Genomic DNA, 42,808 nt, shown 5'->3' on the forward strand with positions numbered 1-42,808 from the left:
CCACCATTTCTGGCTTCTGCCAGGCTTTCACCAGGCGGTTAGTGTCCTGGTGATGGGTAAAGTTACCGCCGCCGGCCCACCAAATCATGCGCAGATCCGGGAAGGTTTGTTCTTTACCGTTATGCTGGTATTTGCCGCCGGGGTTTTCCAGCGCTTCAACGATACGCGCTACCGGGAAGGCTTCCACCGCATCGGACGTTGCCCAGTCGTTGCCAGCGGAAGAGCCGCCGGCAATCTTGGCGGAAATGGCCGACAGCACGCCGCCGCTGCGGGTCGGGTTGCCGCCGTTGGAGTAATGGTAAGAGAAGCCGAAACCGCCGCCTTCGGTACCAATCTGGCCGAGCATTGCCGCCAGTGTCACCAGCATCCAGTGACGCTGTTCGCCATACTGCTGACGCTGAATGCCCCAGCCGCCCATCAGCATGGTTCTGTTTTTGGCGAAAATTTCCGCCAGGATTTCCATCTGCTTCGCCGGAACGCCGCAAATCTTCTCGGCCCAGGCCGGGGTTTTCGGCGTGTTATCGCTCTTACCGGTCAGATAGGCTTCAAATTCGCTGTAGCCGGTGGTGTATTTTTCCAGGAAGGCTTTATCGTGCAGGCCTTTTTCCACCAGCACGTTAGCGATACCCAACATCATCGCCACGTCGGTGCCCATGTTCGGCGCAATCCACTGCGCTTTGTCGCCGAAGAAATCGATGGTTTCGGAACGAATCGGATCGATGGCGATAACCGTTTTACCGGACGCTTTCAGCTTGTTGAAGTACTCCAGACCCTGCTCGTCGGTACTGCTCCAGGCAATTTTCAGGGTGTTAAGCGGGTTTAAGCCCCACAGCACCACCACCTGGCTGTGCTCCAGCACCACCGGCCAGACGGTCTGCTGTTCGTACACTTCCACAGAGCCTACCACGTGCGGCATGATCACCTGCGCCGCGCCGGTTGAGTAGTCGCCGGTATGGCCGGTATAGCCCCCCGCCATGCTCATATAGCGTTGCAGCAGGGTCTGTGCTTTATGCAGCACGCCGCTGGAGCGCCAGCCGTAGGAGCCTGCGAAAATTGAAGACGGGCCATGCTCGGTACGAATACGCGCATGCTGTTCGTGGATCAGTTTCAGGGCATCTTCCCAGGAAACGCGCACAAACTCATCTCTGCCGCGTTTGCCATCTGGTTTGCCCGGCGCGTTCAGGAAGCCTTTACGCACCATCGGATACTTAATGCGGCACGGGGTATGAGCCTGGTCCGGTGCGGTGGTTTGCAGCGAGTTAGGAATGGTTTTCGCCAGCGCACCGCGTGAAGAAACAATTTTGCCGTCTTTAACTTCGATATACATCGCGCCCCAGCGTCCGGCGGTCAGGATAGCGTTGCCCGGCGCTTCCGCTGCCCAGGCCTGCATCGGGATGGCGGAGGTAATCATCATCGCACCGGCGGACCCGCCAGCATATTTAATAAAATTGCGTCGTGTAAGATTCATAGGTTCTCCTTTATTAATCCTTTTTCTGTTATTCCCTGGTGGCGATATCTTTAGCGTGGTACTGAAACCAGCGGGTCAGGATGTCTAAATCCTCAGCGCTGATGTCGGTTCTCGCACCCATTCCTTTTGCTACGGAAGGCCAGGCGTTGAGGGTGTAATGCTCGGATGAAATCGGGGCGTGGCAGCCGGAGCAGTACGCCTGGTCGAGGGTTTTGGCGTAGTTCCAAATCTCGTCAGGTTTGCCCAGCGCCGGTTCGGCGAGCGGCGCGCGCAGCGACACGCTACGCCAGGCGTTGCCATACGGATCTTTTTCCCAGTCGCTGGAAACCTTAACGGCTTTCTGGCCCTCTTCGGTCAGCGTCGCCAGCACCAGACGTTGGCCAGCCGACAGGTAAATCACCTGCTCTGCACCCTGCATCTGGCTACCGGTAATTTCCACTTCACGCGCATCGCCGGATTTACCGACTACAGCCAGTTTGGTGGCAGGATAAACGGTGCCGAGGTTGCCCAGCGGCGCTGGTGCGACCGGATAGACTTCTTTGGCATCAGCCGGGGTCTGGCGCGCATGTTCCATCAGCGCGTCGTGCGCTTTGCTGTCGATGGTGATTTCAGGTGGGAAGTGCGCAACGCCTTTATGGCAATCGATACAGGTCTGTTTTTCCTTGATGCCCAGCGCATGCATTTTCTGCGCGTCGGCGCTCTGCTTTTGCAGGTCCATGGCGTCGAACTGGTGGCACGAGCGGCAAGTGGCCGAGTCGTTGGCTTTCAATTGATCCCAGACGGTTTGCGCCATCGCCAGCCGGTGCTCTTCAAATTTTTCCGGGGTATCGATTTTGCCGGTCACGAACTCGTGATAGATATCTTTGCTCGCGCGGATTTTGGTGATCAGGTAATCCATACCGGACTGCGGAATATGACAATCGTGGCACTCGGCGCGAATGCCCTTCTGGTTCATAAAGTGTGCAGAGCCCTGATACTCTTCATAAGGCGCTTGCATGGTGTGGCAGGAGAGGCAAAACGACGTTTCTGACGTTTTATGCATCACCCACATTGAAGAAACCGCTAACGCTCCGCCCAGCACAACGCCGACAAACAGCAGCCCAATAATCCATTTCCATTTCTTACTCATTACCTTGCCTTCAATTAATCCATCAATGATGTGTATAGTTCTGAGGCAAGTATTGTGAGGGATGCTGAATATATAAGAATTGATGTAACACAAAAGTGGTATTAACCAGAAAGGGGTAAACGTGCTTTTGATCGAGTTTTTGCAAAATTGCGGTTAAGAAGTAAGCTAACTGTTTGTTGTACCTGAAGTTATCAATGCATCGCTATATATCAAAATATACAGCGAATAATAAAATTACGCTGCGTGATTAATTAATAAAATAAACCGGCCTCAAAGGCCGGTTTATTTCGCGTTTAGTGCAAACAGCAATTTTTATATTTTTTTCCGCTGCCACAGGGACAAGGATCGTTACGCCCGACTTTGGCTTCAGCAATATAAGGCGTCGGCGCGTCCGGTTCCGGGTGCTGATTTTCCGACCAGTATTCATACAGGCTCAGCGCCGCGAGGCGAATATCATCGATGCTGCGCTGGTACTCTTCCGGAGCCATGTTTTCCAACAGGCCGAGGTTATCTTCACGCCCGTGAAGCGCGATAGAATCCAGCGACAGGCGATGGGAGTCCGGCAACGCCGACCAGTCCGACAGCTCTGCGCCGCGCAGATAGCCATAACACCAGTCTTCGACCACAATCCAGGTTTCGCCTTCGACTTCCTGTTCACCAAACAGCGGCTCGAACTGGTCAGGATAGGCGCTCAGCCGATCTTCCACGTCTTCAAGGTGCTGGAACACCAGCGTCATAAAGCGCTCCATTTCGCGCTCGTTCTGCCATTTTGGCACGTTGTCGGCCCCGCCCCACAGCGCCACCAGCCATTCGCTGGGTTCGGGCATCGACGGCCCGGACAGCAGCGCGGTCAGCATGCCGTCCAGCTCGGAGACATCCACCACCGAGCGTTCGCTGGCATACTTCGCTAAGACATCATCAAGCCATTCCAGCTCTTTTTCATTCAGTGGTCCCTGATTCATACGGTCACCTCCTCTGGCGTGCGTTACCCACAGTTTCACGCAATTATAACGCGATTTTGGGGTGAATCGGGAACGCATTACCCTTGCCGCTGCGACAGCAGCGGCATGCCAGTTTTCCTGCATCGCGTGGCAATCAGCGCGGCTTATCGCGCGCCGCCGCCAGAATAAACGGTCCGCTCACGACCAGCCTGAGCCGGGCGCGTGAACGGTTCACCACCAGTACAGGTTGAGGATTAACAATAACAGTCAGATAAGGTCGCCAGGCCATCATAATTTCCTCCGCTTTTTGATGAACATAGCGTGGCGGCAACGCTTTCACCGTCAGCAGAAAGTCGCAATCGCGATTCACCGAACTGGTGCATAAGATGGCGCATTTTCGCGCAGGGGGGATTGTCGCCCACCTCGAAGGGGGCATTTTTAGCGGCTTTGCTACTCTGGTACGCGCTTTGCAATGCCCTGTCAGGTTTTTCCATTCTGGCGAGGTAAGGTATGGCAAGCGTAACCGAACAACCAACAACACTAAAACGCACCCTGGGCAGCTTCCGTTTGTGGGGGATTGCCGTCGGGCTGGTGATCTCCGGGGAGTATTTCGGCTGGAGCTACGGCTGGTCGCAGGCTGGCACCATGGGATTTCTGATGGTGGCACTGGCCATGGCCGCGATGTATTGCGCCTTCATTTTTAGTTTTACCGAGCTGACCACCGCCATTCCCCACGCGGGCGGGCCGTTTGCCTATGCGTATCGCGCCTTCGGGCCAACCGGCGGGTTTATCGCCGGGTTCGCTACGCTGATCGAGTTTGTATTTGCGCCGCCCGCCATCGCCATGGCGATTGGTGCCTATCTGAACGTGCAATTTCCGGCGTTGGATCCGAAATGGGTGGCGGTCGGGGCGTATCTGATCTTTATGACGCTGAATATTCTCGGCGTCGGCATTGCCGCCACCTTTGAACTGATTGTCACGCTGCTGGCAATCTTCGAGCTGCTGGTATTTATGGGCGTGGTTGCGCCGGGCTTCTCCTGGGACAACTTTACCGCCAACGGCTGGGCGGGCGCGGAGAGCTTCAGCAACCTGGCGCTGCCGGGAATGTTTGCCGCGATCCCGTTCGCGATTTGGTTTTTCCTGGCGATTGAAGGCGCGTCGATGGCGGCGGAAGAAGCCCGCGACCCTCAGCGCACTATTCCCCGTGCGCTGGGCGGCGGCATTGTCACCTTAACGGTGCTGGCAGTGGGCGTGATGGTGTTCGCGGGCGGCGTGGGCGACTGGCGCACGCTGTCGAATATTAACGATCCGCTGCCCCAGGCGATGAAAATGGTGGTGGGCAGCAGCAGCGGCTGGCTGCATATGCTGGTCTGGCTGGGGCTGTTCGGGCTGGTGGCCTCGTTCCACGGCATTATTATGGGCTATTCCCGGCAGATCTTTTCCCTGGCGCGCGCCGGGTTCCTCCCCGCCTCTCTGGCGAAGGTGAATCGCCGCACCCGCACCCCGCATCTGGCCATCCTCGCGGGCGGCGTGGTGGGCATCGCCGCTATCTTCTCAGATTCGCTGATCACTATCAGCGGGATGCCGTTAACGGCATGCATCGTCACCATGTCGGTATTTGGCGCTATTGTTATGTATATCGTCTCGATGCTGGCGCTGTTTAAACTGCGCCGCAGCGAGCCGAATTTGATCCGCCCGTTCAAAGCGCCACTGTTCCCGGTCGCGCCTGCGTTTGCCCTTGGCATGGCGGTGCTGTGTCTGGCGGCGATGATTTATTACAACACCGTGCTGGCGCTGATTTTCGCCACCATGATGCTGGGCGGCTACCTGTGGTTCCGCATCTCGGCCCCGGCGCGCCGGCGCGCGGCGCTCGACCCGCAGTTGCGGGCGCTGTCGTAAGGAGAAACGCATGTATCGCACCACTCTGGCGCACCGGGTTTACCGGTTCGCCAGCCTGAAAGAGGTGATGGCGAAAGCGACCCCTGCCCGCTCCGGCGACAGCCTGGCGGGCGTGGCGGCGGAGAGCGCCGAAGAGCGCATGGCGGCAAAGATGGCGCTTGCCGAAATCCCGCTGCGCGATCTGCTGGCTAATCCGCTGATTCCTTATGAATCCGATGAAGTAACGCGCCTGATTGTCGACACCCACGATGCCGACGCCTTTGCGCCCATCAGCCATTTAACGGTTGGCGATTTCCGCGACTGGCTGCTGAGCGATGAGGCAGACAGCGCCACGCTGAACCGTCTCGCGCGCGGCGTGACGCCAGAGATGGCGGCGGCGGTGAGCAAGCTGATGCGCAATCAGGATTTGATTCTGGTGGCCAGCAAATGCCGGGTGGTAACGCGCTTTCGCAACACCATCGGCCTGCCGGGGCACTTGAGCGTGCGGCTCCAGCCCAACCACCCTACTGACGATCTCAAAGGTATTGCCGCCAGCTTGCTCGACGGGCTGCTGTACGGAGCGGGCGACGCGGTGGTGGGCATTAATCCGGCCAGCGACAGCCTGCCGGTGCTGGATCGGCTTAATCATATGCTGGATGACATCATCCAGCGCTTTGCCATTCCCACGCAGTCCTGCGTGTTAACGCACGTTACGAATACCCTTCAGCTTATTGAGCGCGGCTCGCCGGTGGACCTGGTCTTCCAGTCGGTGGCCGGTAGCGAGGCGGCGAACCGCGGATTTGGGATTTCACTCTCTTTACTGGCGGAAGCGCGTGACGCGGCGCTGTCGCTGAAGCGCGGAACGCTCGGCAACAACGTGATGTATTTCGAAACCGGCCAGGGGAGCTGCCTGTCGGCCAACGCCCATCACGGCGTCGACCAGCAAACCTGTGAAGCGCGCGCCTATGCGGTGGCGCGCCATTTCGATCCGCTGCTGGTGAATACCGTGGTGGGGTTTATCGGGCCGGAATACCTGTACGACGGCAAACAGATTATCCGCGCCGGGCTGGAGGACCATTTTTGCGGCAAGCTGATGGGACTGCCGCTGGGCTGCGACGTTTGCTATACCAATCATGCCGAGGCGGATCAGGACGATATGGATACCCTGCTGACGCTGCTGTGTAACGCCGGGCTGACCTTTCTGATCGGCGTACCGGGTGCGGATGACATCATGCTGAATTACCAGAGCACGTCCTTCCACGATGCGCTGTATGCGCGACGGCTGCTGGGGCTTAAACACGCGCCGGAATTCGCCCACTGGCTGAGCCAGATGCAGATTATCGATAACCAGGGGCAGTTGCGCTTAACCGGTGCCAGCCATCCGCTGCTCACTGCCATGCCTTAAGGAGAAGCTATGCACGCACCCGATGCCTGGAAAGCACTCAACCAGTTTACCGATGCCCGAATTGCGCTGGGGCGCAGCGGCGCAAGCCTGCCCACTGCCGAAGTGCTGAAATTTGGTCTGGCCCACGCCCAGGCGCGGGACGCCATCCATCAACCGTTTGACAGTGATACCCTGGCTGAACAACTCGCCGCGCTGGATCTGGAAACCCTGACGGTTCACAGCCAGGCGACCGATCGTCCTGTGTATCTTAACCGGCCCGATCTGGGGCGGCGTCTGGATGAGCCGAGCCGCGAGAGGCTGACGGCCCGGCGCGCAACGCCGCACGATGTTTTACTGGTGATCGGCGACGGGCTCTCTTCCCATGCCGTGCAGCGCCAGGCGGTGCCGTTGGTTAGGGCGCTGCTGCCCTTTCTGGCGACGCTCGGTTTATCCACCGGCCCGGTAGTGCTGGCCCACCAGTCGCGGGTCGCGCTGGGCGACGATATCGGCGAATGCCTGAACAGCAAAGCGGTGGCGATGCTGATCGGCGAACGGCCTGGGCTGTCGTCGCCGGATAGCCTTGGCGTCTATCTGACGTGGAAACCCGAGCGCGCGCGGATTGAGTCGGAACGTAACTGCATCTCAAACATTCGCCCGGAGGGGCTGGGCTATGATGCGGCGGCGTTCAAACTGGCCTGGCTGCTGGAGCAGGCGTTTTTACGACGGCTGACGGGGGTAAATCTGAAGGATGAGAGCGATAACCCGGCGCTGTGGGATAAGGTCAGGCCGGGGTTAGCGAGGGATGATACAGCGTAACCCCCATTTGCCGTCTGCTGAAAGCCTGGCTATTTAGCGTAAATAAACCGCCCGGATGCGACATCACCGCTGACGCTATCGTACTCCCAGGCTATCAGCGGGTGTTGCGCTTTGGCCGCATTGTAATCCACACAAATCACCGACTGGCTAAGCACAGCCGGTTCCCCCGCCAGGGTATAATGCCCCACTACCACAGGCGTGCTGGTTAATGCCGGATAAGCACGCGTCAATGGAATATCCGGAATGCAGTCCGCTACCTCGGGCTGCACCTGGGCGAGTTGCCGCCAGGTCGTCGCACCCTCTAACCACCAGCGCACGCGAATATTGCGACGCTCAATACCAGTTTTATCAAGGAAGCTGTAGCCTTCCGGCAACGTCATTTCGGGCCCTTTAAGTACCGTTTCCAGCAAGCCGTAAAGCTCATGCTGCTTATCAAATGCAAACTGCCAGCTTTCCGGCTTGAGCCGGTTCTCTTCATCAAGCCATGGCCGCAACTGCGCCAGCGCGGCTTGATCCCAGCAGGCGTGAATCGCCCGGATATCGCCAAAATCAATAAACAGCGGCAGGGTTTTGAACCAGTCGATCCAGGCGGCATGGGGCGGGCTGTTTTCCGTCACATCATCTAAAAAGGCCCGATGCTGACGGTTATTATTCGCCGTGTGCGGGCGCAGCGGCAGGCCGCTCACCGGATGGCGCATCGCCCAGCCAACCGCGTTAAATTCATGATTGCCCATCAGGCAAATTGCGCGGCCGCTATCCACCATGGCTTTAACTTGATTGAGCACGGCCAGGTGATCGATATGCGTCCCAGGTTGGTTATCAATCAGGTCGCCAAGGAAGATCAACATAGCGTCATCATGGGGATCCAGATACGTCATCAGCGCAGCCAGCTTCCCGGACTGCCCATGAATATCGCCGATAAAAATTTTCTTGCTGGTAAGCCGTTGTGAATGTGGCATCACTACTCCCGCGTTGCCTCAGCGTGGATCCAGAGCAATCCAGACCGCTGAATAAGTTCAATACTACTGTACCAACGTTGAGGTTCGTATCGCCCAAATTTATTGTATCTGGCTGATTATTTTAAAGAGACGTATGCACCTGACACACAATGAAGCGCAACGTAAGTGTTTTATAAACTAATTTAGCAATATGTATCACACTCTTGATATTTTTCTGTAAAACAAACCCATCCCGGCCAATTCAGCGCTAACAAATTGAATAAAAAGACAAATCACCTCTCGCATCCCTAAAGATCAAATCTATTAATCCATTGATTTTATTGTATTTATTCCAAACTAATCTGACGCTACGCTTATTGACATATCAGGGACAGGTAAATTAGCTTTTATTTTAGATTTTTTATAAATGTTTTAGATTTACATAAAACACTAAGAATAAAGAGGAGTAGCGAGATGGATTCAACACACAGTGAGGTCACCCCGCAGGCCTGGGCAGACAGGCGACGGTTTACCCGCATCATTCCTATGCTGGCTGTGATGTATCTGCTGGCACTGATATGCCGAAATAACATTGGCTACGCCTTTCACGGCATGGGCCAGTCGTTCAATTTATCAGCCACTATTTCAGGTTTAGTTGGGGGCATCTTTTTCATCGGATATTTGCTGCTTCAGATCCCTGGTGGGCACCTGGCGCAGAAAGTGAGTGCTAAAAAGATCATTACTCTGTGTATGGTGGCATGGGGGGTGGTCTGCATTTCGATTGGCTTTGTGCAGAGTGGTGGGCAGCTGCTGACGATGCGATTTTTGTTAGGGTTAAGTCAAAGTATGCTTTACCCCACGACGCTGATCCTTATCGGCAAATGGTTCCCACAACGCGAAAGGGCCAGAGCAATTGGTTACTGGTCAATCGGCGCGACAGTCTCAAATTTTATAGTCGGCCCGCTTTCAGGATTTTTAATTGATACATTTTCCTGGCAAATGCTTTTTGTCATTCAGGGAATTCCTGTGTTGATTGCGGTATTTTTTTGGGTGTGGCTGATCGCAGAAACGCCAGCTGAAGCAAAATTCCTGAGTAAAACTGAGAAAGATTATTTGGCACGTGAATTTGCGACAGATGCGCAAAACGCCACGAAAAGTGATGATAAAAGCGTCATGAGCCTGGTGCTGAAAAACAAATTTGTCTGGCTGCTGACGATCGTTTTTCTTCTCAACAACATGTTTAACTATGGGCTGAGTATCTGGTGGCCAACCATTGCCAGTTCGGTAACAGGGTCCAGCTACACCCTGGTCGGTATTTTATCCACTATTGCTCCGCTTATCGGACTGGCGGTTATGTTTATTGTTTCCAGTCATTCAGATCGAACGGGTGAACGTAAATGGCATGCCGTATCCATTTTACTTATTTGCGGCGTAGCGCTTGCGGTGTCTGCATTAACCGAAGGGGCTCCTTTTGTATCCATCCTGTTCATTCTTATTGCACAAGGTATTTGGGCGGGTTTTAGCCCGGTTTTTTGGACTATCCCTTCAATCGTCATTAGCTCCGCCGCCATCGGCGCGGCGACTGGGCTTATTAACGGCGTAGGCAATTTAGGCGGTTTTGTCGGCCCCTATCTGTTTGGCTATTTGATTGACCTGACGGGCAGTACGCAAACGGGATTGTTCTTTATTGTCGGCGTCCAGTTAATGGCAGGCTTACTGTTAGCAACGTTAAGAAGCCCCAAATTAGAGACGGCGGTAAAAAACATTCAACTAAAAAATTCATGCTCAACTAAATAAAACCAAGGGAGAGAGAATTAATGACTTCTAAAGCCAGATTTATCTTTGACAAAGATTATATTATTTCCAGGATAGACAACCGCATCTATGGGTCGTTCGTTGAAAATTTAGGCCGATGCGTCTATGGCGGCATTTATGACCCGCAGGATCCAACAGCAGACAGCGATGGCTTTCGTCAGGATGTAATTGATGCGGTAAATGAACTTAACGTTCCGATGATCCGACTGCCGGGTGGCAATTTTGTGGCAACCTATATCTGGGAAGATGGCGTTGGCCCACGAGATAAGCGCCCGCGCAAACCCGATTTGGCATGGAAATGTATTGAGACAAACCAGATTGGCACCAACGAATATATGGACTGGCTTCAAAAAGTCGGTGCCGAAGCGATGATGACGGTGAACGTTGGCACCCGAGGAATTCTGGATGCGCTAAATTTACTGGATTACTGTAACCGGGAATCGGGCACTTATTACAGTGATCTACGCGTTTCCCATGGCTATAAAAAGCCTCATCGGATTAAAACCTGGGCCATTGGCAATGAATTAGACGGGGTATGGCAAGTAGGCCAGCAAACACCTTTCGAATATGCTCGTATTGCCAGAGAAACGGCCAAGGCAATGAAAAGGCAGGATGGGAGCATTGAAATTGTCGCCGCGGGCAGTGCGGGACAAGAATATCCCACCTTTGGTGACTGGGAACAAACGTTAATTCAGGAAGCCCATCCCTATATAGACTATTTATCTCTACATCAATACTATTTGAATGTGGAAAAAGATACGGCAAACTTCCTGGCAAAAACGCTGGCTTTTGATGACTATATTAAATCAATCGGCAGTTTGATTGATTATATGAAGGTCAAAAACAAATCGAATAATAACATTTATATCTCGCTGGATGAATGGAACGTCTGGTACCACACGCGTAAGGATGATATGGCGACTATCCGTGACCGTGGTGACGAGTGGCCAATCGCCCCGCGGTTACTTGAAGAGCCTTATAACTTTGAAGATGCGCTGGTGGCTGGCGCAATGTTAATTGCACTGCTGCGCAACAGCGACCGCGTCAAAATAGCCGCCTATGCTCAGCTTGTAAATGTGCTGGCTCCAATTATGACGGACAAAAAGGGTCAATTGTGGAAGAATACGATTTTTTATCCCATTTACTATACGTCTAAATTCGGTCGCGGTACGGCAATACAGGGGGTGATTGACAGCCCGAAATACGACAGTAAAGATTTTACTGATGTACCCGTGCTGGATGCTGTGGCAGTGTTGAACGAAGATGAGACCGAACTGACCGTATTTGCAATTAATAAATCTTTAACCGATCGTCTGGATATACAATGCGACTTCCGCTCCTTCGGCCGGCTTGAGATGATACAACACGTTTCTTTAGAAAACGAAGATGTCTATGCCGTTAATACGCTGACTAATCCTGACTGCGTTATGCCTAAAGATAAGAAAGTTACGCCGGAAGCAAATCACCTGGTACTGGAATCGCTATCGTGGAATATGATTCGCTATAAAATAAACTAACGCGTAAGCGAAAGCTGCTGCTTAATTTATTAGTAGACTGGCGCTATAGCATAGCGCCAGCTATCCGATAATCAGATTGTGTTACTCACCAGCGGTGGGGCTTACCGTTCAAATTGCTTTGATATAAAATCATTGAATAGGCTGCAATTTGAACGTTTAGCTGTTGGCTCATCCACGGCTTAGTTGACTATTGCAGACCCACCTTTGTATGGAAGGTATCAGCAAATGTATAAATATAAATTAAGTGTTTTTGAAAAGATTGGATTTGGTTCGGGGGATATGGCCATTAATTTGGTTTTTTCCTCCATGATGCTAATCATCACTTTTTTTTACACTGATGTCTTCGGTATCCGTTCTGAAGATCTTGCTTTGCTTTTCATTGTTGTGCGCCTGATTGATGCTATAACCGATCCTATTATGGGATTACTAACAGAAAAAATAATGACGAAACATGGAAGATACCGACCTTATCTTTTATATTTTGCAGTCCCTTTCGGCATCTCTATTTACCTGGCATTCAGCACTCCCGATGTGGACTATAATAGCAAACTGATTTACGCCTATGCCTCCTATATTTTCGTGACGCTCATGTTCACAGTGATTACTATTCCTTATATTTCACTGATTAGCGTTCTTACTGATAACCCTAAGGATCGGCTATCTGCTAATGGTTATCGCCTGTTTTTCGCCAAGGCCGCAGCATTTATGGTTTCTATTGTTGTTCCGCCATTAGCAGCGTATCTGGGAAAAGATAATATTCAGACAGGTTATCAATATGCCATGGGCTTGATGGGTTTAATGGGGACGCTGTTTCTTCTGTTTTGCTTTTTTTCCACGAAAGAAAGAATTCATCACGACAGTGAAAAAACTCCTTTCAAAAGCCAGGTATCCGCTCTCTTTAAAAACGATCAATGGCTTATCCTCTGTTTATGCTGTGTATTTGTTTCGATAGGTTCGGTGTTAAGAGGCTCTGTTGCTGCCTATTATGCAAAATATAATATGGCGGGTGATGCACTGACGGTCTCTTATTTCTTAACCGTGGGGGTTACAGCATTCATATGCTCGGTAATCGCTTCAACATGGTTAACCAAAACACATTGCAAGATAAAAGTTTTCAAATACAGCCAAATCGCCACATTCATTGTTTCTGTATTGTTTTATATGCTATCCGGCAGTGAAAACGCTGTTTTGCCTTATGTGTTGTTTTTTATGCTTTCTTTCTGCTCTACCTTATACGCGCCAATTTTTTGGGCCTCGATTCCCGATACAGTGGATTATGGGGCGCATAAAACAGGGAAGCGGGTATCAGGTTTAGCATTTGGCGGCATTGCATTTTGCCAGAAACTGGGAATGGGGATCGCAGGGGCATTTGTGGGCTATTTACTGACTTATTTTGGCTATATGCCCAATGTTGTTCAGACGCCACAATCAATAATGGGTATAACACTGATGCTGACAATTATCCCCGGCATATTCCACCTGCTTACCGGAATCATTATGTTTAAATATATAATAACTGAAAAATATTATCGTTCGATGAACCAGACGACTGCGCTGGCAAATTGAATAATACACCTGCACATGCCTGACGGTTTCAATAAAACTGCAGGCATGCTGCATCTTAAAATGCGAAGAACATCACATAAATCGCTAAATTCGCTCCTTGCCCAATCCTGCCTATAAGAGTGCGCGTAACGCATATTCCTCTGTAAACTCAATCTCAACGCCCCTTCATCGCGATATGTGTGTCTGGCATCGCCAGGCTCAGGCACTCTGCGGAGGCACCAAAACCATTTTAAATAAATCTAAAATAGTTTATATTAAAACTCATCATGCATTGGATAGAGGTTTTATTAATGTTGTTTATTAACCAGTTATCAACCGGGGCATCAATATTCAAAGCGCTAAATTCCTCTGTTCGTATTAGTATAATTGAAATTCTGAATGAACGTAACGGAATGAACATGAATGCGCTGGCTGAATATTTAGGCATCAGCAACGGTGCGGTAACGATGCACATAAAAAAACTCGAAGAAGCGGGGCTGGTGCAAACCGTTTCCAATTACGCTAAAAACGGTATTCAAAAAAACTGTTATCTTGTCGAAAATAAGATCCTTATTGAATTTGGTGATGTAAATAAGAATAACGTGTACGAGTCCGATCTAAAAGTAGGCCAGTACAGTAATTTTAAAGTCACGCCGACCTGCGGCATGGCGACCAAAGAGATGATTATTGGGGAATTTGATAATCCCCAGGTTTTCGCCGACCCGAAACATATTGATGCAGGCATTATCTGGTTTACTACCGGCTTTTTAGAATATCGTATCCCTAACTATTCTGAAGGTCGTAAAGTGACTGAAATCCAAATCTCGTTCGAAATTGGCTCTGAAGCCCCCTACTACAACAATGACTGGCCTTCTGACATACATTTTTCAGTAAATGGCGTTGATATAGGGTTCTGGCAAAGTCCTGGCGATATTGGTGGAATCAAGTACAGCGGTAACCCTGTATGGTGGCCTCCTCATTTAAACCAGTATGGATTTTTGAAATTATTGAGAATAAATATGGAAGGTTCCTTTATTGATGGTCGAAAAATATCCGATATTACCATTGATAAAATTCTTCATGGGCGAGAAGGAGAACCTTTTATTCTGCGCTTTAGCATCGATCCTGATAAAGAAAATGCTCGGGGCTTAACCTTGTATGGCAAGAACTTTGGCCGCTACGATCAGGGGATTTTGGCCCGGGTCATCACACAATCCTAAACTACCCCGATGGCATTTTGGACGGGTATAGCGCTTAGCGCTGGAAACAGGAATGTCGCCTTCTCGCTCTCCGGCAAACCCGGAAGCGAGAAACGGCAAATTTCAGGCAATAAAAAACCACCCGAAGGTGGTTTACACGACACTGCTTATCATTGATTTTATTCTTGATTTCCCGTGGTGCCCGGGGCGGGACTTGAACCCGCACAGCGCGAACGCCGAGGGATTTTAAATCCCTTGTGTCTACCGATTTCACCACCCGGGCTCGGGAAAATTGGAGGCGCGTTCCGGAGTCGAACCGGACTAGACGGATTTGCAATCCGCTACATAACCGCTTTGCTAACGCGCCAAATACTGCTGCCTTTTCAGGCTGATACCTGCAAAATTGCCGATACCAAAATTTGGAGCGGGAAACGAGACTCGAACTCGCGACCCCGACCTTGGCAAGGTCGTGCTCTACCAACTGAGCTATTCCCGCATTCATCAGGTAATAATCTAATTACTTGATTTTGCTATCTTCTGGCAAACCGTGCTGCCGTTCGATGCGTTGCATTCTACTTACCTGACGCAATGAGTCAACGAAATTTTCTTTGATACTGATTCGTTTGCTGAATTTTGCGTCTATTCGATCACGGTTCAAGCAAATCGCCGCGCGCCGCGTGCAAATACTGGAACATAGACCAGAACGTCAGTACCGCAGCAACGAAGAAAAGACCGATTCCGGCGTATTCAACCCAGATATTCGGACGCCACAGCAGGCCGATCAGCGCCACCATCTGCGCCGTGGTTTTCACTTTGCCGATCCAGGAGACCGCCACGCGTGCGCGTTTGCCAATCTCCGCCATCCACTCACGCAGCGCAGAGATAATAATTTCACGAGCAATCATGGTGGCGGCAGGCAGCGTAATCCACCAGCTGTGATAATGCTCCACCACCAGCACCATCGCGATGCCGACCAGCACTTTATCCGCCACCGGATCGAGGAACGCGCCAAATCGGGTGCTTTGGTTCCAGCGACGCGCCAGGTAGCCGTCAAACCAGTCGGTCACCGCCGCCACCCAAAAGATAAACGCACAGGCGAACGGGGCCCAGCTAAACGGCAGGTAGAACGCCAGCACGAAAAACGGGATCAGGACGACACGAAACAGAGTTAGTAAAGTCGGAATATTCATTCGCATGGCGCAGGGTAACTGTCTGTAGTCAGTGGAAATTAAGGCTATGTTGCTACATAGCCCCTAATGTTTCAACGAGTAGTAGATCTTTTCTGCCAGAGCCTGTGAGATGCCTGGGACTTTGGCGATCTCTTCGATACTGGCATTGAGCAACGGCTGTAAACCGCCCATGTATTTCAGCAGCATCTGGCGGCGCTTCGGGCCAATCCCTTCGATGGTTTCAAGGGTGCTGGTATTTTTGACTTTAGCGCGTTTTTTACGGTGGCCGCTGATGGCGTGATCGTGCGACTCATCGCGGATATGCTGGATGACATGCAGCGCCGGTGAATCCGGCGGCAACGAGAATCCCTCCCCTTCCGGCTCAAAAAACAGCGTTTCCAGCCCGGCCTTACGATCCGCGCCTTTTGCCACACCAAGCAGCAGCGGGTGATGTTTATCCCACGGCACGTCAAGCTCGGCAAATACCGCTTTCGCCTGGGCCAACTGCCCCTTCCCACCGTCGATGAGAATCACGTCGGGAATTTTGCTGTCTTCAATGGCTTTGCCATAGCGACGGCGCAGCACCTGATTCATCGCCGCATAGTCATCGCCAGGCGTGATGCCGGTGATGTTGTAGCGACGATATTCAGCGCGCAGCGGGCCATTTGGATCGAACACCACGCAGGAGGCCACCGTCTGTTCGCCCATGGTGTGGCTGATGTCAAAACACTCCATGCGCTTAATCTCCGGCAGCTTCAGGGTCGCCGCCAGCGCGGTTAAACGCTGGGAGATAGTGGACTGCTGCGACAGGCGCGTCACCAGCGCGGTAGCGGCATTGGTGCGCGCCAGCTTCAGGTAGCGCGCCCGGTCGCCGCGTGGACGGGTTTGCACATTGACGCGGCGGCCCGCCACTTCGGAGAGCGAATCGGCCAGCACGCTTTCGTCAGAGAGTTTAAAATCGAGCAAGATTTCTGATGGCAAGGTGCGCATCTGGCTGCCCTGCAGATAAAACTGCCCGACAAAGGTTTCCACCACTTCCGCCAGCTCAGTACCGCCGGGGACTTTAGGATAATAGCTGCGGCTACCCAGCACTTTCCCCTGGCGGATAAACAGCACATGCACGCAGGCCATCCCGGCATCGAACGCCACGCCGATCACGTCCAGATCGTCGCCAGTATTGGAAACGAACTGTTTTTCAGTGACGCGGCGTACCGCCTGGATTTGATCGCGAATGCGCGCTGCCTCTTCGAATTCGAGATTCTGGCTGGCCTTTTCCATCCGCGTAACCAGTTGCGTGAGCACCTGGTCGTCTTTACCGGCCAGAAACAGGCGAACATAGTCCACCTGCTGCGCGTACTCTTCCTCGCTGACCAGCCCTTCAACGCAGGGCCCAAGGCAGCGGCCAATCTGATACTGCAGGCAAGGCCGGGAGCGGTTGCGATAGACGCTGTTTTCACACTGGCGGATCGGGAAGATCTTTTGCAGCAGAGCGAGGGTTTCGCGCACCGCATAGCCGTTGGGGAACGGACCGAAGTATTCCCCTTTGGCGTGCTTGGCACCGCGATGCACCGCCAGGCGCGGATGGGTGTCGCCGCTCAGGAAGATAAACGGATAGGACTTATCGTCGCGCAGCAGCACGTTATAGCGCGGCTGATAGAGCTTGATGTAGTTATGCTCCAGCAGCAGCGCTTCGGTCTCGGTATGGGTGACGGTGACGTCGATATTTTCAATCTGCGCCACCAGTGCTTCCGTCTTACGGCTGGAAAGCTGGACACGGAAGTAGCTGGAAAGACGCTTTTTGAGGTCTTTCGCTTTACCGACATAGATGACCGTACCGCCGGCATCGTACATTCGGTAGACGCCGGGCTTGTTGGTGACGGTTTTTAAAAAAGATTTAGAATCGAACACTTCTCTCACTGGCTGGCTAATGTTTGGGCATTGCACAGGCCATGGCGGATCGCAAGATGGGTCAATTCAACATCGCCGTGAATGTTCAGTTTGCTGAACATCCGGTAACGGTAGCTGTTTACCGTTTTCGGGCTAAGATTGAGCTGCTCGGAAATCTCGTTCACCTTCTGGCCTTTGGTAATCATGAGCATAATCTGCAATTCCCGTTCAGACAAACTGGAGAACGGCGATTCCGCTTTAGCAGGCTCAATCTGGCTCAGCGCCATTTGTTGAGCGATATCCGATGCGATATAGCGTTGCCCCGCGTGAACAGAGCGTATTGCGCTCACCACCTCGGACGGCGCAGCGCCTTTGCTGAGATAGCCAGCGGCACCGGCCTGCATCACCTTAGCGGGAAGCGGGTTTTCGGTGTGTATAGTTAACATAATGACTTTGATATCTGATCCTGAGCGCGCGATTTTACGCGTGGCTTCAAGGCCCCCGATGCCGGGCATGTTCATGTCCATCAGGACAACATCCACCGGATTAGAACGGCACCATTTCACGGCGTCCTCGCCGCAGCAGGCTTCACCTGCAACTTTAATGCCCTTGATATCATCAAGAATGCGTCGTATCCCTGCGCGCACCAGTTCATGGTCATCAACAAGAAGAACGTTGATCAAAGGAAACATCTCCAGAATAGGGATAACGCTGCTGATAGATAATTTCCCATATATTAACGGGTTTTAAGTCAACTTTAAAACGCAAAAAAAGTACTTTGCAGTTCTTGCTCGCATTTCTGGAAATATTCCCCTTAAAACTTAGCGAAAACCGCTCGTTGGGATCGATGAAAAAGCTTAACAATCAAGAAATTAAAAATATATCAATTTAACAAAATCTAAAACACTTTGAAGAAAATGTGAAAGCCCTTTCCATAAAGCCAGTATTTAACGATTTAAAAACTTTGTTGAAACAAATAATCCAGTCCTGCCAAGCGGGTAGTGAGCCGTATTCAGCCGAAGTGTTTAATTAAATAAACCCAGGCTCAACAAGATTAAAAAACAACCACTCCCGACTTTCATTGGGTGTGATATACTCCGCGCCTTTGAGATTAACAACACGCCAGTCTGCGCGTTAACATTCCATTGAGGTAAAGAAATGAGCACCCCTGATTTTTCCACTACTGACAATATTCAGGAACTGGCACTGGAAGTGTCCTGCATGAAAAACCTGCTGACGCTTATGCTCCAGGCAATGGGCCAGGCGGATGCGGGCCGTGTCATCATTAAGATGGAAAAGCAGATCGCTCAGATGGAAGATACCGCCCAGGCGGAGCTGTTCGGCAATACCGTTAAGCAAATTAAACAGGCCTATCGCCAGTAAACAAAAACGCGGCGGTGAAGATATCACCGCCGCGTCAGTCTGCCGCACCATCCTGCTCTCTCCGGTTAAATCAGTCCCATCGCCACTGCATAACAGGCAACCTGGGTTTTATTCGGCGCATTGAATTTCTTCTGCATATTCTTCTGATGGAAGTTCACCGTATTTTCCGAAATCGACAGGATCATGGCGATTTCCGCAGAGGTTTTCCCTTCCGCCGTCCATTGCAGGATTTCACGCTCGCGTTTGCTGAATTTCATCTCCAGCCCGCTCATCGCCGGGGCGTTCATGCGCAGCAGCGCCATCATGCTGAGATCGGCCAGATAATGCAGCCGCAGCGCCAGTTCGTCTTCCGAAAGCCAGGCATCCTGAACGCGCAGGTTCGATGCCGAGAGGAATCCCAGCGCGCGTCCCGGTGCCATCGCCGTCTGGGTGACGCCGTTACGCAAACCAAAGTCCCGCGCGGCATCCCAAAAATCAGGCGCGCCGCTAAACAATTCATCGGTCCAGGGCAGATAACCGCGATGCAAATTATTAGGGTTTAATACCGGATCGATGGCGAAATAGTTTTCCGCACAGTAATGCTGCGCCCACTCGTCACGATAGGTGGTAAAAAGGGTAAGTTTAGGGCGAGTAAACGGCACGGGATGCCTTATACACAGCGAATAATAATCGAACGCCATGGCTTGCGTTTCGCTCGCCAGAAGCTGTTCAACGTCTGCACTGTCTCGGGTTTCCTGAAAACGATTGAAAACCTTTTTCCGCCATTTGAAAAAGTCACTTTCCGTCATTCTGCGTTACGTATTCCCGGTGTTATTGATTAATTATTTTGATGGGATAAATTACCACAAATGAGACTTTATCTTATCTATGAATGCAGGGATTAACATTCACGGGAAAGATGAATCCACTCTCTAAGGCGCAATTTTTCATGGTTTCCACTGATGCCAAACTTTACGGGCTTGCGCATTGACGCAAGCCCGATGTTAACGGCACATAATGCCCTTTGGCCTACTGCATTAGGAATTTCTCGAGAAATTGCTGGGTACGCGGCTGTTGCGGATGGGCAAACAGCGCTTTGGCCGGGCCCTGCTCGACAATACGCCCCTGGTCCATAAAGATTGCCCGGTCTGCCACATCGCGCGCAAAGCTCATTTCATGCGTTACGATCACCATGGTGCGCTTCTCTTCGGCGAGCTGCCGGATGGTGCTTAGCACCTCGCCAACCAGTTCCGGATCGAGCGCCGAAGTGGGCTCATCGAACAAAATCACGTCGGGCCGCATCGCCAGGGCGCGGGCGATGGCCACGCGCTGCTGTTGGCCGCCGGATAAGCGCCGTGGATAGCTGGTCTCTTTGCCGGTTAACCCAACTTTAGCCAACAGCTCCCGGGCGCGGGTCGCGGCTTCTTCCCTCGGCTCCCCTTTCACGATCACCGGGCCTTCAATGATGTTCTCCAGCACGGTGCGATGAGGGAACAGGTTGAAGTTCTGGAACACAAACCCCACGTGCTGGCGCAGCTGGCGTACCAGCCCCTTTTGCTGGCCCATCGATTTGGCGGCGTCGATAATGATATCGCCCACCTGAATAGTGCCCGCATCGGGCTGCTCGAGCAGATTAATGCTGCGCAGCAAGGTGGTTTTCCCGGAGCCGCTCGGCCCGATAATCGCCACCACTTCGCCAGGCTTCACCTCAAGATCGATACCGTGCAGCACCGTCTGTCCATGGAATTTCTTCACCAGTTGTTTGACTGAAATCGCGCTCATTTGGGATCACGCTCCTGACGGTTAAGCTGGTTTTCGAAATAATTTTGCAAGGTGGAGAGCACCGTCGCCATAACCCAGTAAATCAGCGATGCCGCCAGATACATGGTGAACACTTCCAGCGTACGGGAGGTGATCAGCTGCGCCTGACGGAACAGTTCCGGCACCTGAATAGTGGCGGCCAGCGAGGTATCCTTCACCAGGCTGATAAAGCTGTTGCTCAGCGGCGGCAGCGCCACGCGCGCGGCCTGCGGCAAAATAGCGCGGCGCAATGACTGCCAGCGCGTCATCCCGATACTGGCGGCGGCTTCCCACTGGCCTTTATCAATCGACGAGATCGCGGCACGCAGGGTTTCTGAGGCATAGGCCGCGGTATTCAGCGACAGGCCAATCATCGCCGCCGGGATCGGATCCAGTTCAATGCCAAACTGCGGCAGACCGTAATAGATCATAAACAATTGGGCGATCAGCGGCGTACCGCGGAAAATCGAGATATAAAAACGCGCCAGCCAGGAAATCGGCCAGATCGGCGACAGGCGCATCAGGGCCAGAATAAAGCCGAGCACCAGCCCAAAAAACATCCCGCCAATACTGAGCTGGAGGGTAAACACCGCCCCTTTCAGCAGAAACGGCAGGGAATCAATAATCAGTTGGATACTTTCTTGCATTGTCGTTTTTCACCCGGCAATCAAACGTGGGGATGATAGGCGAATAGCGCAGGCGCGCCGCCAGTATGGACAAACAGAATCGGCCCGCGATCTTTAAAGCGCTTCTGTTCGATGCCGTCAATAAGCCCCGCCATGGCTTTGCCGGTATACACCGGGTCGAGCAAAATCCCTTCCAGCCTGGCCAGCAGTTTTACTGCTTCCATGCCTTCCTCATTTGGCGCGCCGTAGCCTGGACCGAAGTAGTCGTCCCACAGGGTAATGTCGGCAGTGGCGGTTAAGTCCAGCTGCTGTGCCACGGCCTGCTGCAACGCCACCACTTTCGGCTTCTGCATGGCGATGGTGCGCGACACGGTAACGCCGATCAGCTCCACATCAGGCATCAGTTGCTCAAGGCCCACCGCCAGACCGGCATGTGTCCCGGCGCTGCCGGACGCCACCACCACCGAGCTCAGGCTAACTGATTCACACTGGTGGGCAATTTCCAGCGCGCTTTCCACATAGCCCATCGCGCCCAGTGCGTTGGAACCGCCCACCGGGATGATGTAAGGACGAAAGCCCTGGGCTTCGACGCGAGTAGCTAATTCTTCTAGCTGCGCATCCGGGTTATTCAGCGCTTCACACATCTCAATCTGGACATTAAACAGGTCGAGCAGCAGGCGGTTGCCGTTGGTGAGATAGTTTTCCGCACGGGTGCCCAGCGGGTTTTCCAGCAGCGCCACGCAGTGCAAACCCAGCTTCGCCGCTACCGCCGCAGTCTGGCGCACGTGGTTGGACTGGATTGCACCCGCGGTGATCAAGGTGTCTGCCCCTTCGCGCAGCGCATCCGCCGCCAGGAACTCCAGCTTGCGCAGCTTGTTGCCGCCCATCGCCATTGGCGTCACATCGTCACGCTTGATATAGATTTCCCGGCCCAGGTAATCGGAAAAACGCGGTAAAAACTCCAGCGGCGTGGGTGCGCCAATAAATTCCAGACGCGGGAAGCGGGTTAAGTTATGCAGTGACATGAGATCTCCGGATGCCGTTTTCTGTTCGCAATGGTGATAATTATGCATCACATGCGCCAGGGCTGGCGGCATGCAATAAAAAAAGGTGCTGATTTCAGCACCTTTTTGCGTTTGCGACGACTTATTTCGTCACGTCGGCACCAAACCATTTCTCGGAGAGTTTGGCCAGGGTCCCGTCTTTCTGCATGTCCGCAATCGCCTGATCTACCGCTTTCAGCAGATCCTCGTTGCCTTTACGCAGCGCGACGCCCGCTTCCTGACGGGAGAACGGCTCGCCCGCGACCGCCAGGGTATCTTTGGTTTTCTTCACCAGATCCAGCGCGGCCAGACGGTCAACCAGAATGGCATCGATACGGCCTACGCGCAGATCCTGGTATTTGGTCGGGTCATCATCGTAAGTACGGATATCCACGCCCTGCACGTTCTGGCGCAGCCACTCTTCATAGTTGGTGCCCAGGCCTACGCCCACTTTTTTGCCTTTCAGGTCATCTTCAGATTTGATTGCGCCTTCGTTGCCTTTTTTCACCAGCGCCTGAATACCGGAAACGGTGTACGGCGTGGAGAAGTCATATTTCTTCTTACGCTCGTCGGAAATCGTCACCTGGTTGATCACCACGTCGATACGCTTAGAATCCAGCGACGCCAGCATCCCGTCCCATTTGGTGGGTTTCAGCGACGCCTTCACGCCGAGGTGCTTCGCCAGCTCTTCGGCGAATTCCACTTCAAAGCCGGTGAGCTTACCGTCATCGCCCTGGAAGCTGAACGGCGGATAAGTGCCTTCCAGCCCAACCAGCAACGTACCGCGCTCTTTAACTTTGTTAAGCAGATCTTCCGCCGCGAAAGTTTTTGCGCTTACGCCTGCCATCAACGCCACTGCCATCACGCCCATCAGCGCCTGGCGGCCAAACTGTGCAAGTTTCATAGATACCCCAGATATCGAAATTTTCAGCCAGTTTAAAGAGTTACACCTGTTAAGCAAACAACAGAATGGAACGAGTTATGCCAAATTAATATATAGCAGAAGTCGTCTCATACAGGTTTTTTGCGGGCTCACTCTGATGATTATGGTGTAAATAACGGGAGTATTTACGCAGCGCAATACGGTAGTTATTGGTGCTGGTGGGCGGCAGCCAGCGCTCAAGCTGATCTTCAATCTCGCCCTGCTGCGCCTGGTCGGCGGGAATTTGCTGGGCTTCAAGATGCTCGCCCAGACGGCGCAGGCGCACCACGTATTCGCGGATGGTGCCCGGGCTCATGTCGGTGCGTTCAAACAAGTATTGTTTAAAGCCGATGATATCGAAATGCTCGCTCTGCACTTTGCAGTGCAGATCGCCGCAGAAGCGGCACAGCGCCGACCATTCGTGACGCTGGCTGGCCCAGGTCGCTTCATCGATTAAGGTATCGAGCTGGGCGATAGCGGTTTTGTTAACGATAGTCCCACGATGGACCAGCGTGATGCGGTCCAGAAGTTTGCCGCAATGGGCGCAATGGGTTTCTGCGTGCTTAAAGTCTTTCAGGTAGCGGCTAATAGGCCGTTTTTTTTGTTGTGGCTCAGTCATAGTGACTCCCGGTGTGACATGCATGAGTGGCATTTCCAGGATGATGAGCAGCTCAACAACCTATAACTTACCCAGACGAGACCGTAGCCGTTTGATTGCCTGGCTGTGCAGCTGGCTTACCCGTGACTCCCCGACTTCCAGTACCGCGCCAATCTCTTTGAGATTAAGCTCTTCCTGGTAGTAAAGCGTCAGCACCAGTTGTTCACGTTCCGGCAACGCCTCAATCGCTTCCATGACGCGATGGCGAAGGCTGCTTTCCAACAACTGCTGCAACGGGTTTTCGCTTTGATGCTCTTCGGTGACCAGTTCAATACTGTCGCCATGCTCTTCCCGCCACTCGTCGTAGGAAAAAAGCTGGCTATTGTTGGTGTCGAGCAGCATCTGACGATATTCGTCAAGCGCAATACCCAGGCGCTGCGCCACTTCGGTTTCCGTGGCGTTACGTCCGAGTTCTTGTTCCAGTTGACCGATGGCCTGTGCGACTTCGCGGGCGTTACGCCGGACGCTGCGCGGCACCCAGTCGCGGCTGCGCAGTTCATCCAGCATGGCACCCCGAATACGCTGCACTGCGTAAGTGGTAAATGCCGTACCTTGCAGGGCGTCGTAGCGTTCCACCGCGTTCAATAACCCGATGCCGCCTGCCTGAAGCAGATCGTCGAGTTCGACACTCGCCGGCAAGCGCACCTGCAGGCGCAATGCTTCGTGACGCACCAGCGGGACATAACGCTGCCACAGCGAGTGTTTATCCATTACACCATCAGCGGTATAGAGTGAATTCACGATAAACAGCCCTGCGTTAAATAAGTTATCGGCATGATTATCCGTTTCTGGAGGGCTTTTAATCGGATGAATAGTGGGTGAAATGGGGGGTTATTTAGGGGTTATAAGGAGATCGGAGCTGTAAAAAACCCCGCCGAGGCGGGGTTTGAAAGGGGTTTTGCGAATTAACGCAGCAGAGACAGAACGTTCTGCGTGGTCTGGTTAGCTTGTGCCAGAACAGAAGTACCTGCCTGCTGCAGGATCTGCGCACGGGACATGTTGGAAACTTCGGTCGCGTAGTCAGAGTCTTCAATACGGCTACGTGCGGAAGACAGGTTATTGATAGTGTTACCCAGGTTGGTAATGGTGGAATCGAAACGGTTTTGAACCGCACCCAAAGCACCACGGAAGGTATCAACCTGTGATAATGCTTTATCAATCAATTCTAACTGGTTGCGCGTTGCTTCACTAGCTTGGCTTTGTGCAACCAGTGATGCGTTACCCGTTCCGGCATTTTTCACATAAATTGGCTCACCTGTACCGCCATTCAATGTGACCACACCGGAACCACTTATATCATAATTCGCTGCGCCAACTGTAAGCGCACCACCAGTCTTAGTTGCTTTCGCATTAACAAGATCGGACTCTTTTGCTGCTACATTGTTCAATTGGGTCGTTAATTTATTACTACCCGCAGCACCTTGCTCATAAATATCAGCGCCAGTGATAGTCATTGAAGCATTAGCACCCACATTGGAAGTAGAGCCACTAATTTCAAGCGTGACTTCCTTACCGTCAACAGTCGCAGTATAAATACCGTTACCATTTGCGTTAGCAGTAGTACCTGTTACCGCAGTCCAGTCAGTACCTTTAAACGAAAATTTAGAACCCACATTACCAAGGGTACCCGCAGCAGCAGTAGCGGCAGCAGTTATGGTTGCAGTATCGTTGTCATCAACTTTAGTGTTGGTTGCAGAGCTGGACAATGTACCATCAGCCGCACCTACGTAAGCTGCAGCAAAAGCACCAGTACCACCGGTTTGAATCTGGACAGCACCCGTTTTTACGTTTGATGTAAAATTGTCGCTACCCAGCTTGTAATTCATTGTGCCTGTGGCACCAAAGTCTTTGACTAATTGATCAGCAGTAGCTGCTTTGTCACCAGTTACGCTGAAAGTATTCAGACCCAAGGTTGCGCTAGTAATTTCTTTCAAATCGATAGAAATAGTTTCATTATCATTAGCGCCAACCTGAATTGTCAGCTTACTGTCATTAGCAAGTACCTTCACACCGTTGAACTGAGTCTGACCAGAAACACGGTCAATCTCATCCAAACGTTGTTTAATTTCAGCTTGGATAGAAGACAAATCTGAATCAGAGTTTGAACCATTAGCTGCCTGAACGGAAAGTTCACGTACACGCTGCAGGTTGTTGTTGATTTCAGACAGCGCGCCTTCAGTGGTCTGAGCAATGGAGATACCATCGTTGGCGTTACGGGACGCCTGAGTCAGACCTTTGATGTTAGAGGTGAAGCGGTTAGCAATCGCCTGGCCAGCGGCGTCGTCTTTAGCGCTGTTGATGCGCAGCCCGGAAGACAAACGCTCAATAGCAGAGCTCAGGGAAGACTGAGATTTGTTCAAGTTGTTCTGGGTCAACAGCGACAGGCTGTTCGTGTTAATGACTTGTGCCATGATCTATTCCTTATCAATTTACATCTTGATGTTGTTGGGCTGTTGCCCACGGTCTTGTCACCGTAACCCATGTATCGGCACCCCTTTTTCGAACTTTAGAAAATTTTTACTCTTCTGCCATTTTTTATTTCCGAACACATTTTTTATTCGATGTTTTCTTAACCATCCGAATTACCCATCATAAGAAGCATTATTCCGACCATTAATTCCTCAAAATATCCTTAAACTTTGCCGCCAGATTGCCGATATCACCACTAACCACTGTTTGCAATCAAAAGGAAATGGCATGGCTTCAATATCATCTTTAGGCGTCGGGTCTAACCTACCGTTGGATACCTTACTAACGAACCTAACGACCGCAGAAAAAGCGCGCTTGACGCCAATTACGCAACAGCAAAGTGCCAACACAGCTCGGTTAACAGCTTATGGCACGCTTAAAAGCGCACTGGAAAAATTTCAGACCGCGAACACGACGTTAAATAATGCAGATTTATTCCGTAGTACTACTGCAAAAAGCAGCAGTGAAGATTTGTCCGTCACAACCACGGCAGGGGCGGCTGCGGGTAAATACTCTATCAGCGTAACGCAGCTTGCCCAGGCACATTCACTGACAACGACTAAAAGTATCGACTCCAGCCAAACTGCACAGGGTAACACCGCTGTTGCGGAACGAACTCTGATTATAAACCAACCAGGTCGCGATAAACCGCTGGAAATAAAACTCAGCAGTGAGCAAACCTCTTTGGAAGGCATGCGTGATGCCATTAACAATGCCGACAGTGGGGTTTCTGCCAGCATTGTTAAAGTCAAAGACGATCAGTATCAGTTGGTGATTACCTCCTCGGAAAGTGGTCTGGACAATAAAATGACCATTTCAGTTAAAGGTGATGACGCGTTAAATGCCGTAATTGGTTATGACGGTACCGACAAAGCAGGCGGCATGAAGCAGTTAGTTGAACCTAAAAATGCTCTGCTAACCGTTAATAACATCAATATTGAACGGCCAACCAACACCATCACCGATGCGCCGCAAGGTGTAACGCTGAATCTGAGCAAAGAAGTCAGCAACGTGACGGTAACGGTTGAGAAAAGCAACGATCAGTCCAAAGCCGCGATTAAGGGGTGGGTTGATGCCTATAACTCCCTGATTGACACCTTTAACTCTCTGACAAAATACACCGCCGTTGATGCCGGCGCTGACGCGCAAAGCACCAGCAACGGCGCGCTGCTAGGCGACACGGTAGTTCGCAGTATCCAGACCGGCCTGCGCGGCATGTTTACTCAGGGCGATCCGAGTTCTGCGTTTAAAACCTTAAACGAAATCGGCATTACCGCTGACGGTGCCACCGGCAAATTAAAAATTGAAGACACCAAGCTGACTAAAGCGCTGAATGAAAACTCATCTGCGGCGCGTCTGCTGCTGGTCGGTGACGGGAAAGAAACCGGCATCACCACCAAAATGGCGTCGAACATTAAAGAATATCTGGCCGATGACGGCATTATCGACAGCGCCCAGGACAGCATCAACGCCACGCTGAAAAAGTTGACCAAACAGTATCTGGCCACCAGCGAAAGCATTGACGCCACGGTTGCGCGCTATAAGGCGCAGTTCACTCAGCTCGATACCATGATGAGCAAGCTGAACAGCACCAGCAGTTATTTAAGCCAACAGTTTACGGCGATGAGCAATTCCAGCTCCTGATGAGAGGTCATTATGTATAACGCCAGTGGTACTAACGCTTACGCCCGCGTGGGCGTAGAGAGTGCCGTAATGAGTGCCAGCCCCCATCAGCTTATTGTGCTGTTGTTTGATGGCGCAATGAGTGCGCTGGTGCGCGCTCGCCTGTTTATGCAGCAGGGTGAAACGGTGGCGAAAGGCGAAGCGCTGAGTAAAGCCATTAATATTATTGATAACGGCCTGAAAGCGGGGCTGGATCGCGAACAGGGGGGCGAGCTCGCCACTAACCTGTCGTCGCTGTATGACTATATGGTGCGTCGTCTGTTACAGGCTAATTTACGTAACGACAGCCAGGCAATTGAAGAAGTTGAAGGGTTGCTCAGTAATATCGCTGATGCATGGAAGCAAGTCTCCCCACAGCCGGCTCACGCCCAGGAGTAACATTAATGTCCCCCAACGTGGAGTTGATTAGCCGCTGGCAGCATGTTGCGCTGATGAGCCAGACCTTACTGGAGCTGGCCCAGCGGGGTGAATGGGAATTACTGCTGGAAAAAGAGGTGGACTACCTGCGCTCAGTGGAAGCGGTGATGGAAACACCGGCCCCGAGGATCAGCAAGCAAGTGCAGGATATGCTGGAGACTTACCTGAAGCAGACGCTGGAAAACGAGCAGCAGCTGAAAGCGCTGCTTCAGCAGCGGCTGGATGAACTGAGCGAGCTGATTGGCCAGTCTTCACGCCAGCAATCGCTCAATAATGCCTATGGCAGATTATCCGGAATGCTGCTGGTTCCCAACACGCCCGCCAATTAACGCAACGATAATTTCCCCCCGCTCTGGTGAGTTGATGAAGATCTTCCATACTCCAGAAGTCAGCTAAATGACTTCTGGAGCAAGGAAGATGAAAAATCCCACCATCCTGCAATGTTTTCACTGGTATTCCCCCGGCGGCGGCACGTTATGGCCGGAGGTATCTGAACGCGCAGCAACCTTTAATGATATCGGCATCAACATGGTCTGGCTCCCGCCTGCGTATAAAGGCAGCGAAGGCGAGCACTCCATCGGCTACGACTCTTACGACCTGTTCGACCTGGGTGAATTCGATCAAAAAGGATCGGTCGCCACCAAATATGGCGATAAACAGCAGCTGCTGGACGCCATCTCCGCGCTGCAAAAAAATAACATTGCCGTGCTGCTGGATGTGGTGGTCAACCACAAAATGGGCGCAGATGAAAAAGAGCAGGTGCGGGTGAACCGGGTTAACCAGCAGGATCGCACCCAAATTGATGATGAAGTCATCGAGTGCGAGGCCTGGACTCGCTACACCTTCCCCGCCCGCAACGGGCAATACTCAAAGTTTGTCTGGGATTACAAATGCTTTAGCGGCGTCGACCGCATCGAAAACCCCACCGAAGACGGCGTGTTTAAAATCATCAACGACTACACCGGCGACGGCTGGAACGATCAGGTGGATGACGAGAACGGCAACTTTGATTATCTGATGGGCTCCAACATCGACTATCGCAACCGCGCCGTCACCGAAGAGATCAAATACTGGGCCCGCTGGGTGATGGATCAAACCCACTGCGACGGGTTCCGGCTGGACGCGGTAAAACATATTCCGGCGTGGTTTTATAAAGAGTGGATCGAGCACGTGCAGGAAGTCGCGCCGAAGCCGCTGTTTATCGTGGCGGAATACTGGGCGCACGATGTGGAAAAACTGCAACAGTACATTGAGCAGGTGGAAGGTAAAACCATGCTGTTCGACGCCCCGCTGCATATGAAATTCCACGAGGCTTCCCGGCAGGGCCGCGACTACGACATGAGCCAGATTTTCACCGGCACGCTGGTGGAAGCCGATCCGTTCCACGCGGTGACGCTGGTGGCCAACCACGATACCCAACCGCTACAGGCGCTGGAAGCGCCGGTGGAGCCGTGGTTTAAGCCGCTGGCCTACGCGCTGATTTTACTGCGTGAAAACGGCGTACCGTCGGTGTTTTACCCGGATCTCTATGGCGCGAGTTATGACGATACTGGCGGCGATGGCGAGATGTACCACATCGATATGCCCATCGTCGACAAACTCGACATGCTGATCCACGCTCGCCAGCGTTTTGCCCACGGCGTCCAGACATTGTGGTTCGATCATCCCAACTGCATCGCCTTCAGCCGCAGCGGCACCGAAGAGGATCCCGGCTGCGTGGTGGTGATGTCCAACGGCGATGAGGGGGAAAAAACGCTGGAGTTAGGGGAAAACTACGCCAACAAAACCTGGTGTGATTTTCTGGGGAATCAGGAACAGCGCGTCACGACCGACGAAAACGGCACCGGGGTGTTTACCTGCCCGGGCGGCAGCGTCAGCGTGTGGGTGATTGAAGAAGCGATTTAAGCAGGCACAGCGGGCAGACAGGCTCTGCCCGCTGGAAACTCTGATTACGGCAGCGGGCTTAACAGCGGATGCGTCGCCAAAAAGTCGGCGCACTCTTTAGTCGGGCGATCCACGCGCTGTAAATCCATGCCCGCGTACTCCATCCGGTCACCGATGCGCTCGACCGAATAAATTTCCACCTTCTGGGTGACGTTATACCAATCTTCCCCGCGCTGCATCAGCTTGCCGGGTAAAGCGATAACGCGCTGCCACTGGCGGCAGTCAAGGGTATCGCCCTCTTTCGTCACGATAAAACTGGCGATGGCTTCCGGGCTGACCAGTTTGCTCTGCGGCCCTTGCGACTGCCAGTAACCGGCAAGCCCGGCGGGGGCTGGCGCTTTCACCACGTCCTGATAGTTATCCACCTTAGCGCAGCCGCTCAGGGCCAGCAGCGCCGCTGCCAGTGCGTATTTTTTCATCGTTATTCCTGCAAGAGATCAAAAAAAGGAGTGTGGCATTAAAGCGTTATCGCCGCCAGCCTTCTTGTTGCGCAATAAACCACCTGGGACAGCCTTTTCTTTGATATTTCCCCCGGTAACTCTCAGAAAAACACCCTATGATGCTCGCTCTTTCCTGCGCGTTCGCGCGCTTTTTAGATCCGTCTGAGTTCAGAGGCTAAAAACCATGTCATGGCAACAATTCAAACAGCAATACCTCGTTAAGTTCTGGGCACCGCTGCCGGCTGTGATCGCCGCCGGTATCCTCTCCACCTACTACTTTGGCCTGACCGGCACCTTCTGGGCCGTCACCGGCGAATTCACCCGCTGGGGCGGACAGCTGCTGCAACTGATGGGCGTGCATGCCGAAGAGTGGGGTTATTTTAAAATTATCCACCTCGAAGGATCCCCGCTTACCCGCATCGACGGCATGATGATTATCGGCATGTTCGGCGGCTGTTTTGCCGCAGCGCTGTGGGCCAATAACGTTAAACTCCGCAAACCGCAGCACCGCATCCGTATTCTTCAGGCTGTCGCGGGCGGTATTATTGCCGGCTTCGGCGCGCGTCTGGCGATGGGCTGTAACCTGGCCGCGTTCTTTACCGGCATTCCGCAGTTCTCCCTGCACGCCTGGTTCTTTGCCATCGCCACCGCCATCGGCTCGTGGTTTGGCGCGCGCTTTACCCTGATGCCGATTTTCCGCATCCCGGTGAAGCTGCAAAAAGTGTCCAGCGCTTCGCAACTCACCCAGAATCACGATCAGGCGCGTCGCCGCTTCCGTATCGGGATGCTGATTTTCGTCGGCATGATCGGATGGGCGCTGCTCACCGCCATGAATCAGCCGAAGCTGGGCCTGGCGATGCTGTTCGGGGTGGGTTTTGGCCTGCTGATTGAACGCGCGCAAATCTGCTTTACCTCGGCGTTCCGCGATATGTGGATCACCGGGCGTACCCATATGGCCAAGGCGATTATCCTTGGCATGGCGGTAAGCGCCATCGGCATCTTCAGCTACGTGCAGTTGGGCGCAGAGCCGAAAATCATGTGGGCGGGCCCGAATGCGGTGCTGGGCGGCTTGCTGTTTGGCTTCGGGATTGTGCTGGCAGGCGGCTGTGAAACCGGCTGGATGTACCGCGCGGTAGAAGGCCAGATGCACTACTGGTGGGTCGGTCTGGGCAACGTGATTGGCTCGACGATCCTGGCGTACTTCTGGGACGATCTCTCCCCTGCCCTGGCCACCAGCTGGGACAAAATCAACCTGCTGAACACCTTTGGCCCGCTGGGCGGCCTGTTGGTGACTTATCTGATGCTGTTTGCCGCATTAATGCTGATTATCGGCTGGGAAAAACACTTCTTCCGCCGCAGCCGTACCCTGAACACTGAAACCGCGAAGGAGGGCGTATGAGCGCAATAGTCCCGGATTACCGTCTTGATATGGTAGGCGAGCCCTGCCCCTACCCGGCCGTGGCAACGCTGGAAGCCATGCCGCAGCTTAAGAAAGGCGAGATTTTAGAAGTGATCAGCGACTGCCCGCAGTCGATTAACAATATCCCGCTTGATGCCCGTAATCACGGCTACACCGTGCTGGAAATCCAGCAGGATGGGCCGACCATCCGCTATTTAATCCGCAAGTAGTCGCCTGCCCTGGGAGAGGCGAAAGCCATTCGTCTCTCCCCCACGTAAATCCCACTGAAAAATAATAGTTGTACCCCGGGATAGTCCGAAAACGGGTTATTTCTTGCTATGATGACGCGTGCCGTCGGGTGCGTACGGCTAGAATTCACGGTTCACTTTATTCTGGAGCGTACGTTAGAGATGTCTGATTTTATTCTGTCACGGATTTCAGAAACCCTGGCCTCAGAAAATTCCCTGGAAGGGCTGGTCAGGAAATTGCTTGAGACCCTGGAAATCGTGACCGAGATGGATTCGACTTACCTCACCAAAGTCGAAGCGGAACAAGGTAAGCAGCACATCCTGTTTTCACGCAACAGCAAAGAGATGAATATCCCTGAAGGGCTCACCGTCCCCTGGGGCGATACCTTATGCAAACGCGCCATGGACGAAGGCTGTCTGTACACCAACGATGTCGCCGCGCAGTGGGGCGATTCCGAAGCGGCAAAGGCGCTGGGCATCACTACCTATGTCAGCACGCCGGTACAGCTTGATGACGGCACGCTCTACGGTACGCTGTGCGCCGCCAGCTCTGATAAAAAAGAACTCTCCGTGCGCGCTGAATATGTGCTGCGCCTGTTCGCCGGGCTGATCGCCCAGTACGTCCAGAAAGATTCATTGCTGGAGCAACTGCGCGAAGCCAACGCGGCGTTAATCGCCCATTCCTATACCGATGCGCTGACCGGCCTGCCCAATCGCCGCGCCATTTTTAAAAATCTCGACGCGCTGTTTTCTATCGCCCGCCATATGGAGCGCACGGTAATCGTGGCGTTTATCGATCTGGACGATTTTAAAGAGATTAACGATCTGTACGGCCATGAAACCGGCGACCTGTTTCTGCTACAGGTGAGTGAACGCCTGTCGGCGGGCGTAACCCAGGACGATATAATCGGACGGCTCGGCGGCGACGAGTTCCTGGTGGCGGAGCTGGGGGGTAAAACAGATGAAGCGCAGGAAAAAATCGCCTCCGCGCTGAAGGCGCGCCTCAATGGACTCCTGGAAGGCAAATACATCCTGAGGGATGTGGAGCTGAATTATGCGGGTGCCAGCATCGGCATTTACGTGGCGCAACCGGCTCTGGAAGATCCCGACAGCGCCCTGCGCAAAGCCGATGCCAACATGTATCTGGATAAGAACGCCCGCAAACAGCATTAATACCTTGCTTATGCCGCCGTGGATTTCACGGCGGCATTGCTCATCAGAACCACGCTTCCCACATCGCACCGATGTTAAACGAATCTAACTGCTGATCGTCGGTGCCGTTGACGCGCGCGGTGCGCTCGTTGTCCACTTCCCCACCGGTGACGTAGAAGCGCAGCATCGGACGGAATTCCGGTCCCATGGCGATAGACACGTTCTGCGACAGCGTGACTTTCCAGCCGTTGTTGTCGCCGCCTTTGTCGTAATCAACCCGCTGATAGCCTGCTTCCAGCCAGGTGGAGTGGACATCGTTCCAGAAGTACATCGGACGGACGATCGCGCCATAGTTGCGACGGTTGTCGTTGCCGTTTTTGCTGTTGTCGTAGTCGTGGAACGCCAGCAGGTATTCAATTTGCGCCTGCTGGGTAAATCGGTGAAGCCCTTCAAAGCTGGCATACACCGTGGTCAGGTCTTCGGTTTTGTTGTACACGCTGTTGTCGGAGTTATCAGAGTAGCGCGCAATAATTTTGTTCACGCCGCTGTCGTTGGTATGGCTTAACACCACGCCGCCCTGCCAGGCGTTCATGCGCTGGTCGTCGTCAACGGCTTTAGAGTCAAAGCCGTAGTTGCCGTACAGCTCCAGATCCAGCGGACCAATCTTCATGCCGTGGACTTTCGACGTCACCGCATAGTTACCCTTATCGCCGGTGCCGGAGCCGCCGGTACAGGTAATGCGCGACGGGTTAGCTTCGTCATCCATCACTTCCGGGCTACAGGACTCTACCGCAGCCACGGTGGCGAGATCGAACTGGACGCCGCCAATATCGAAGTTCTTGATCCCCGCGCCCTGCCCGTCGTGGTTCATCCAGAAGTAGTCGTTGATGCCCTGTTGCGGACGCTGATGGAAGTCGCGACCGGCCCACAGGTAAGCGCCAGGATTCGAGGCGAACAAATTGGTGACCCCGGCATAGGCCTTTTTCAGGTTCACTTCATCGCCCCAGTGGTCGATCATCACGTTAACGTCCCAGATCGCGCCGTTATCGCTTTTGAACGCTTTAGAGAGCTGAAATTCGCCGCCGTTGCCTTCGTTGCCTAAACGACCAATCGCCGACGCGCCGTTATAGGAACCGTCCACCGCCACGTATTTCTGGTCGCCGGTCTGGAAATGTGCGCCATAACGGGCGTAACCGCTAAATTTCACGCCAAACGGGATCGCCATATCCGGAGATTGCGCCGCCGTTTGCGGTTCGGTAATCACGTCGGCTTTTTTATTTACCGCTTCATCAATTTTCGCCTGCCGTTCGGCAAGGGCCTTATCCACCGCTTTAGCCACGATAGCGTCAATTTGCTCCTGGGTAAATTCCTGAGCCAGAGCAGAAATTGGGCAAAGCGCGGCGATAACCGCCATCGTTAATGGAAGTTTTTTAATGTTATTCATAATATTCTCGATGTAATTTTTAGTAATAACAGTCCCTGTTCTGGCAGAGATAATGAATCGCTGACGCCAAAACAAGTTATTTATTATTTAAGGGTACAGAAGGGTTAAAATATTCTCGTTACTCACACTCCGGGTAATATTTAAAACAACACTTAACGCTGATACAGATGCAGTATTTCTTCGCACAGTTCACGGGCTAATAATGAATTCATTAAATGGTCCTGGGCGTGGACCATAATTAACGTCATCGGCTGTCTGGCTTCACCGGCGTCCTGTTCAATCAGTTTGGTCTGCATCCGGTGCGCCTGGCGCGAATAGCCGTCCGCTTCGCGCAGCAGGCTATTCGCTTCATCGAAGTTGCCCTGCCGGGCGGCGTGCAGCGCCTCAAAACACAGGCTGCGCGACTGACCGGCGTTGACAATAATTTCCATCACCGCTTCTTCTAATACCACCATTATTATTACTCCTTATCAAAACCATTATTCGCGGAAACGGCGGCAAACCATTCCCCGCTGCGTTTAATTGTGCGCTGCTGGGTTGCAAGATCGAGCTGAATAAAACCGTAACGGTTTTTATAGGCGTTGCACCAGGACCAGTTATCAATAAAGGTCCACATGTGGTAGCCCAGGCAACGGCTGCCTTCGGTTATTCCTTTATGCAACCACTGCAAATGGCCCGCGACAAAATCAATGCGATATTGATCGTTAATTTGCCCGTCGTTAATAAAGCGCTGCTCATTTTCCACACCCATGCCATTTTCAGAAATAAAGCAGCGCGGGTTGCCGTAATTGACACGCAGATTGGTCAGGATATCGTAAATACCCGGTTCATAAATTTCCCAACCGCGATAAGGATTCATTTTCCTGCCAGGCATGTCGTAATAGTCAAATAACCACTCCGGCATAAACGGTGCGTCTTTATTAATTGCGCTGTCGCGGCATTTTACCCGGCGCGGCTGATAATAGTTCACGCCCAGTAAGTCGATAACGCCTTCCTGAATCAGTTCTTTATCACCCGGCTGGCAAACCGGCAGCTGACCGTATTCATTCAGCACCGCCACCAGTTCGGCGGGATAGTCGCCGCGCAGCACCGGATCGAGAAAGCTGCGGTTGAAAAACAGATCCGCATACTCAGCGGCCTTTACGTCTGCCGGGTTTTGCGAGCGCGGGTATGACGGGGTTAAATTCAGCACGATGCCGATTTCCCCGGCATAGCCGCCCGCGCGATACGCTTTCACCGCCGAAGCATGGGCCAGTATGGTATGCAGCGCTACGCTGGCCGCGCGTTTGAAATTCACCACGTTGGGATAGTGGAAATCGTACAGATAGCCACCTTCCACCGGCACAATCGGCTCGTTGAAGGTGAACCAGTGCAGTACCCGGTCGCCGAACAAATCAAAGCAGATTTGCGCGTAGCGGCTATAGGCGTCTATCACCTCGCGGTTTTCCCAACCGCCTTTTTCCTGCATCACCATCGGCATATCAAAATGGAACAGCGTAATAAACGGGGTGATGCCCTGTTCGATCAGCTCATCAATGACCTGGTTATAGAACTCAACTGCCTGCGGATTAACCTCCCCGGTTCCGTCCGGGATCAGACGCGACCAGCTAATCGAGGTGCGGTAGCTGTTGTGATTCAACGTCTTCAGCAGGGCGATATCTTCACGCCAGTTGCGGTAAAACGTTGACGTATCATCCGGCCCCACGCCGTTATGAAAGCGCCACGGCTGGGTGGCGAACCAGTGATCCCACGTGGTTTGCCCTTTGCCTTCACGCAGGCTTTCCCCTTCGGTTTGCAGCGCGGAACTCGCGCTGCCCCACCAGAAATTCTCAGGAAAGGTGTAATTCATCGTTATCACTCCCGATATCAGTTGCTGTTGGCCGGTTCAGCCATCGGCGCGGCGTTTTGCGCTTTCTGCTCTTCGTTTTTCATCAGCGAGCGCTCATAAGCGCGCAGGAAAGGCAGGTAAATCAGCGCCGACATCACCATACAAATCAGGCACATCACCACCGGACTAAACGCCCAGTTTGCCGCCCATGAGGCACCGATAGGCGCAGGCGTGGTCCACGGCGTCAGCGAGACGACCTGCGGCAGCCAGTCCAGACGGGTGGCGGTGTAGGCCAGTACGGCGTTAACCAACGGTACGCAGACGAACGGGATAAACAGCATCGGGTTCATGATGATCGGCGCGCCGAACAGAATCGGTTCGTTGATGTTAAAGAAGCTTGGCACCACGCCCATTTTGCCGATGGTGCGCAGGTGCGTTACGCGGCTGCGCAGCAGCAGGAAAGCCAGCGGTAACGTCGAGCCGACGCCGCCAATCAGCAGATAGTGGTCCCAGAAGCCTTGCAGGTAAACGTGGGGCAATGCCGTGCCCGCCGCCAGCGCCGCCTGGTTGGCAGACAGGTTAGCCATCCAGAACGGGTTCATAATGCCGGTGACGATAAGCGAACCGTGAATACCCGCAAACCAGAAGATTTGGCACAGCAGCACCGACAGCAGGATGGCTGGTAAAGAATCCGATGCCGATACCAGCGGCTCCAGCAGATGCATAATCGCCTGCGGGATGATCATGCCGGTTTGCGCTTCCACGAACAGGTTCAGCGGATGCAGGGTGCCAATCACCACAATCACCGGGATCAGGATCTCGAACGAACGCGCCACGCCGGTCGGCACTTCTTTCGGCAGGCGAATGGTGATGTTGTTCTGCTTTAACCAGGCATAAACGCGCGTGGAGTAAATCGCGGTGATCAGCGCGGTAAAAATCCCCTGCCCTGACAGATATTGGGTAGAGATTTTGCCGTCCGCATAGGGTGCCGCCACCAGCAGGAACGCCATAAACGCCAGCAGGCCGGACATCACCGGGTCGAGGTTAAACTGCCGCCCGAGGCTGGCACCAATCCCCACCGAAATAAAGAACGTCATTACGCCCATGCTGAGGTTGAACGGCAGCATCAGCTGCTCACGGTAGGTCTGAGAGAAATCCAGCCAGCCGCGGGCAAAGCTGTTGGTGGTATCCGCCGAGAACGGCGGGAAGATAAACACCAGCATAAAGGAGCCGATGATCATAAACGGCAGCGCCGCGGTAAAACCGTCGCGGATAGCAATCACGTACTTTTGCTGTCCCAGACGCCCGGCCAGCGGGGTGATGGATTGTTCAATGACCGCAATCATTGACTGGTAGAGTGAACTCATGGGAACCCCTTTATTAGTGTGCCGCGTCGATCAGCGACAGTGCGTAGTCGAGAACTTTATCACCGCGCTGCATCCCGTAATCCATCATATCAATAGGCTGGACCGGAATGCTGTGAGATGCCGCTTTGGCTGACAGCGTGCCTAACATGTATTTAACCTGTGGCCCAATCAGCACCACCTGATAGTTTGGAAACTGTGTATCAAATTCGGAAACGCCAAAGGCGTTAATCTCTACTGCCAGGCCCCTTTCCTGCGCCACTTCTTCCATTTTCCGCACCAGCAAACTGGTAGACATCCCTGCGGAACAACACAACATAATCCTGACCATCCCGAGCACCTCAATATGTTAATAGTTATTTCACGACTGATTGGACATCACACGGAAACCGGTTTCCATTTCAAAAAACCAGAACTGTGATTGCTATCAAAATAATCAGAATAACAAGCCTTTTCTTTGGCCCGGCGTCACAGTTTTGCTGTGTAAAATGGATCACTGGCGTCCAAATGGAAAATCGGTTTCCATCAAAAACGGAAACGGCTATACTGCGGATGGTGATTATTTGCGCTACAGGTTTTATCAGGATTTCCAGGCTGCATTTGCGCCTGTCAGGGGAGAAAGATGTCAACAATCAACGATGTATCACGTTTAGCTGGGGTGTCGAAGGCCACAGTGTCACGGGTGTTGAGTGGTTCGCGCGGGGTAAAGGAAGCCAGCCGCCTGGCGGTGCTAAAAGCCGTGGACGAACTAAACTATCGGCCAAATGTCATTGCGCAGTCGCTGTTAAGCCAGTCGACCGGCTGTATCGGCGTGATTTGCGCCCATGAAAATATCAACCAGACCACCAGCTATCTGTACGTACTGGAAAAACATTTAAGCCAGCATCAAAAGCATCTGCTGCTGCGTTTTGCCAACACCAAAAGCGCGGTGCTGCACGCGCTGGAAGAGCTGAACTGCGGTCTGTGTGATGATATTTTAATTATCGGCGCGCGCTTCCCGCTGGATATCGACCAGGAGAATGTGATTCTGGTGGACTGCATGGAGGCGGAAAACGTCAACAGCATTCAGTTCGATCACGCCTTCGCAGCGGAAACCGCCTGTAATTACCTGATCAGCCAGGGGCGGCGGCAAATCGCCATGATCCAGCCGCAAGGCAGTGGCTTTGCCGATCAGGTGCTGCTGGGCTATAAGCATGCGCTGGAGAAAAACTTCCTGCCCTTTAACCGCAATCTGGTGTTTCTGGAAGCGACCTCCTCTTCCGTGGCGTTGCAGGAATTGCTGAATAACGCCGCTACGCTCAATTTTAACGCGCTGATGGTCGCGGATGAGCATGAGGCCCAGCACATTATTCCCCAGTTGCAGGCGTTTAATAAATCCGTACCGGACGACATTATGGTGTTCAGCCTTGGCGGGTCGTTGCAACTGCCTGGCGTACCGGTCATTCCTGCCATTGAATATCCGATTGAAGCCATGGCGGTGCGCATCGTCAACTGGCTGACAGAAAAAACCCAGGATATGTTGGGTACCCAACTGATGCGCGGCGATCTGTTTATTCCGGACGTGCGCAGGAAAGCGAGCCGTTAAGGCAGCAATAAAAACCCCGGAAGCCCGGGGTTTGATTTGTTAAACCAACAGTACACGTTCAGCAGAGATCTTTATCGATCCCCAGGCGCTTCATGCGGGCCAGCAGCGTGGTGCGCTTAACACCCAGCCGCTGTGCGGCACCTTTCGCCCCGGCAATCACGCCGTTGCACTCTTTCAACACCCGTTTGATACGCTGGATTTCATCTTCCCCTTCGCGGGCGATATCCGTTTCAGGCTCCTCTGGCGGGCTCTGCGCCGGGTCGCTAAAGGCCATTTCCGACAGGGAGAGTTGCAGGACATTGCCACGCGTCAACAGTACCGCACGCTCAATAACGTTCTCCAGTTCGCGCACATTGCCCGGCCATTCCATCTTGCTCAAAATACGCAGCGTGTCCGCGGGGATACTCTCGATATTACGCCCTAAGCGGCGGGCGATCTTAAAGGTAAACGCTTTAACCAGCAGCGGGATATCCTCCGGTCTTTCGCGCAGCGGCGGCAAAAAGATCGGGAATACATTCAGGCGATAGTAGAGATCGCTGCGAAACTCGCGATCGGCAACCATCTGCTTTAAATTACGGTTAGTGGCGGCAATCAGCCGAACGTCAGTCTGGATAATTTTATTGCTGCCGAGACGTTCAAATTCCTGTTCCTGCAACACCCGCAGCAGCTTCGGTTGCAGATCGAGAGGCATATCCCCCACTTCGTCCAGGAATAGCGTACTGTGGTCGGCCAGCTCGAAGCGACCAATGCGCTGGGCACTCGCACCGGTAAATGCGCCGCGCTCATGGCCGAACAAATCGCTCTCCAGCAGGCCCGCCGGCATGGCAGCACAGTTCATTTTTACCATGCGACGGTTATTGCGGTGGCTGAGATTGTGGATGGCGCGGGCAATCAACTCCTTGCCGGTGCCCGTCTCCCCGAGGATCAGCACCGTGCTGTTACTGCGCGCCACCATTTCGACCTGTTTCATTACCGTCATCATGGCGTCGCTGCGGCCAATGATTTCGCCAAAGTCAGCGCTGACGTTATTGATTTGCTCGGTCAACGCCAGATTCTCATCCACCAGCCGCTCTTTAAGGCGATTAATTTCCTGCCAGGCCAGTGCGTTATCAATAGCAATCGCGATACGTTCGGCGATCTGCCGCAACAGTTTTAAATTAGCAGCGGTGAAAATATGCGCTTCGCACTGCGCCAGTTTCAGCACACCCAGCATTTTATCGCCATAGGTCAACGGAAACAGACACAGCGTTTGGATCTGGTTATTCCACATGTCAAACAGCATCCGCTCGTAGGGAGCATGCTGTTCCTGATGGTGGAGATTCAGTAACAGCATCTCTTTACTGTTGAACACCCGCTCGGAAAGAGTGCCCTTTTCATCCAGCTCGCTCTGGGCTGAAATCGGCGCGCTTTTCTCAACGTAATGCGTGGAGTAAATGTTGAGTTTCCCTTTGCGCGGGCTGCGCAGCACAATGCTGATCGAGTCGATATTGAAATTGGTGTGGATTTCGCGGGAAATTTCACTCACCAGCTCATCCAGATCCAGTTTCGACAAGACCGCATTGGTGATAGCCACCAGCAGGCGGAAATCATCCCGTTCACGGCATAACAGGGCGTAGTTATCGCTACTCACCCGGCGCGTTTGAATATGTTCTGCCACTACGCTGATGATTTGGGTTAGCGACTGGAGACGTGAATACTCTTTTTCGCTCCAGGGCCGATCGACGTCGCGAATAAATTCGCAGCCGCCGAAAATGCGCCCTTCTGCCGCCAGCGGCAGAAGCGTGTAGTGGCCAAATGGCGGATAAAGATCGAGCTTGCCAAGCTGCGGCCAGGTCTCGGTAAATTCATGGTACCGACAGTGCAACGCTTCGGGGCGCGATAACACCCGGCGAATAGGGCCATTGGCCAACACGGTTTCATCTTCGTAACGAATGCCTTCTCCCTGCCCGTCTACGCTGAAAAAACAGACCCTTGGCTGATGCGGATGACACAGCAAAAGATTGACCTGCTCCGCAAGTCCAGTCTGATTGATATGCAGACGCACCGCGTTAACCAGTGCGCACATATCGGGCTGTTGCAATAACGTGCGGGCGATATCGAACAGACCTTGTTCGGCGGCATCGCCCATTGGGGTATACGACATTTAGCTTATCCAGAAATCAAAACTGACAACAGGCCATCAGGAGGCGGTAACCGCCTCCCTGGGCCAAAAAATAATCTTAACAAATTCGCGGCAAAGGTTCCGAAAACGGCAGTTCAAGCGTCCGCTTCACGCCATACAGGCCGGTTAACCGTACGCCCTTACGCGCCACCACTTCACCCGTCAGGGTGGCATCGCGTCCCAGCGGATGGCTGCGCAGCGCCTCAATAATCGCCGGCGCGGCGGCCCGCTCAGCGGCAATCACCAGCCTGCCCTCGTTGGCGAAATTCACCGCCTCCAGCCCCAGCAGCTCGCACAGCCCCCGCACCGCCGGTTTCACCGGCAGCGCGCGCTCGTCAAGCTCGATGCCGCAGCCGCTGCTGGCGGCAAACTCGTGCGCCACCGCGTTCACGCCGCCGCGCGTGGCGTCACGCATCGCCCTTATCCCCGGCAGGTGACGAACGGCCTGAATCAGCGGTGTCAGCACCGCGCAGTCGCTCTCCGGCACGCCCTCTATGCCCAGCTGCTCCCGCAGGTTGAGGATGGTGGCCCCGTGGTCGCCCAGGGTGCCGCTGACAATCAGCACATCCCCGGCACG

40 protein-coding genes and 3 tRNA genes (1 of these 43 cut by a window edge) are annotated in these 42,808 nt (G+C 53.1%); 16 read left to right on the plus strand and 27 right to left on the minus strand.

Annotated features, from left to right (window positions below; genetic code table 11):
- The 4 genes from FND52_RS19005 to FND52_RS21865 all read right to left on the minus strand — a co-directional run.
- A protein-coding gene (locus FND52_RS19005) for a molybdopterin guanine dinucleotide-containing S/N-oxide reductase (RefSeq protein ID WP_125291887.1) crosses the window boundary here: on the minus strand, nucleotides 1-1,468 show its 5' portion. 980 nt of this gene lie to the left of the window's left edge; 1,468 of the gene's 2,448 nt are visible here — the first part of the coding sequence; the start codon lies at nucleotides 1,466-1,468; its stop codon lies beyond the left edge, outside the window.
- Nucleotides 1,469-1,496: 28 nt separating this feature from the next.
- Nucleotides 1,497-2,597 (minus strand): NapC/NirT family cytochrome c, encoded by a 1,101-nt coding sequence (locus tag FND52_RS19010; RefSeq protein ID WP_125291886.1) that lies wholly within the window; start codon nucleotides 2,595-2,597, stop codon nucleotides 1,497-1,499.
- Between the two features lie 293 nt (nucleotides 2,598-2,890).
- Nucleotides 2,891-3,559 carry a YecA/YgfB family protein gene (locus tag FND52_RS19015; protein ID WP_125291885.1) on the minus strand — a complete coding sequence of 223 codons (669 nt, stop codon included), beginning with the start codon at nucleotides 3,557-3,559 and terminating at the stop codon, nucleotides 2,891-2,893.
- 133 nt (nucleotides 3,560-3,692) lie between these two features.
- Nucleotides 3,693-3,830 (minus strand): hypothetical protein, encoded by a 138-nt coding sequence (locus FND52_RS21865; RefSeq protein ID WP_167509383.1) that lies wholly within the window; start codon nucleotides 3,828-3,830, stop codon nucleotides 3,693-3,695.
- A gap of 218 nt (nucleotides 3,831-4,048) precedes the next feature.
- Here FND52_RS21865 and eat point away from each other — a divergent pair, with 218 nt between their 5' ends.
- The 3 genes from eat to eutC are packed head-to-tail and all read left to right on the plus strand — an operon-like array spanning nucleotide 4,049 to nucleotide 7,616.
- Nucleotides 4,049-5,437, plus strand: coding sequence for an ethanolamine permease (gene eat / locus FND52_RS19020; protein WP_144132651.1), 1,389 nt, complete (start codon nucleotides 4,049-4,051; stop codon nucleotides 5,435-5,437).
- Between the two features lie 10 nt (nucleotides 5,438-5,447).
- Complete coding sequence (locus FND52_RS19025) at nucleotides 5,448-6,821, plus strand: ethanolamine ammonia-lyase subunit EutB (RefSeq protein ID WP_144132653.1); 1,374 nt, start codon at nucleotides 5,448-5,450, stop codon at nucleotides 6,819-6,821.
- 9 nt (nucleotides 6,822-6,830) lie between these two features.
- Nucleotides 6,831-7,616 carry an ethanolamine ammonia-lyase subunit EutC gene (gene eutC / locus FND52_RS19030; RefSeq protein WP_144132655.1) on the plus strand — a complete coding sequence of 262 codons (786 nt, stop codon included), beginning with the start codon at nucleotides 6,831-6,833 and terminating at the stop codon, nucleotides 7,614-7,616.
- A 29-nt stretch (nucleotides 7,617-7,645) separates the two neighbouring features.
- Here the strand turns inward: eutC and FND52_RS19035 are convergent, their stop codons facing one another.
- On the minus strand, nucleotides 7,646-8,575 hold the full coding sequence (locus tag FND52_RS19035) for a metallophosphoesterase (RefSeq protein WP_144132657.1): 930 nt from the start codon (nucleotides 8,573-8,575) through the stop codon (nucleotides 7,646-7,648).
- 453 nt (nucleotides 8,576-9,028) lie between these two features.
- Between FND52_RS19035 and FND52_RS19040 the strand changes: the two genes are divergently transcribed.
- The 4 genes from FND52_RS19040 to FND52_RS19055 all read left to right on the plus strand — a co-directional run bounded on the left by FND52_RS19040 (nucleotide 9,029) and on the right by FND52_RS19055 (nucleotide 14,651).
- Nucleotides 9,029-10,351, plus strand: a complete 1,323-nt coding sequence (locus FND52_RS19040; RefSeq protein ID WP_125291879.1) for an MFS transporter — start codon at nucleotides 9,029-9,031, stop codon at nucleotides 10,349-10,351.
- Between the two features lie 20 nt (nucleotides 10,352-10,371).
- Nucleotides 10,372-11,886: an arabinosylfuranosidase ArfA gene (arfA, locus tag FND52_RS19045; RefSeq protein WP_144132659.1), complete on the plus strand. Its 1,515-nt coding sequence runs from the start codon at nucleotides 10,372-10,374 to the stop codon at nucleotides 11,884-11,886.
- A 225-nt stretch (nucleotides 11,887-12,111) separates the two neighbouring features.
- Nucleotides 12,112-13,452: an MFS transporter gene (locus tag FND52_RS19050; RefSeq protein ID WP_144132661.1), complete on the plus strand. Its 1,341-nt coding sequence runs from the start codon at nucleotides 12,112-12,114 to the stop codon at nucleotides 13,450-13,452.
- Between the two features lie 290 nt (nucleotides 13,453-13,742).
- Nucleotides 13,743-14,651, plus strand: a complete 909-nt coding sequence (locus FND52_RS19055; RefSeq protein WP_125291876.1) for an ArsR/SmtB family transcription factor — start codon at nucleotides 13,743-13,745, stop codon at nucleotides 14,649-14,651.
- A 175-nt stretch (nucleotides 14,652-14,826) separates the two neighbouring features.
- On the opposite strand, the gene FND52_RS19060 is transcribed toward FND52_RS19055, so the two are convergent.
- The 6 genes from FND52_RS19060 to uvrY all read right to left on the minus strand — a co-directional run bounded on the left by FND52_RS19060 (nucleotide 14,827) and on the right by uvrY (nucleotide 18,369).
- Nucleotides 14,827-14,913 (minus strand) — tRNA-Leu (locus tag FND52_RS19060).
- Nucleotides 14,914-14,923: 10 nt separating this feature from the next.
- A tRNA-Cys gene (locus FND52_RS19065) sits at nucleotides 14,924-14,997 on the minus strand.
- 53 nt (nucleotides 14,998-15,050) lie between these two features.
- A tRNA-Gly gene (locus FND52_RS19070) sits at nucleotides 15,051-15,126 on the minus strand.
- Between the two features lie 151 nt (nucleotides 15,127-15,277).
- Entirely contained in the window at nucleotides 15,278-15,826 is a 549-nt protein-coding gene (gene pgsA / locus FND52_RS19075) for a CDP-diacylglycerol--glycerol-3-phosphate 3-phosphatidyltransferase (protein ID WP_125291875.1), read from the minus strand.
- Between the two features lie 57 nt (nucleotides 15,827-15,883).
- Nucleotides 15,884-17,716 carry an excinuclease ABC subunit UvrC gene (gene uvrC, locus FND52_RS19080; RefSeq protein ID WP_125291874.1) on the minus strand — a complete coding sequence of 611 codons (1,833 nt, stop codon included), beginning with the start codon at nucleotides 17,714-17,716 and terminating at the stop codon, nucleotides 15,884-15,886.
- Nucleotides 17,713-18,369: a UvrY/SirA/GacA family response regulator transcription factor gene (gene uvrY / locus FND52_RS19085; protein WP_125291873.1), complete on the minus strand. Its 657-nt coding sequence runs from the start codon at nucleotides 18,367-18,369 to the stop codon at nucleotides 17,713-17,715. Before uvrY ends, uvrC begins: the two co-directional genes overlap by 4 nt.
- Before the next feature lie 475 nt (nucleotides 18,370-18,844).
- Here uvrY and FND52_RS19090 point away from each other — a divergent pair, with 475 nt between their 5' ends.
- A complete protein-coding gene (locus tag FND52_RS19090) occupies nucleotides 18,845-19,069 on the plus strand; it encodes a DUF2594 family protein (RefSeq protein ID WP_125291872.1) in 225 nt (74 codons plus the stop codon).
- A gap of 65 nt (nucleotides 19,070-19,134) precedes the next feature.
- On the opposite strand, the gene sdiA is transcribed toward FND52_RS19090, so the two are convergent.
- From sdiA to FND52_RS19130, 8 genes are all read right to left on the minus strand, one after another.
- Entirely contained in the window at nucleotides 19,135-19,857 is a 723-nt protein-coding gene (sdiA, locus tag FND52_RS19095) for a quorum-sensing transcriptional regulator SdiA (protein WP_125291871.1), read from the minus strand.
- Nucleotides 19,858-20,077: 220 nt separating this feature from the next.
- Nucleotides 20,078-20,830 carry an L-cystine ABC transporter ATP-binding protein TcyN gene (gene tcyN, locus FND52_RS19100; RefSeq protein ID WP_144132663.1) on the minus strand — a complete coding sequence of 251 codons (753 nt, stop codon included), beginning with the start codon at nucleotides 20,828-20,830 and terminating at the stop codon, nucleotides 20,078-20,080.
- Nucleotides 20,827-21,495: a cystine ABC transporter permease gene (gene tcyL / locus FND52_RS19105; RefSeq protein ID WP_144132665.1), complete on the minus strand. Its 669-nt coding sequence runs from the start codon at nucleotides 21,493-21,495 to the stop codon at nucleotides 20,827-20,829. Before tcyL ends, tcyN begins: the two co-directional genes overlap by 4 nt.
- A 20-nt stretch (nucleotides 21,496-21,515) precedes the next feature.
- Nucleotides 21,516-22,499: a D-cysteine desulfhydrase gene (gene dcyD / locus FND52_RS19110; protein ID WP_144132667.1), complete on the minus strand. Its 984-nt coding sequence runs from the start codon at nucleotides 22,497-22,499 to the stop codon at nucleotides 21,516-21,518.
- Nucleotides 22,500-22,620: 121 nt separating this feature from the next.
- On the minus strand, nucleotides 22,621-23,421 hold the full coding sequence (gene tcyJ / locus FND52_RS19115) for a cystine ABC transporter substrate-binding protein (protein WP_125291867.1): 801 nt from the start codon (nucleotides 23,419-23,421) through the stop codon (nucleotides 22,621-22,623).
- A gap of 85 nt (nucleotides 23,422-23,506) precedes the next feature.
- Nucleotides 23,507-24,058, minus strand: coding sequence for a flagella biosynthesis regulatory protein FliZ (gene fliZ, locus FND52_RS19120; RefSeq protein ID WP_125291866.1), 552 nt, complete (start codon nucleotides 24,056-24,058; stop codon nucleotides 23,507-23,509).
- Nucleotides 24,059-24,118: 60 nt separating this feature from the next.
- A complete protein-coding gene (locus FND52_RS19125) occupies nucleotides 24,119-24,838 on the minus strand; it encodes an RNA polymerase sigma factor FliA (protein WP_125291865.1) in 720 nt (239 codons plus the stop codon).
- Nucleotides 24,839-25,002: 164 nt separating this feature from the next.
- Entirely contained in the window at nucleotides 25,003-26,508 is a 1,506-nt protein-coding gene (locus FND52_RS19130; protein WP_144132669.1) for a flagellin N-terminal helical domain-containing protein, read from the minus strand.
- Nucleotides 26,509-26,794: 286 nt separating this feature from the next.
- Here FND52_RS19130 and fliD point away from each other — a divergent pair, with 286 nt between their 5' ends.
- From fliD to amyA, 4 genes are all read left to right on the plus strand, one after another.
- Entirely contained in the window at nucleotides 26,795-28,210 is a 1,416-nt protein-coding gene (gene fliD / locus FND52_RS19135; protein ID WP_144132694.1) for a flagellar filament capping protein FliD, read from the plus strand.
- A gap of 12 nt (nucleotides 28,211-28,222) precedes the next feature.
- Complete coding sequence (gene fliS, locus FND52_RS19140; protein ID WP_125291861.1) at nucleotides 28,223-28,627, plus strand: flagellar export chaperone FliS; 405 nt, start codon at nucleotides 28,223-28,225, stop codon at nucleotides 28,625-28,627.
- A gap of 5 nt (nucleotides 28,628-28,632) precedes the next feature.
- Nucleotides 28,633-28,995 carry a flagella biosynthesis regulatory protein FliT gene (fliT, locus tag FND52_RS19145; protein ID WP_125291860.1) on the plus strand — a complete coding sequence of 121 codons (363 nt, stop codon included), beginning with the start codon at nucleotides 28,633-28,635 and terminating at the stop codon, nucleotides 28,993-28,995.
- A gap of 88 nt (nucleotides 28,996-29,083) precedes the next feature.
- Nucleotides 29,084-30,571 carry an alpha-amylase gene (gene amyA / locus FND52_RS19150; RefSeq protein ID WP_144132671.1) on the plus strand — a complete coding sequence of 496 codons (1,488 nt, stop codon included), beginning with the start codon at nucleotides 29,084-29,086 and terminating at the stop codon, nucleotides 30,569-30,571.
- A 44-nt stretch (nucleotides 30,572-30,615) separates the two neighbouring features.
- On the opposite strand, the gene yedD is transcribed toward amyA, so the two are convergent.
- A complete protein-coding gene (yedD, locus tag FND52_RS19155) occupies nucleotides 30,616-31,029 on the minus strand; it encodes a lipoprotein YedD (RefSeq protein WP_144132673.1) in 414 nt (137 codons plus the stop codon).
- Between the two features lie 205 nt (nucleotides 31,030-31,234).
- On the opposite strand from yedD, the gene yedE reads away from it, so the two are divergent.
- The 3 genes from yedE to FND52_RS19170 all read left to right on the plus strand — a co-directional run bounded on the left by yedE (nucleotide 31,235) and on the right by FND52_RS19170 (nucleotide 33,870).
- On the plus strand, nucleotides 31,235-32,449 hold the full coding sequence (gene yedE / locus FND52_RS19160) for a selenium metabolism membrane protein YedE/FdhT (protein ID WP_125291857.1): 1,215 nt from the start codon (nucleotides 31,235-31,237) through the stop codon (nucleotides 32,447-32,449).
- Nucleotides 32,446-32,679, plus strand: coding sequence for a sulfurtransferase-like selenium metabolism protein YedF (yedF, locus tag FND52_RS19165; protein ID WP_125291856.1), 234 nt, complete (start codon nucleotides 32,446-32,448; stop codon nucleotides 32,677-32,679). Before yedE ends, yedF begins: the two co-directional genes overlap by 4 nt.
- A 180-nt stretch (nucleotides 32,680-32,859) precedes the next feature.
- Nucleotides 32,860-33,870 (plus strand): sensor domain-containing diguanylate cyclase, encoded by a 1,011-nt coding sequence (locus FND52_RS19170; protein WP_144132675.1) that lies wholly within the window; start codon nucleotides 32,860-32,862, stop codon nucleotides 33,868-33,870.
- Nucleotides 33,871-33,913: 43 nt separating this feature from the next.
- Here the strand turns inward: FND52_RS19170 and FND52_RS19175 are convergent, their stop codons facing one another.
- The 5 genes from FND52_RS19175 to FND52_RS19195 form a co-directional block, all read right to left on the minus strand.
- A complete protein-coding gene (locus tag FND52_RS19175) occupies nucleotides 33,914-35,293 on the minus strand; it encodes a carbohydrate porin (RefSeq protein ID WP_125291854.1) in 1,380 nt (459 codons plus the stop codon).
- Nucleotides 35,294-35,445: 152 nt separating this feature from the next.
- Nucleotides 35,446-35,748, minus strand: coding sequence for a PTS lactose/cellobiose transporter subunit IIA (locus FND52_RS19180; protein ID WP_167509384.1), 303 nt, complete (start codon nucleotides 35,746-35,748; stop codon nucleotides 35,446-35,448).
- Between the two features lie 5 nt (nucleotides 35,749-35,753).
- Nucleotides 35,754-37,142, minus strand: coding sequence for a glycoside hydrolase family 1 protein (locus tag FND52_RS19185; protein WP_144132677.1), 1,389 nt, complete (start codon nucleotides 37,140-37,142; stop codon nucleotides 35,754-35,756).
- Nucleotides 37,143-37,159: 17 nt separating this feature from the next.
- A complete protein-coding gene (locus FND52_RS19190) occupies nucleotides 37,160-38,488 on the minus strand; it encodes a PTS sugar transporter subunit IIC (RefSeq protein ID WP_125291851.1) in 1,329 nt (442 codons plus the stop codon).
- A 13-nt stretch (nucleotides 38,489-38,501) separates the two neighbouring features.
- A complete protein-coding gene (locus FND52_RS19195) occupies nucleotides 38,502-38,816 on the minus strand; it encodes a PTS sugar transporter subunit IIB (protein ID WP_125291850.1) in 315 nt (104 codons plus the stop codon).
- 291 nt (nucleotides 38,817-39,107) lie between these two features.
- Between FND52_RS19195 and FND52_RS19200 the strand changes: the two genes are divergently transcribed.
- A complete protein-coding gene (locus FND52_RS19200) occupies nucleotides 39,108-40,070 on the plus strand; it encodes a LacI family DNA-binding transcriptional regulator (protein ID WP_125291849.1) in 963 nt (320 codons plus the stop codon).
- Nucleotides 40,071-40,128: 58 nt separating this feature from the next.
- Here the strand turns inward: FND52_RS19200 and flhA are convergent, their stop codons facing one another.
- Nucleotides 40,129-42,213, minus strand: a complete 2,085-nt coding sequence (flhA, locus tag FND52_RS19205; protein WP_125291848.1) for a formate hydrogenlyase transcriptional activator FlhA — start codon at nucleotides 42,211-42,213, stop codon at nucleotides 40,129-40,131.
- 76 nt (nucleotides 42,214-42,289) lie between these two features.
- A partial coding sequence (locus FND52_RS19210; protein WP_244290590.1) for an AIR synthase-related protein occupies nucleotides 42,290-42,808 on the minus strand: 519 nt, incomplete at its 5' end.

This window comes from Atlantibacter subterraneus (genome assembly GCF_007570865.1).
In the GTDB taxonomy this organism is placed as follows: Bacteria; Pseudomonadota; Gammaproteobacteria; order Enterobacterales; family Enterobacteriaceae; genus Atlantibacter; species Atlantibacter subterraneus.

Excerpts from the sequence above, each read along its gene's own strand:
- FND52_RS19010 (WP_125291886.1), bottom strand. The coding sequence starts at position 2,597 with ATGAGTAAGAAATGGAAATGGATTATTGGGCTGCTGTTTGTCGGCGTT.
- FND52_RS19015 (WP_125291885.1), bottom strand. The coding sequence starts at position 3,559 with ATGAATCAGGGACCACTGAATGAAAAAGAGCTGGAATGGCTTGATGAT.
- FND52_RS21865 (WP_167509383.1), bottom strand. The coding sequence starts at position 3,830 with ATGATGGCCTGGCGACCTTATCTGACTGTTATTGTTAATCCTCAACCT.
- eat (WP_144132651.1), top strand. The coding sequence starts at position 4,049 with ATGGCAAGCGTAACCGAACAACCAACAACACTAAAACGCACCCTGGGC.
- FND52_RS19025 (WP_144132653.1), top strand. The coding sequence starts at position 5,448 with ATGTATCGCACCACTCTGGCGCACCGGGTTTACCGGTTCGCCAGCCTG.
- eutC (WP_144132655.1), top strand. The coding sequence starts at position 6,831 with ATGCACGCACCCGATGCCTGGAAAGCACTCAACCAGTTTACCGATGCC.
- FND52_RS19035 (WP_144132657.1), bottom strand. The coding sequence starts at position 8,575 with ATGCCACATTCACAACGGCTTACCAGCAAGAAAATTTTTATCGGCGAT.
- FND52_RS19040 (WP_125291879.1), top strand. The coding sequence starts at position 9,029 with ATGGATTCAACACACAGTGAGGTCACCCCGCAGGCCTGGGCAGACAGG.
- arfA (WP_144132659.1), top strand. The coding sequence starts at position 10,372 with ATGACTTCTAAAGCCAGATTTATCTTTGACAAAGATTATATTATTTCC.
- FND52_RS19050 (WP_144132661.1), top strand. The coding sequence starts at position 12,112 with ATGTATAAATATAAATTAAGTGTTTTTGAAAAGATTGGATTTGGTTCG.
- FND52_RS19055 (WP_125291876.1), top strand. The coding sequence starts at position 13,743 with ATGTTGTTTATTAACCAGTTATCAACCGGGGCATCAATATTCAAAGCG.
- pgsA (WP_125291875.1), bottom strand. The coding sequence starts at position 15,826 with ATGCGAATGAATATTCCGACTTTACTAACTCTGTTTCGTGTCGTCCTG.
- FND52_RS19090 (WP_125291872.1), top strand. The coding sequence starts at position 18,845 with ATGAGCACCCCTGATTTTTCCACTACTGACAATATTCAGGAACTGGCA.
- sdiA (WP_125291871.1), bottom strand. The coding sequence starts at position 19,857 with ATGACGGAAAGTGACTTTTTCAAATGGCGGAAAAAGGTTTTCAATCGT.
- tcyN (WP_144132663.1), bottom strand. The coding sequence starts at position 20,830 with ATGAGCGCGATTTCAGTCAAACAACTGGTGAAGAAATTCCATGGACAG.
- tcyL (WP_144132665.1), bottom strand. The coding sequence starts at position 21,495 with ATGCAAGAAAGTATCCAACTGATTATTGATTCCCTGCCGTTTCTGCTG.
- dcyD (WP_144132667.1), bottom strand. The coding sequence starts at position 22,499 with ATGTCACTGCATAACTTAACCCGCTTCCCGCGTCTGGAATTTATTGGC.
- tcyJ (WP_125291867.1), bottom strand. The coding sequence starts at position 23,421 with ATGAAACTTGCACAGTTTGGCCGCCAGGCGCTGATGGGCGTGATGGCA.
- fliZ (WP_125291866.1), bottom strand. The coding sequence starts at position 24,058 with ATGACTGAGCCACAACAAAAAAAACGGCCTATTAGCCGCTACCTGAAA.
- FND52_RS19130 (WP_144132669.1), bottom strand. The coding sequence starts at position 26,508 with ATGGCACAAGTCATTAACACGAACAGCCTGTCGCTGTTGACCCAGAAC.
- fliD (WP_144132694.1), top strand. The coding sequence starts at position 26,795 with ATGGCTTCAATATCATCTTTAGGCGTCGGGTCTAACCTACCGTTGGAT.
- fliS (WP_125291861.1), top strand. The coding sequence starts at position 28,223 with ATGTATAACGCCAGTGGTACTAACGCTTACGCCCGCGTGGGCGTAGAG.
- fliT (WP_125291860.1), top strand. The coding sequence starts at position 28,633 with ATGTCCCCCAACGTGGAGTTGATTAGCCGCTGGCAGCATGTTGCGCTG.
- amyA (WP_144132671.1), top strand. The coding sequence starts at position 29,084 with ATGAAAAATCCCACCATCCTGCAATGTTTTCACTGGTATTCCCCCGGC.
- yedD (WP_144132673.1), bottom strand. The coding sequence starts at position 31,029 with ATGAAAAAATACGCACTGGCAGCGGCGCTGCTGGCCCTGAGCGGCTGC.
- yedE (WP_125291857.1), top strand. The coding sequence starts at position 31,235 with ATGTCATGGCAACAATTCAAACAGCAATACCTCGTTAAGTTCTGGGCA.
- yedF (WP_125291856.1), top strand. The coding sequence starts at position 32,446 with ATGAGCGCAATAGTCCCGGATTACCGTCTTGATATGGTAGGCGAGCCC.
- FND52_RS19170 (WP_144132675.1), top strand. The coding sequence starts at position 32,860 with ATGTCTGATTTTATTCTGTCACGGATTTCAGAAACCCTGGCCTCAGAA.
- FND52_RS19175 (WP_125291854.1), bottom strand. The coding sequence starts at position 35,293 with ATGAATAACATTAAAAAACTTCCATTAACGATGGCGGTTATCGCCGCG.
- FND52_RS19180 (WP_167509384.1), bottom strand. The coding sequence starts at position 35,748 with ATGGTGGTATTAGAAGAAGCGGTGATGGAAATTATTGTCAACGCCGGT.
- FND52_RS19185 (WP_144132677.1), bottom strand. The coding sequence starts at position 37,142 with ATGAATTACACCTTTCCTGAGAATTTCTGGTGGGGCAGCGCGAGTTCC.
- FND52_RS19190 (WP_125291851.1), bottom strand. The coding sequence starts at position 38,488 with ATGAGTTCACTCTACCAGTCAATGATTGCGGTCATTGAACAATCCATC.
- FND52_RS19195 (WP_125291850.1), bottom strand. The coding sequence starts at position 38,816 with ATGGTCAGGATTATGTTGTGTTGTTCCGCAGGGATGTCTACCAGTTTG.
- FND52_RS19200 (WP_125291849.1), top strand. The coding sequence starts at position 39,108 with ATGTCAACAATCAACGATGTATCACGTTTAGCTGGGGTGTCGAAGGCC.
- flhA (WP_125291848.1), bottom strand. The coding sequence starts at position 42,213 with ATGTCGTATACCCCAATGGGCGATGCCGCCGAACAAGGTCTGTTCGAT.